Genomic DNA, 57,225 nt, shown 5'->3' on the forward strand with positions numbered 1-57,225 from the left:
AGGAATGATCCCCCATGGCCCTCTTGACGCAATCGTCCAGTAAGTACTAAGTGATCACAAGGAGTGATTTTTCAGATACTGATAGAGAACACAAGGGAGTTGAGCAGCCCGCCATGGCTTTGCGTAGCTGTTCGATGGCGAGAAGTGGTCATTCCTGATGGTGGAGAGAGCCACCGAAGGCGAGCCGCCCGACCGCGTCGCCGAGGACGAACACGCCCTTCTCGCGGCGCAGATAGTCCTCGTGCGTCAGGGTGCGCAGCAGGTGGTACGCGGTGGGAAGCGGGAGCCCCGCCTCGCGGGCCAGCTGTTTTGCGGGGGCTCCGGCGGGATGCGAGCCCGCGGCCTCCAGCAGTCTCAGCGCCCGCTGCACTGAACCGATCAGGGTTGGGGACGGAACATTCGTAGCCGTAGCCGTGGCCATAGGGCACCCCCAGGCATGGTGACGGGCAACTCGCCCGCGGGGGCCGCCCCCGAGGGCCGCCACACGAATTTCCCAAGGGCCAGATTTCCCAGGGGCGGCAGCGGATTGTCACTGTATGGGCCGCCCCTGCGCGGGACCGGGGGTTTGCCGGAGCGTTCCCCCGGCCGGGCTAACGCCCGTCCGGGCGCGGGCTACCAGTCGCTGCTCGAGCTCGATGACGACATGAACTTCCGTACGACAAAGATGAGTCCGCCGACAAGAGCGACGAACACCAGAGCCTTGAAGAGCAGCCCGATCACAAAGCCGACAACGCTCGCGATCAGCCCGCCGAATACGACAAGGGCGATGACGGGCACGGCGACCCACTTCACCCACCACGGCATCCCCGTGAATACTTCCCGCACAGCCATTGCCCTTACCTCGTTTCGCTAGGTTTCCTGCCCTCGATGCTAGGCGGGAGGGGGTGGTGCGCGGGGACCCGCGAGCCCTTGATCTCCCCTGACTGAACCCCTAGGGAACGGCGGGTTCCCGGTCAGCTCTCAGGCGGAGAGAAGATCACCATGACCCGCAGATCCTCGGTGATGTGATGGAACTTGTGGGGCACTCCGGCCGGGACGTAGACCACGCTGCCGCGCCCGACCTGTGTCGTCTCCGTTCCCACCGCGATGGAGGCGCGGCCGCTGACGACGAAGTAGACCTCGTCCTGGCGGTGGGGCAGCTGGGGGTCCAGCTCGCCGGCGTCCAGTGCGTAGAGCCCGACCGACATGTTCCGCTCGCGAAGGAACTGCAGATATGCCCCGTCGTTGGCGGCGCGCTCTGCCTCCAGATCATCCAGTCGGAATGCCTTCATCCTGTCCGCCCCTGCCTTGTCCCGATCACGTCTGTCACGATCAGACACATGATGAATTTCGTAGTCAAGACGGTCGCCAATGCAGCGGCCCTTCTGGTGGCCATCTGGCTGCTGCAGGACATCACACTGACCGGCGACAGCACCGGCAAGAAGGCGCTGACCCTGTTCCTGGTGGCACTGCTCTTCGGCCTGGTCAACTTCATCGTCAAGCCCGTGGTGAAACTGCTGACACTGCCGCTGTTCATACTCACCCTCGGTCTGATCACGCTGGTCATCAACGCACTGATGCTGCTGCTGACCTCCTGGCTGGCCGACAAGTTCGATCTGAACTTCCATGTCGAAGGCTTCGGAACGGCCGTGCTCGGCGGCCTGATCATCTCCGTCGTTTCATGGGCGCTGAACGTCGCCCTCCCGGACAAGGACTGAACACCGCGTGAGATCTGCGTATCGCGTCTGCTTCGTCTGTACTGGCAACATCTGCCGCTCGCCCATGGCCGAGTCCGTCTTCCGCGCGCGAGTGGCGGAGGCAGGACTCGGCGAGGTGATCGAGGTGGACAGCGCCGGCACCCGGGCCTGGCACGAGGGCGACGGCGCCGACCGGCGCACGGTCGCCGTCCTGGAGGCGAATGGGTACGAATCGGAGCACAGCGCACGGCAGTTCCGGGTCGCCTGGTTCCCGCTCCTCGATCTGGTGATAGCCCTGGACGAGGGGCATGCGCGGGAGCTTCGGCAGCTCGCGCCGACGGCCGCTGACGCCGCGAAGGTGCGGCTGCTGCGGTCGTACGACCGCCCGTCGCCCGACCTGGCGGCCGTGGATCTGGATGTTCCGGATCCGTACTACGGCAGCATGGGCGGGTTCGAGGAGTGCCTGGCAATGGTGGAGGCGGCGAGCGAGGGTCTGCTCGACGCCGTACGTACAGCAGTGGAGGAGCAGGCGGCATGAGCGGCGTGAGCGGTGCCGGCGCTGGAGACGGTACGAGGGCGGTGCGGGCGGGGCTGCCCGAGCCGCAGCAGTACGAACCGACCCTGCCGGGACCGGTCTTCGCCGCCCATTTCCATCTGTCCGGCGAGCCCACCGGGCCGTACACCTACGGCCGTGACACCAACCCGACCTGGACCCATCTGGAGCGGGCGATCGGCGAGCTGGAGGCACCGGGCGAGCCCGTCGAGACCACCGTCTTCGCCTCGGGAATGGCGGCGGTCTCGGCCGTGCTCTTCTCCCAGCTGAAGGCCGGGGACGCGGTGGTCCTGCCGGAGGACGGCTATCAGGCGCTGCCGCTCCTGCGCGAACGGCTGGAGGCGTACGGCGTCGAGGTCAGGACCGCGCCGACCGGCGACGACGCACAGCTGTCCGTGCTGGACGGGGCGCGTTTGCTGTGGATCGAGACGCCGTCCAATCCGGGGCTCGATGTGTGCGACGTGCGACGGCTGGCCGAGGCGGCGCACTCGGCCGGCGCGCTGGTCGCGGTCGACAACACCCTCGCGACGCCGCTCGGGCAGCGCCCACTGGAGCTGGGGGCGGACTTCTCGGTGGCCAGCGACACCAAGGGCATGACGGGCCACGGCGACATCCTGCTCGGCCATGTGACCTGCCGCGATCCGCAGTTGGCGGTCGGTGTACGGGGCTGGCGCAAGGTCGTCGGGGCGATTCCGGGCCCGATGGAGGCATGGCTCGCACATCGCTCGCTGGCCACGCTGCAACTGCGGATCGAGCGGCAGTGCGCGAATGCGCTGGCGCTCGCGCAGGCGCTGGGCAGGCGCGGCGAGGTGACCGGGCTGCGCCACCCCGGCCTGCCGACGGACCCCTCGTACAAGATTGCCTCACGGCAGATGCGGCGTTTCGGCTGCGTGGTCTCGTTCGTACTGCCCGATCGCGGGCACGCGGAACGATTCCTGGGCGGTCTGCGGCTGGTGGACGACGCGACGAGCTTCGGCGGGGTGCGCTCCACCGCGGAACGCCGCGGGCGCTGGGGCGGCGACGCCGTTCCCGAGGGCTTCATCCGCTTCTCGGCGGGCGCCGAGGACGCGGCGGACCTCGTGGCGGATGTGCTGCGGGCGCTGGACGAGGCGAAGCGTTAGGGCGCCGGTATAGGGGCGTTCGGCGGGCCGGGGGGCGTACGCCGGGGTACGCCCGGGCGCTGAGCGGCGCCTACCGCAAACGGGCGGTCCGAGCCTCCCCCCTCATGGCTCGGACCGCCCCGGTTCCACGCGCAAAGAACCGTGTGAACAAGGCTAGTTGACTGTGCGTCAGTGTCCAATCACAGTAGCGACAGCGGCCTATCGACTTATTTATAGTTGTCCGAGTCCGTGGGCATCGTCGGCCGGGAGGGGCTTGGCATGGATCTGGCCCTGTTGCGCACATTCGTCACGGTGCACCGGGCCGGCTCCTTCACCCGCGCTGCGGCACTGCTCGGGCTCTCCCAGCCCGCGGTGACCGGCCAGATCCGCACGCTGGAGCGGCAGTTGGGACGCCCGCTGTTTCTGCGCCAGGCCCGCGGCGTGACCCCCACGACCATCGGGGACGAACTCGCACACCGGGCAGCCCCCCATCTGGACGCCCTGGTGGAGATCGCCGAGACCGGCCTGGACGAGGAATCGGGCGTACGGACGCTGCATCTCGCCGGGCCTCCGGAGTTCATCTCGTTACGCGCCCTGCCGGCCCTCACCCCGCTGATTTCGCAAGGGCTCACCCTCCGGGCCTCTTTCAAAAACGCCGAGGAGACGCTGGAAGGGCTGGCCGCCGGACATCATGATCTGGCCATCACCACCGCCCGGCCACGCGGCGGACTGCTCACGTCGACTCCGCTCTGCGACGAGGAGCATGTACTGGTCGCCTCACCGCGCTGGGCGGCCCGGCTGAGTCCTGGAGTGCTGCGCGGCGGGCATGTGGTGCTGGAGCAGCTGCCCGTGGTGGAGGTCCATGAGTCCCTGCCACTGGTCTCTCGCTACTGGTCCGCCGTCTTCGACTCCCGTCCGGCCGCCGCGGGCGCCGTCATAGTCCCCGACCTCCGGGCCGTCCTGGAGACCGCGGCCTCGGGCGCGGGGCTCGCCGTACTTCCGCGCTATCTGTGCGAGGAGGCCATCCGGGACGGGCGGGTCGTACCGCTCCTCGATCCTCCGGTGCCCCCACTGCGCACGTACTTTCTCGCCGTACGGACCGGCACACTCTCCCTTCCGCACATCGCGCGGGCGCACGAGTGGCTGCTGCGCGCTGCCGTCGACTGGTGATCGCCCGGCGGGCAGGAGTTTCAGAACGGGCGTCACGGGCCATTTTCTAGCCATGACCGAACGGCCAGTGGTCAAGCGCACCGCACGCGCCATCCTGCTCGACGGAGACGACCTCGTCCTCATCAAGCGCACCAAACCCGGCGTTGATCCGTACTGGGTGACGCCGGGCGGCGGGGTCGAGCCCGAGGACGCCACCGTCGTCGACGCACTCCACCGGGAGGTGCACGAGGAGCTCGGCGCCAAGATCACCGATGTGGTGCCCTGCTTCGTCGACACTGTCGAGCACATCGCGGACGGGGGTGTGACGGGCGTGAAGGTGCAGCACTTCTTCGTCTGCCGCCTCGAGTCCATGGACCCCTCGCGCCGGCACGGCCCGGAGATCGACGAGCCTTGCGGGGAGTACGAGATCGTACGGGTGCCGTTCAGCCGGGTCGGGATCGCCGCCGTCCATCTCGTACCCCTGTCGCTGCGGCACTATCTGGACGGCAATATCGAGGGCGTACGCGCGATGCACGCCCCCGACCTGGGCTGATCTCCGCTAGTCCCCCGCTGCCACCAGCTCTTCGAGGGAGTCGTGGCGGATCCGGTCGAACGGGATGCCGATGCCACGCAGTGCGTCCACGCCGCTGCGGATCATGCCGGGCGGGCCGGAGAGATATGCGTCGTACTCGTACCAGGGGCCGTACTCGCGCACGGCGTCGGGAAACTGCGAACGGCCGTCGACCACCGGCCGGACCGACAGCCAGGGGTGCGTCTGCTGGAGCCGCAGCATGGTGTCGATGTCATAGAGGTCGTAGTCGGTGCGCGCCCCGTAGAAGACCTCCACCTGGCGCCGCGCACCGTGCTCGGCGACATCCTCGACCAGCGCCTTGATGGGCGCGATGCCGGTGCCGCCGCCCAGGCAGAGCAGACCGTTGTCGGTGGTGTGGTCGACGGTCATCGAGCCGGCGGGCGGACCGAGGCGCAGGACGTCGCCGGGGCGGGCATGGTGGACGAGGGCGTTGGAGACCCAGCCGGCCGGGACTGCTTTGACATGGAAAGAGAGCAGACCGTCGGCGCGAGGCGCCCCGGCGAAGGAGTAGTGGCGCCAGATCCGCGGCCACCAGGGCGTCTCCAGGCTCGTGTACTGGCCCGCCACGAAGGCGTACGGCTGGTCGGGGCGGACGGTGATGATGGCGATGTCGGGGGTCCTGAGGTCGTGCGAGACCACCTCGCCGTGCCACCAGGCGGGCGCGTGCCGCTCGTTCTCGGACGCTGCGTCGATCATGATCTGGGAGATCGTGGTGTATGTCCGCACCCAGGCGGCCTCGGTCTCCTCGTCCCAGGTACTCGTGGCGTACCGGGTCAGCGCGCCGATCAGGGCCTCACCGACGGCGGGATAGTGCGCCGGTTGGGTGCCGTACTTGCGGTGGCCGCGGCCCAGGTGCTGGAGGTAGTCGGTGAGCACGGCCGCGTTGTCCATGTGCTCGGCGGCGGTGAGCAGGGCCTTGAGGAGCCGGTCGCGCTGGGCGTCCATGGCGGCGGGGAAGAGACCACGCAGCTCGGGGTGCCGGACAAAGAGCAGGGCGTAGAAGTACGACGTGACCTTGTCCGCCACGGGCGCGATCTCCGCCATGGTGCGGCGGATGAGGATGGCGTCGGGGGACGCGTCGTCCGCGGCAGGTTCGCGGCGGGCGGGAGCCTCGTGGTGGACCGGGGCCTCGTAGCGAGCGGAGGCTTCGTTGCGGGCTGGAGCCTCGATCGGCCCGGTGGCTTCGCGGGGTGCCGCGGTTTCGTGAGACGCGGCGGGGTTGTGCGGGGCCGCGGCTTGGCGCGGTGCAGCGGCGTTGTAAGGGGCCTCGTGGGGCCGGCCTGCCGTATGAAACCGCCCTGCGGGCTCCGGGGGCCAGGCCGCCTCACGGTGCCGAGGGGCCCCGGCGGGGTGCGAGGCCTCGCGGGGACTCGGGACCCGGGGCTCCGCGTCTCTTTCGCGGGCTCTCGGGTCCGTGGAGGGATCGGCGGCGCCGCGAGCCGTGCGCCCTGCGTGGGCTCCCCCGGCCGGGTCGTCGGGGGCCCGCTCGGCCGCCGCATGCTCGGCCGGAATGTCATCTGCCGGGGGGTCGTCAACGAGGGCCTGGTCCATCGAGGTGTCCGGTGGCCCCTCCTCGGCGGTTCCGGGTGCCTCCCTCGCCGGTGGCGGGCCAGGCCGAGAGCCCTCGGAGCCGACCGGCCGTATGGAGGCGACGGGACGCCTCTGCGCGGCTATTCGTTCCTGCTCGGTGTCACCCCCGGAAGCCCCCTCACCGGGGGCGGGCCTGCCCTGGACCGGCGTCTTACGAGGGGTGAACCATCCGCCCCCGCCGTTCTCCCCTGAAGTGCCGTTGTCGGCCGACGTGGTGGTCGGAGCGTCCATTGTCTGCCTCGCCTCGAACATCTTTCGGTCGGTCCACGCACTTCCGTTGAATCCGGAACGTGCCTCAATTCCCCGCTCTGCCTCAGGACTACTGCCAGCCACACTAACCTCGGCCGCGCGCCGAACCGGGGCGTCTGAGCCCGGAATGTGACATTGCCCGCAGCGCCCGTCGTCGCAGGATGCCAGGCGCTGTCAGCACGGGGGACAAAGAGCGGAAAGTCCGGGCATCCGAACCCGCTTTCCCGTTACGCTTCATTGCCCCCGTGTCCATGTGCCGGGTCTCCCGGGCTCCCCGGGCTCGTGAACTACCTGCCGAATCGCACCTGTTCGTAGGCCTCGCGCAGATCGCCCCCCGTATAGGAATGTGTGGCCAGCCCGGACAGATGGTGATCCGCATTCATCGCCACTGTTGTGGGCACTACCGCAAAGATCTCCGCGTCGGACATGGAATCACCGTATGCAACGCATCTGTCCAGAGTCACCCCGAACTCTGCACACAGCCGGTCCGCGATCTTCACCTTCGCTGCCGCGTTGAGAATGCCCGACGGGTCCACTGGCTGGGTGAACGGCAACTCGGGAAAGCGCGAGCCGTGCGCCGCATGAGCTCCCCAGCTCAGCAGCCGCTCCACGAAGAACGAGGGCGAGAGCGAAATGACGGCGCAGTAGTCCCCGCCTTCACGGATCTCCCGCCATACCTCCTGGATGCCGGCGAGCCAGGGGGCCGCCTCGAAGGCCGCCGCAACATGCGCCTCGGTGAGACCGCTCCACAGAGCGTGCACGCGCTCCGCAAACTCCGGCGGTCCGATCCGGCGGGCGATCAACTCCCGCTCCAGCTCGCCGATCTCTTCCAGCAGCCCGAGCTGCCGGGATATCTCCACCGCCGCGGCGGACCCACGAATCAGCATGCCGTCGAGATCGAAGATGTGAAGCCTGCGCGTTCTCTCCTTGTCCGCCATGTACGCCGAGGTTAGTACCCGGGACTACTCCCGCTGTCAGACGCGATATGACTCGCTTCCCGGCACGGTGTTTCACGTGAAACCACTCAAGCGCTCCGCTCGCCGGGCCCTCCTCGTCGTCCATGTCGCCGCGTCCGCCGCCTGGCTCGGGCTTACGCTCGGCCTGCTCGCGCTGGCTCTCACCGCAGCCACCACGGAATCCGCGCCCATGATCGAGGCCGCCTGCCGCTCGATGAAGGTGTTCACCGACTGGCTGGTGATTCCCGTCGCGCTGCTGACCCTGCTGAGCGGCCTCGTTCTCTCGCTCGGTACGAAGTGGGGCCTCGCCAGGCACCACTGGGTCCTTACGAAGTTCTGGCTGACCCTTGTCACCATCACCGCGTCGGTCTACGCGCTGCGTCCGGGCGTCAATGCCGCCGTCGAAACCGTCGCCGCGGGCTCACCACCGGCCGACCCTCTCGACCTGGTGATGGGACCGGTCGTCTCCTTCAGCGCCTATGTCTTCATGACCGTCATCTCCGTGCTCAAGCCATGGGGTCTCACGCGGCGCGGTCGGCGAAAGCGCGCGTTGGCCACTTCCCGGAAAGCACTGGACGAACGATCACTGCGTCCGACAGCCTGACCACTATGCCGACTCCGCTCCCCGAGCTGCCCATTCGCCGTCTGACCACGGACGACCTCGTTGCCTGCGCCGATCTCTCCGAGGACCGCGGGTGGCCGCGCGAGGAGCACAAATGGGGCCTGCTGCTCGCAGCGGGGAAGGGGTACGGGATCGACGACCCGGCGGGCAAGGGACTGGTGACCGCCTGCGTACTGACGTCGTACGGCGACGGGCTCGGCGCGATCGGGATGGTGCTTGTCGCCGAGCGGTACGCCCGCCAGGGCATCGGACGCCGTCTGATGACGCATGTGCTGGCAGAGGCCGGAGACACACCGGTCACGCTCCACGCCACCCCGTACGGGCAGCCGCTCTATGAGCAGTTGGGCTTTGTGAACGTCGGCCGTGCCGAGATGGTCCGGGGCCACTTCCAGGCCGAGGACCGTGCCCCCGAGGCGACGATGACCACGCGACCGGCGACCGCCGATGACCTCACCGCCATACTGCGCCTGGACACCGAGGTCTTCGGCCTCGACCGCACCCACATGATCACGCGTCTGCCGGCTTTCGCCGACCAGCTGCGGGTGGCCGAAGAGGACGGCGTCCTGACGGGATACGCGGCGGCCTGGCCGAGCATGGAGACTCATGTCATCGGCCCGCTGATCGCCCGGGACCCGGAGACGGCGAAGGCCCTGATCACCTCCCTGGCGGCAGGTACGGACCGGCCGTTCCGTACGGACATCGACGTACGCCACGAGGAACTGATCGTCTGGCTGAAGGAACGCGGTCTCGAGACGGTCGCCTTCAACGCGGTGATGACCTACGGCATCCCGGACCTCCCCGGCGACTGGACCCGTCGCTTCGCTCCGCTGACGGTTGCTGCGGGCTGACCCCGGGAAGGCAGCCGGGCGAGCCGTGGCGCGTCCCCGGGATATTTGCAAGCGCGGGATATTGCACTCGTCGTCTATCCTGGATAGGAGCCGCTCAGGCACGGAGGAGGAAGACACATGACCGCGACCGACCCCGCGCTCACCGCGCTCACCCAAAGCTGGTGCGCTCTCTCCCTGCTCCACGGAAAGATCGAGGCGCACATCGAGCGTGCCCTAGAGAGCAAGCACAGCCTGAGCATGCGCGAGTACTCACTCCTCGATGTCCTCAGCCGCCAGCACAGCGGCCCGGGCGGACATCTGCAGATGAAGCAGGTGGCCGACGCCGTCGTCCTCAGCCAGAGCGCCACCACCCGCCTTGTCACCCGCCTCGAGGACCGCGGTCTGCTGACCCGCTATCTCTGCGACACCGACCGCCGCGGCATCTACACCGATGTCACCGAGGCCGGCCTGGCCCTGCTCGCCGAAGCCCGCCCCACCAACGACACGGCACTGCGCGAGGCTCTCGACGAAGCCGCCAAGAACCCCGAGCTGGCTCCCCTGGTCAGGACAGTCGAGGAACTGCGGGTCCCCGCGTAATCTGCGGATCATGAGCGATCTGGAGATACGGCCCGCCGTACTGGAAGACATCCCGGCGATCGTGGCAATGCTCGCCGACGACCCACTGGGCGCCCGGCGCGAGTCGCCGGAAGACCTCACCCCGTACACCGCGGCCTTCGAGCGACTGGCTCAGGATCCGAACCAGATGCAGGCGGTCGCCGTACGCGAGGACAGGGTGGTGGGAACTCTTCAGCTCACGATCATCCCCGGGCTGTCCCGGCGCGGCTCCACCCGCTCGATCATCGAAGGCGTACGGATCCACGCCGACGAGCGCGGCAGCGGACTGGGCACCCGGCTCATCGAATGGGCCATCGACGAATCCCGCCGCCATGACTGCCAGTTGGTTCAACTGACCTCGGACGCATCCCGTACCGACGCCCGTCGCTTCTACGAGCGCCTCGGCTTCGAGCCTTCCCACGTCGGTTTTAAACTCCAGCTCTGACCAAGGGAGTTCAGCGTGCTTCGGATCAGTGACGAGGAGCGCCGCATCCGGCTCGGTCGCCGCCAACTGCTCGCCCCCTCACTGCGGACGGACTCATCGGTGGCCGCCGCCGACGCGGTCGTCGCGCTGCACGCCACCGACGCCGCCACGGTCTTCCTCTCCGCCTGCGCCCGCCTCACCGAGCCGAGCGTCGAGGCGGTGGAACAGGCCCTGTACGAGGACGTGGCGCTGGTGCGGCTCCTCTCCATGCGGCACACGCTCTTCGCCGTCTCAGCCGAACTTGCTCCGTATGTCGACGCCTCCACCGCGCGCGCCATCGCAGTCAAGGAGCGCAAGACACTCGTCGGTCACCTGGCGGAGGAGGCGAACGGGCTGGACGAGCAGTGGCTCGCGGAGGCCGAGGAAGCGGTGCTTGCCGCTCTCGCCACGCGTGACTCCGCAACCGGCAGCCAACTCTCCGCCGACGTCCCGGCCCTGCAGACGAAGATCACCGTCTTCCCCGGCAAGAAGTACGAAACGGTGCAGGGCGTCGCCACCCGTGTCATCCGGCTGCTTGCCGCCGACGGCCGCATCCGGCGGGACCGGCCACGCGGCTCCTGGACCTCCAGCCAGTTCCGCTGGACAGCCAGCGAGCCCTGGCCCGCCCTGTCGGCTGCCGAGGCGCGGGCCGAGCTCGCCCGCCGCTGGCTGCTCTCGTACGGGCCCGCCACCCAGGCCGACCTCAAGTGGTGGACGGGCTGGACTCTCGGCGACGTACGCAAGGCGCTGGCCGCCGTGGCTGCGGAGGAAGTCCAGCTCGATGAGGGCACAGGCTATGTGGCGCCCGGCGACACCGCGCCCGAACCGGCCGTGGAGCCCTGGGCAGCGCTGCTTCCCGCACTCGATCCCAGCGCCATGGCCTGGGCGGGCCGCGGCCTCCATCTCGCCGCGGACCATCGCGCGGTCCTCTTCGACCGCACGGGCAATATCGGCCCCACGGTGTGGTGGAACGGGGAGATCATCGGCGGCTGGGCACAACGCCCGGACGGGGAAATCGTGTGGCGGCTGCTGACCGATCCCGGCCGCGAAGCCACCGCCGCCATCGCAGCGGAGGCCTCACGACTGTCGGACTGGGTGGGCGAGGCCCGGATCACGCCACGTTTCCGTACGCCACTGGAGCGGGAGTTGACGGCCTGACGACTGCGGGGTCCGGCCCGGCGGCTGACCGGGATCAGCCTCGGGCGGTTTCACGTGAAACATCACATCCGTTTCACAGCTGAAGCCCGCGCCAGCCCTCCTCGTCAACGCCACCAGGAACTGCCGTCCCCGGCTCGTACGGCTCACGGGTGAAGACGAAGGACCCCAGGTCGAGGTGACTCACCGAGCCGTCCTCCCGACGCACGACACGCAGGGTCTCCCCCGCGTAGTAGCCCTCAAGGCCGGTCCAGGTCCCGTCCGCCTCCGCGGAGAAGCGCGACCCTCGGGCGCCGCCGCGCAGCGGCTGAAGCTCCACTCCGCGGTCGGCGAGCAGGCACAGTCCGAGGGAGTACGTCCCCCAGTACCAGGGCCCGGTCAGCTCCAACAGCTCCTGGTCGACCTCCGGCAACGGTCGCCAGGGCTCGGGGATACGCGGCTCGGCCTCGGCCACGATCCGTACGAGATCTGCGGCAACCGATCCGGTGAGCGGCCCCGAGGTGACATTGGAAAGCGCGACCGCGGTGAGCCCGTCGTCCACGCTCACCCACATCGCGGCAACAAAGCCGGGCAGCGAACCCTGGTGCCCGACGAGGGTACGGCCGTCCTTCCGTACGATCTGCATCCCCAGTCCGTAGCCGCTGTCCCACTCCCCGGCCTCGGGCGGCACGGAGGGCGTACGCATCTCCCGCACGGACGCCGCACTCAGCACACGGTCGTCGCCCTCGGCGAGAAACGCCGCGAAGCGGCATAGGTCGGCTGCCGTCGACCACAGCTGTCCTGCCGGGGCCATCAGCCCGAGGTCCTCGGAAGGCTCGGGCAGCATCACATCTGCCCAGGGATGCACCGCCCAGCCGCCGGCATGCGGGGCTCGGGGCTGCGTAGTCGTGCGGTGCATGGCGAGCGGCTCGAGGATCTCGCGCTGGAGAACGTCCTCCCAGGACGCTCCACGCACCGCCTCGATCAGTGAACCGAGCAGCGTATAGCCGGGGTTGGAGTAGTGATGGCGCCGGCCGACGGGATGCATCCGGGACTGGTCTCCGAGTACATCGGCAAGTCCGGTTCGGAGCGAGCCCGGCGTCCGCTCCCACCACGGCGCCGGAGCCTCCGCGCTCAGCCCCGCGCTGTGACCAAGCAACTGAGCGATGGTCACATCCCCCACGCCGGTGCCGGGAAGGCGCTTCTCCAGAGGATCGTTCAGATCGAGCAGACCCTCGTCGCGCAGCCTCAGCACCATGACGGCCGTAAAGGTCTTCGTGATCGAGCCGATGCGGTACTGGGTGTCCGCATCCGGTTCATGCCCGTCGACCGAGCTGCGTGCACCCGTCCAGGCCAGCTGCCCGTCGCGCCCCACGGCAGCGACGAACGAGGGTGCACGCCCCTCGGACTGGGCGACGGCGATGCGATGCAGAAGGGCCCGCTGCGTGGCGGGGAGGAGCTCTTCAAGGGGTGAGGTCATGGGGCAGGTCTATCGGGCAGCCAAGGCGACGTCGAGTTCATTTCGTGGCAGTACGCGGTACGGGCCACTGCACGGTCTGGGATCAGGTCTGCGCCATGTCCACAAAGCGTGAGTAGTGTCCCTGGAAGGCGACCGTGATCGTCGCGGTGGGACCGTTACGGTGCTTGGCCACGATCAGGTCCGCCTCACCGGCGCGGGGTGACTCCTTCTCGTACGCGTCCTCGCGGTGCAGCAGGATGACCATGTCCGCGTCCTGCTCGATGGAGCCCGATTCACGCAGGTCGGAGACCATCGGCTTCTTGTCCGTACGCTGCTCGGGACCACGGTTCAGCTGCGACAGCGCGATGACCGGGAGCTCCAGCTCCTTTGCCAGCAGCTTGAGGTTTCGGGACATGTCCGAGACCTCCTGCTGACGGCTCTCGGCGCGCTTCGAGCCGCCGGACTGCATCAGCTGCAGATAGTCGATGACGACCAGCTTCAGATCATTGCGCTGCTTCAGCCGTCTGCACTTCGCCCGGATCTCCATCATCGACAGGTTCGGGGAGTCGTCGATATAGAGCGGGGCCTGCGACACATCCGGCATCCGGCGGGCCAGGCGTGTCCAGTCCTCGTCCGTCATGGTCCCGGAGCGCATATGGTGCAGCGCCACTCGCGCCTCGGCGGACAGCAGACGCATCGCGATCTCGTTGCGGCCCATTTCGAGCGAGAAGATCACGCTCGGCAGATTGTTCTTGATCGAGCAGGCACGGGCGAAGTCCAGCGCCAGCGTGGACTTACCCATGGCGGGACGGGCCGCGATGACGATCATCTGGCCCGGGTGCAGGCCATTGGTCAGCGAGTCGAAGTCCGTGAACCCGGTCGGCACGCCGGTCATCTCACCGCTGCGCGAACCGATCGCCTCGATCTCGTCGAGCGCGCCCTCCATGATGTCGCCGAGCGGCAGATAGTCCTCGCTGGTGCGCTGCTCGGTGACGGCGTAGATCTCGGCCTGGGCGGAGTTGACGATCTCGTCGACATCGCCGTCGGCGGCGTATCCCATCTGTGTGATCTTGGTGCCGGCCTCCACAAGTCGGCGCAGGACAGCGCGCTCATGAACGATCTCGGCGTAGTACGAGGCGTTGGCCGCGGTCGGGACCGACTGGACCAGGGTGTGGAGGTACGGGGCACCGCCGACCCGGGTGATCTCACCGCGCTTGACCAGCTCGGCCGCGACCGTGATGGGGTCGGCCGGCTCACCCTTGGCATAGAGGTCGAGGATCGCCGTATAGACGGTCTCGTGGGCGGGCCGGTAGAAGTCATGGCCCTTGATGATCTCGACGACGTCGGCGATGGCGTCCTTGGAGAGAAGCATGCCGCCGAGGACGGACTGTTCGGCGTCCAGGTCCTGCGGAGGGACGCGCTCGAAGCCGGGGGAGCCGCCGTCCCAGCCGCCGCTGTCCCTGCCGCGCTCGTGCTGGTCCTCTCGGCCCCCACGGCTGTCGTTGCGGCGCTGACGGGAGACGGGCAGGCGGTCACCGGGGCCGCTGTCGGCTGCCCACGGGTCGTCCAAGGGCTCGGAAATGCTCACCCGCGCCACCTCCTCCCGTCCGCCCCGCGGACCTCGCCGTGCCACTCTTTCTACGGCACGGCACTGACAAAACGAACGGCCGGACTCCGCTTCGGGCGCGTCGGGCGACGGTCCACGGTAGGCCCGTCTGCACCGTCAGCCAATCTGGTTATCCACAGGCCATGTGGACGACGGACCAGATGCTGTGGAGAACTCTGCAGAACCTGTGCACGGACCGGGGGACAGCACTGTGGACAAACTCATAGCCACCCCGCCGCACCGGCTTTGACCTGGCCTTTTTCCGTCCACTGGCTGTGGGGGAGAAAAACTTTCCCTGCTGGATCAAGATCACAACAAATAGCGCAGAGCAGAACCCGCACCTGGAGGCTAGGTAAGGAGTGCAAAGCAATTGCATCTCTTACCTGTGGAAGATTAGATTGCTGCCATGACACAGGCTCCAACGGCTCCGAAGGCCCTCCGGCGACGCCACGATCGAGAGATCGTGGCGCTCGCCGTCCCCGCCTTCGGAGCCCTCGTCGCCGAGCCGCTCTTCGTGATGGTCGACAGCGCCATCGTCGGCCATCTCGGCACCCACCAGCTCGCCGGACTGGGTGTCGCGGCGGCGCTCCTCATGACCGCCGTGAGCGTCTTCGTCTTCCTCGCCTACGCCACCACGGCCGCCGTCGCCCGCCGTGTCGGAGCAGGCGATCTCGCGGCAGCCGTCCGCCAGGGGATGGACGGCATCTGGCTCGCGCTGTTCCTCGGCACCGTCGTCGTCGCGGTCACCCTCCCCACGGCGCCCTGGCTCGTCCAGGCCTTCGGAGCCTCCGACACCGCCGCCCCGTATGCCACGACCTATCTCCGTATCTCCAGCCTCGGAATCCCGGCCATGCTGATCGTGCTCGCCGCGACCGGTGTACTGCGCGGCCTCCAGGACACCCGGACTCCTCTGTATGTCGCCGTCGGTGGTTTCACCGCCAACGCAGCCCTCAACGCAGGACTTGTCTACGGGGCGGGCCTGGGCATCGCAGGATCCGCCTGGGGCACGGTCATCGCCCAGGTCTGTATGGCCGCCGCCTATCTCATCGTCGTCGTCCGGGGCGCGCGACGGCACGGCGCGTCGCTCCGCCCCGACGCCGTCGGCATACGGGCCAGCGCCCAGGCCGGCGTCCCCCTCCTGGTCCGCACGCTCTCGCTGCGCGCCGTCCTGCTGATCGCCACCGCCGTGGCGGCCCGCCTCGGAGACATCGAAATCGCCGCCCACCAGATCGTCCTCGCGCTCTGGAGCCTCATGGCCTTCGCCCTGGACGCGATCGCCATCGCCGGGCAGGCGATCATCGGCCGCTATCTGGGGGCCGACGACGCCGAGGGCGCCCGCCAGGCCTGCCGCCGCATGGTGCAGTGGGGCATCGCCACCGGTGTGGTGCTCGGCATCCTGGTAGTGGTCGCCCGGCCGCTCTTCATCCCTCTGTTCACCAGCGACTCGGCAGTGCATGACACCCTCCTCCCGGCCCTGCTGGTGGTCGCCGTCTCCCAGCCCATCGCGGGCGTGGTCTTCGTACTCGACGGCGTGTTGATGGGAGCGGGCGACGGCCGCTATCTGGCCGGGGCGATGCTCGTGACGCTGGCCGTCTTCGCGCCTGTCGCCCTGCTCGTCCCCATGGTCGGCGGCGGGCTGACGGCACTGTGGTGGGCCATGACTTTGATGATGACGGTCCGCATGCTGACACTGTGGCTGCGCATGCGCTCCGGCCGCTGGATCGTCACCGGCGCTACGCGCTGAGCCGATGTTTCACGTGAAACGGACCGACTGAACAGCAAGAGGGCCGCACCCCCGGGGGGTGCGGCCCTCTCATGCTCTGCAGTGCGCAGCGTTACGCGGCGACGACCTCGACGCCCAGCTTCGCGGCAACCTCGGGGTGCAGACGCACGGACACCTGGTGCGAGCCCAGGGTCTTGATCGGCGAACCGAGCTCAACGCGGCGCTTGTCGACGTCCGGACCACCGGCAGCCTTGATCGCCGAGGCGATGTCGGCCGGGGTGACGGAGCCGAAGAGGCGGCCGGCGTCGCCGGAGCGAACGGCCAGACGCACCTTGACGCCCTCGAGCCGGGCCTTGATCTCGTTGGCCTGCTCGATGGTTGCGATCTCGTGGATCTTGCGGGCGCGGCGGATCTGCGCCACGTCCTTCTCGCCACCCTTGGTCCAGCGGATCGCGAAACCACGCGGAACCAGGTAGTTGCGAGCGTAGCCGTCCTTGACGTCGACGACATCGCCGGCGGCACCGAGGCCAGAGACCTCGTGGGTGAGGATGATCTTCATGATTCGGTCACCCTTCCCTTATCGCGCGGTGGACGTGTAGGGCAGCAGCGCCATCTCACGGCTGTTCTTCACGGCCGTGGCGACGTCACGCTGGTGCTGCGTGCAGTTGCCGGTAACGCGGCGGGCACGGATCTTGCCGCGGTCGGAAATGAACTTCCGCAGCATGTTCGTGTCCTTGTAGTCCACGTACACGGTCTTGTCCTTGCAGAATGCGCAGACCTTCTTCTTCGGCTTGCGCACAGGCGGCTTCGCCATGGTGTATCTCCTGTGTGATCAAGAAGTGGGGTACGAGCTCCCCGGGAGGGATCCCTTAGAAGGGGGGCTCGTCCGAGTAGCCGCCGCCGGAACCGCCGGAGCTTCCGCCCCAGCCGCCCCCACCGCCCTGCTGCTGGCCGCCGCCGGCCGGCGCGCTGGTGGCCCAGGGGTCGTCGGCGGGTGCACCGCCGCCGCCCTGCTGGCCACCACTGGGACCGCCACCACTGGGACCGCCGCCCCAGTTGCCGCCGCCCTGCTGGCCGCCGCCGTAGCCACCCTGGCCGCCGCGACCGGTGGTCTTGGTGACCTTGGCCGTGGCGTTCTTGAGGCTGGGGCCGACTTCCTCGACGTCCAGCTCGTAGACCGTGCGCTTGACGCCCTCGCGGTCCTCGTAGGACCGCTGCTTCAACCGGCCCTGGACAACGACACGCATGCCGCGCTGGAGCGACTCGGCGACGTTCTCCGCGGCCTGACGCCAGACCGAGCAGGTGAGGAAGAGGCTTTCGCCGTCCTTCCACTCATTGGTCTGACGGTCGAAGGTGCGGGGAGTGGACGCGACACGGAACTTCGCGACCGCCGCACCGGACGGGGTGAAGCGCAGCTCGGGGTCGTCGACGAGATTGCCGACGACCGTGATGACGGTCTCGCCTGCCATGGGTGAACCTCTCGGCGGGATTGCTGCTGGCTGCTTGCTGCTACTCGAACCCGATGACCTCTGAGCTAGCTGCTCAGTGGGTCTCGGGACGGAGGACCTTGGTCCGGAGGACCGACTCGTTCAGGTTCATCTGGCGGTCGAGCTCCTTGACGACCGCAGGCTCGGCCTGCAGGTCGATGACCGAGTAGATGCCCTCGGGCTTCTTCTTGATCTCGTAAGCGAGACGACGACGGCCCCAGGTGTCGACCTTCTCAACCTTTCCGTTGCCCTCGCGGACGACGGAGAGGAAGTTCTCGATCAGCGGGGAGACAGCGCGCTCCTCGAGATCGGGGTCGAGGATGACCATCACCTCGTAGTGACGCATGTGGAACCCACCTCCTTTGGACTCAGCGGCCACGGTCGTTCCGTGGCAGGAGGGTCGTGATGCGTAAGCAACGGTATCCGCCGCCACTGACAATCGCGGAGGATCGTCTTCTGGCCTGGGCAGACACCGGTGCAGACCGTACAGACTACCTGCTGCCGCCCTTCCGGTTGAAATCCGGTGGTCACGGACCGCACTCTGTACGCATCGGGTGTGGGCGGCGTCACAGTGCGCCGCATTTCCGGAACGCCAGGAGGTGCTTCATGGCACAGACAATGCGACCGAACCCCACAGGATCTCTCTTCGCTACTGACGGCAAACCCCATCCGCTCCAGGACACCCTGATGGTGGTGACCCTGGCGCTCGGTGTGCTGTCCTTTGTGACCGCCCAGTTCGACAACCTTCATATCCTCAGCTCCTGGTCCGGACTGATCGGGATCCTCACGGGCGCGTACGGCCAGTTCATCTCGGCCACGACCCGTGAACGCTTCCTCCTGATCGTCGGACTCGGCGCCTCCGCCTTCGGCTTCTACCTCGGCATGGCAGACGGCGGGCTCTTCGGTGGCTTGATCGGCTACTAGCTCCGTTCTCCCTCGGCCACGCGGGGCGTTCTCACGGCCCAGTAGGCTTCGGCGCGAGAGCCGGAGCCCCTGTACCCATGGGGACACACCTGCCGAGGAGCGCCCCGCATGAGCCTGACCCTGAGGACCATCAGCCGAGAGCAGCATCTGGCGTACATCCAGACCCTGCCCGCGGCAAGTCACTGCCAGGTCCCGGCATGGGCTGATGTGAAGACCGAATGGCGGTCGGAGAACCTGGGCTGGTTCGACAGGAGCGGTGAGCTGGTGGGCGTGGGACTGGTGCTGTATCGCCAGCTGCCCAAGATCAAGCGCTATCTCGCGTACCTGCCCGAGGGTCCAGTGATCAACTGGTACGCCCCGAATCTGGACGACTGGCTGCAGCCCATGCTCGCCCACCTGAAGCAACAGGGCGCCTTCTCGGTGAAGATGGGCCCGCCGGTGGTCATCCGCCGCTGGGAGGCACCCGCGATCAAGTCCGGCATCCAGGACCCGGACGTCAAGCGGCTGCGGGACGTCGAGGCGACGCACATCGAGCCGCGGGCGTTCGAAGTGGCCGACCGGCTGCGGAAGATGGGCTGGCAGCAGGGCGAGGACGGCGGCGCCGGCTTCGGCGACGTACAGCCTCGGTACGTCTACCAGGTGCCGCTGGCGAACCGTTCGCTCGACGATGTCCTCAAGGGCTTCAACCAGTTGTGGCGACGCAACATCAAGAAAGCCGAGAAGGCCGGTGTCGAAGTCGTCCAGGGCGGCTACGAGGATCTCGCCGAATGGCAGCGGCTGTACGAAATCACCGCCGTGCGCGACCACTTCCGGCCTCGCCCGCTCTCGTACTTCCAGCGCATGTGGACCGTGCTGAACGCCGAGGACCCGAACCGTATGCGGCTGTACTTCGCGCGGCACAACGGGGTGAACCTGTCGGCGGCGACGATGCTGGTCGTCGGGGGACACGTCTGGTACTCGTACGGCGCTTCCGACAACATCGGCCGCGAGGTCCGGCCCTCGAACGCGATGCAGTGGCGGATGCTGCGCGACGCCTACGCGATGGGCGCGACCGTCTACGACCTGCGCGGCATCAGCGACTCCCTCGACGAGACCGACCACCTCTTCGGCCTGATCCAGTTCAAGGTGGGCACGGGCGGCGAGGCCGTCGAGTACGTCGGCGAGTGGGACTTCCCGCTCAACAAGCTGCTGCACAAGGCGCTCGACATGTACATGTCGCGTCGCTGACGCGACTGCTGACGACGCCGTAACCTCGGCCGTAATCTCGTAAATCTCGCACATACCTCTGATACACCGCAGACACCAGAAGGGTTCCGGACCGGCCATGGCGCTCTCCCTCTACGTCGACACCGCGCGCTGGCGGGCGCACCAGAAGTCCGTGATCGACCAGTTCCCCGGTCTCGTGCCGGTCTGCAAGGGCAACGGCTACGGCTTCGGTCATGAGCGCCTCTCGGAGGAGGCCTCCCGCTTCGGCTCGGACATGCTGGCCGTCGGCACCACCTACGAAGCAGCCCGGATCAAGGACTGGTTCAGCGGCGACCTCCTCGTCCTCACGCCCTTCAGACGGGGCGAGGAGCCGGTCCCGCTGCCCGACCGCGTCATCCGCTCCGTCTCCTCGGTCGACGGTGTGCACGCACTGGTGGGCGCGCGGGTCGTCATCGAGTGCATGAGTTCCATGAAGCGCCACGGCGTCACCGAGCAGGAGCTCGGCCAGCTGCACGCGGCCATCGAGGACGTACGCCTGGAGGGCTTCGCCCTGCACCTGCCGCTGGACCGTACGGACGGTTCCGACGCGGTCGAGGAGGTCATCGGCTGGATGGACCGGCTGCGCGCGGCCCGGCTGCCGCTGCACACCATGTTCGTCAGCCATCTGCGTGCCCAGGAACTGGCCCGCCTCCAGCAGCAGTTCCCGCAGACCCGCTTCCGCGCCCGCATGGGTACGCGGCTGTGGCTCGGCGACCATGAGGCCACCGAGTACCGCGGCGCCGTCCTCGACGTAACCCGCGTCACCAAGGGCGACCGCTTCGGCTACCGCCAGCAGAGGGCGGCCTCGGACGGCTGGCTGGTCGTGGTGGCGGGCGGCACCTCGCACGGCGTCGGCCTGGAGGCTCCGAAGGCCCTGCACGGCGTGATGCCGCGGGCCAAGGGCGTCGCCCGCGCGGGTCTCGCGACCGTCAACCGGAATCTGTCGCCGTTCGTCTGGGCGGGCAAGCAGCGCTGGTTCGCCGAGCCGCCGCACATGCAGGTCTCGATCCTGTTCGTGCCGTCCGACTCGCAGGAGCCGAAGGTCGGCGACGAACTGGTGGCACATCTGCGCCATACGACGACCCAGTTCGACCGTCTCGTCGACCGCTGAGGCGGAAGGACCGCCGGGCCGTCAGCCTGACTGCTGCGTCTCTCCGGACCCCTGCGAGGGCGGCGTCCCCCAGTCCACCCGCGGCCCCTCCACCGCGTGCGCCGCATGCCGTGGCGGATGGGCCCCCCGCCCCAGTACGAAGACGTCGTCGGCCCCGTCGAGCACACCGCCCGACGGGTCGTCCGAGCCGTCCTGGCGTACACCGTCGCGCTCGGGCATCAGGATGTCCCGCACGACCACCGCGCACAGATACAGCGTCCCCAGCAGATGCAGGGCGATCGCCACCTGATAGCCCTCGGGCGGCAGTCCCTGGTGCTTGGGGCTGGTCGTGTACGCGAGGTACATCCAGATCCCCAGGAAGTACATGACCTCGCAGGCCTGCCAGATCAGGAAGTCGCGCCAGCGCGGCCTGGCGAGCGCTGCAAGCGGAATGAGCCACAGTACGTACTGAGGCGAGTAGACCTTGTTGGTGACGATGAACGCGGCGACGACCAGGAAAGCGAGCTGCGCGAAACGGGGCCGCCGGGGCGCGCCGAGGGTCAGCGCCGCGATGCCCGCGCACGCCAGGATCATCAGCAGTGTCGCGTACGTGTTCACCGAGTCGACTTCCAGCGGCTCGCCCGTGCGCTGCGTGATGATCAGCCAGAACGAGCCGAAGTCGACCTGCCGCTCCTGGCTGAAGGTGTAGAACTTCTTCCACCCCTCCGGCGCCATCAGCATCACCGGCAGATTCACCGCCAGCCACGCGCCTGCCGCACCGAGCGCCGCAGCGGCGAACTCTCGCCATTTGCCCGCCCGCCAGCACAGCAGGAGCAGCGGGCCGAGCAGCAGCACGGGATAGAGCTTGGCGGCGGTCGCGAGCCCGATGAGAATGCCGAAGGCCAGCGCCCTGCCGCGTGACCACATCAGCATCGCGGCGGCGGTGAGCGCCACGGCCAGCAGGTCCCAGTTGATGGTCGCTGTGAGCGCGAAGGCAGGTGCCAGAGCCACCAGCAGGGCGTCCCAGGGGCGACGGCGGTGTGTGCGAGTCACACAGACGGCGATGACCGCGGTGCAGATCATCAGCATGCCCGCATTGACCAGCCAGTACATCTGCTCCCGGTGCTGCACGGAGCCGCCGGCGAGATCCAGCCAGGAGGCGACCTGCATGAACAGACCCGTCAGGACCGGGTATTCGAGGTACTGCATGTCGCCGGGCAGCCGGTCGAAGTACGGGATGAGCCCTTCGGAGAAACCGCGCCCCACATAGAGATGCGGAATGTCCGAATAGCAGGCGTGGGTGTACTGGGAGCTGGCACCCCTGAACCAGGCCCAGTTGTAACACGGCAGCTTCTGGACCATGCCAAGCGCAAACATGCCGATTGCCACAAGGGCGACGACGCGTACCGGAGTGAGCCAGCCGCTGCTGCCACGCCAGGCCCAGCGACCCGCCGGACCGCCGATCAGCTCACTGCCGGACGCGGCGACGGAGTCCCGCCGCGTGGGCCGTACGTCCGGCCGCTCCGGCTGCTCCGGCCGGTCGTGGTACACGCTGATCTCTTCTGCGCTGGGCATGCTGCACATCCTGCCGTACGGGGTGGGGGATACGGCGAGGGCCGCCACCACCGGATCACACAGGTGCTGTGCGTACCGGGTGCGGCGGCCCTCATGGCATTGCCGTGGCGGACCGGTCGGCCCGCTAACTGCTCGTGCCTCCGAAGAAGCCTCCGTTGCCATTGCCGTTGCCGCCGTTACCGTTCGTGCCTGGTGGTGTCGTCGACGGACTGATCGTCGGATCGCCGGTGGGGTCACCGTTGGCTCCGCCGTTGCCTGCGCCGCCCTTGGTGCCGCAGGTGATGTCCTCCCACGGGTTGCAGGACTGGCTCGGATCGGGGCTGTCGGACGGCGTGGTGGACGGGTCACCCGAAGGCGTCGTCGACGGGGTGGTGGACGGTGTGGTGGACGGCGACGGGGGCGGGCTGGAGGCGCCGCCGCCCCAGATGGCCTCGCCATCGATGGACTCGGGCTCCGGGAAGGTCTCCACCGCCGTGTTCTTCAGCGCTTGCGTCATGTACGTCTGCCAGATCTCCGACGGGAACGACGCACCGTGGATCTTCTTCTGGCCACCGGTTCCGTACATCTCGAGGAACTCGCGCTTCTTGCCGCTCTTCTCGTCGTCGTCCATCCGGTACATGTCGATGGCGGTCGACAGCTGCGGCGTGTAGCCGACGAACCACGCGGACTTGTTGCCGTCGGTCGTACCGGTCTTGCCCGCCACCTGCCGCCCGGGGATCCGGGCGTTCTTGCCGGTGCCCTGGGGGTCGTCGACCACGGACCTGAGCACGTCCGTCACATTGCTTGCGACAGCGGTGGTGAAGGCGCGGTTGGGCTTGATCTCGGGCTTGAAGATGGTCTTGCCGCGCTCGTCGACGCGGGTGACGGAGTACGGGTCGCGCTGCTCACCATTGGCCGCGAAGGTCGCGTAGGAGCCGGCCATGCGGATGGCACTGGGGTCGGAGATACCGATCGAGAACGACGGCACATTCGACTTCGAGAGGCTGGACTCGAGCAGCCCGGCCTTGACCGCCGCCGTTCTCACCGTCGGAATGCCGATGTCCATGCCCAGCTGTACGAAGGGCGAGTTGGCGGAGTGGACCATGGCTTCGCGCAGGTCGATGTTCCCGTACGACTCATTGCCGTCGTTGGTCTGCAGCCACTCCTCGTTGTCCTCGTTCTTCCACACGGTGCCGTCGTAGTTCTTGATCTTGAGCTTGTTCTTGCCGCTGTAACGGCTCTTGTCGGGATCGACGATCTTGCGCTCCCCGGGCCCCTGCTCTTCCCCCAGCTCGGGGTCGCGCACGCCCTCCTGCATCGCCGCCGCGAGGACAAACGGCTTGAAGGTCGACCCGACCTGGGCACCGGTCTGGTCGGCGTTGTTGGTGAAGTGCTTGGTCGCGTCCTCACCGCCGTAGACGGCGACGATCGCCCCGCTCTTCGGGTCGACCGAGGCGCCACCGAACTGGACGTGCGTGTCCGTTTCCGGGCGCTTCTTGGGATTGATATTGGCGTCCCGGACCTTCTTGACCGCGGCCTCGAGCTTCTTGACCCTGTCCTTCTGGAAGGTCGTATGGATCTCGTAGCCACCCTGCGCGAGCTTGTTGGCGTCGATGCCCTGGTCGTTGTTGTTGAGAAAGTAGGACTTGGCGAGGTCCACCAGATAGCCGACCTGACCGCTCAGCTGCGCGTTCTTCTTGATCGGATGGGGCATCGGGAACTTGTTGGTGTACGTGGCCCGCTGTGCGGCACTGAGATGCCCGTCCTTGACCATCTCGTCGAGGATCCAGTTCCAGCGCTCCTTGGCGCGCGCAAGGTTGGCCTCCGGGGTCGCCGCGGGGTCGATGTCCCTGGCGCCGGCCGGGTCGAAGTAGGTGGCGCCCTTCAGCAGCGAGGCGAGGAACGCGCACTCGTCGGGCTCCAGGTCCTTGGCGTTCTTGCCGTAGTACGTGCGCGCCGCGGCCTGGATTCCGTACGCTCCGCGTCCGTAGTACGAGGTGTTCAGATAGCCGGCCATAATGTCGGGCTTGTCCATGTCCGTGCCGACCTTTATGGAGATGAACAGCTCCTTGAACTTACGGGTCAGGGTCTGGGACTGGTCGCCGAGCCGCGCGTTCTTCACATACTGCTGGGTAATGGTGGAGCCACCCTGGGTCTGGCCGCCCTTGGCCATGTTGACCAGGGCTCGGCCGATGCCCATCGGATCGATGCCCGAGTCGGTCCTGAACGTCTTGTTCTCGGCCGAGATCACCGCGTTCTGCATGGCGTCGGGGATCTGATCGATGCCGACGATCTGCCGGTTGATCTCGCCACCGGTCGCGGCCATCTGCGTGCCGTCCGCCCAGTAGTAGACGTTGTTCTGCGCCTCGGCCGTCCTGTCCGGATTCGGAACTCCCACCATCGCGTACGCAATGGTCGCGGCCGCCATCAGGCTGCCGATGAAGCCCAGGCAGAGGCCGGTGACCAGCTTCCACGACGGGACCCAGCGCCGCCATCCGTACTTGTTGTGGCGCGGATAGTCGATGAACCGCGGCCTGGACGGCCGCCCGCCGCGACCGCGGCCCTCGTGCCCACCGCCGCCGCCTCCGCGCCGACCGCCACCCCGGCCCCCGTGGCCGGATCCCGCGCCTTCGTCAACGCGCCGGCGACCACCTCCGCTCCGCTGTGCGGCACGGCGAGCCTCGGCCCGGCCGACGTGGGGACGCTCCTGGCCGTACGAAGCGGAAGGAGATCCTGAGGCATCGCCCCGGGAGGGGGCTGCGCGGCGGCCAGAAGGCTGCTGGGCGGCGCGTCTGGCCGCGGCACGGCCGCCGCCCTGGGACTGCGGCGGTTTGCGACGGTGCTCGCTCATCGAACGACTACTCCTCGGGCAGGCGAGACGCCTGGAAGCGGCAGTTGAGTTCCGGTCCCCCCGAAATGGATACGGACAAGCCCTGTGGGGGACTCATCCGCTGTGCACCCACGACGAGGACGCTCACTGGCGTCACGTGGTTCCCGGCGGTGTGCATGGCGCACAGACTACGCACGCTCAAAACCCGCCTAGGGCCGAAGGTCCCCCCAAATCAGGCAACTCGCCCCCCATGAATTGGCGATGTGACGCCGCTCACGATGGCCACTCTTGTCGCAGGAGGTACGTCGTTCTATCGTGCTGATGTATCGAATCGATACATCAGCACGGCATAAGCGACCGGGACGGCGAGGGAGGCAACAGTGAGCAGGCGCTCCGGCATCCTTGAGTTCGCTGTGCTCGGTCTGCTCCGTGAGGCCCCCATGCACGGGTATGAGCTGCGGAAACGGCTCAATACCTCGCTGGGGATCTTCCGGGCCTTCAGTTACGGAACCCTCTACCCCTGCCTCAAGACGCTGGTCGCCAACGGCTGGTTGATCGAGGAACCGGGCAGCGCTCCCGAGGAAGCGCTGGCCGCTTCACTCGCGGGTCGCCGCGCCAAGATCGTCTATCGGTTGACGGCGGAAGGTAAGGAACACTTCGAGGAGCTGCTCTCCCACACTGGCCCGGACACGTGGGAGGACGAGCACTTCGCCGCTCGCTTCGCCTTCTTCGGGCAGACCGAGCGCGAGGTGCGGATGCGGGTGCTCGAGGGCCGCCGCAGCCGGCTGGAGGAGCGTCTTGAGAAGATGCGCGCCTCCCTGGCGCGCACCCGCGAGCGCCTCGACGACTACACGCTTGAGCTGCAGCGACACGGCATGGAATCCGTGGAGCGCGAGGTGCGCTGGCTGAACGAGCTCATTGAGAGCGAGCGAGCGGGGCGGGAGCAGCGACAGTCCTCCCCCGAGAGCTCTGCTCAGCAGGACAACACATCTTCAGAGACGGGCGGCCTGCCCCGGCACAGGGGTGCCGAGCGGTCCGGGGGCACACCCCCCGGGCGCTCGACCCCGCCGGATCCGTCCGACGACACCGCCAAGTGAGGCCCTGCGCTCCGCAGGGTTTCATCCGGAATACCGAGATCACACAGGGAGCAACCGGAATGGGTTCGGTTCGCGTAGCCATCGTCGGCGTGGGCAACTGCGCCGCCTCGCTGGTGCAGGGCGTCGAGTACTACAAGGACGCCGACCCGGCCGGCAAAGTGCCGGGTCTGATGCACGTCCAGTTCGGCGACTACCACGTCAGCGACGTGGAGTTCGTGGCTGCCTTCGATGTCGACGCCAAGAAGGTCGGCCTCGACCTGGCGGACGCCATCGGCGCCAGCGAGAACAACACCATCAAGATCTGCGACGTGCCGTCCACCGGCGTCACCGTGCAGCGTGGGCACACGCTCGACGGCCTGGGCAAGTACTACCGCCAGACCATCGAGGAGTCCGCCGAGGCCCCGGTCGACATCGTCCAGATCCTCAAGGACAAGCAGGTCGACGTCCTGGTCTGCTACCTGCCCGTCGGTTCCGAGGACGCTGCGAAGTACTACGCGCAGTGCGCCATCGACGCCAAGGTCGCCTTCGTCAACGCCCTCCCGGTCTTCATCGCCGGTACCAAGGAGTGGGCGGACAAGTTCACCGAGGCCGGTGTCCCGATCGTCGGTGACGACATCAAGTCTCAGGTCGGCGCCACCATCACGCACCGCGTCATGGCGAAGCTGTTCGAGGACCGGGGCGTCATCCTGGACCGCACGATGCAGCTGAACGTCGGCGGCAACATGGACTTCAAGAACATGCTCGAGCGTGATCGCCTCGAGTCCAAGAAGATCTCGAAGACGCAGGCCGTCACCTCGCAGATCCGCGACCGCGAGCTGGGCGAGGACAACGTCCACATCGGCCCGTCGGACTACGTGGCCTGGCTGGACGACCGCAAGTGGGCGTACGTGCGCCTCGAGGGCCGTGCATTCGGCGAGGTCCCGCTGAACCTTGAGTACAAGCTCGAGGTCTGGGACTCCCCGAACTCCGCGGGCATCATCATCGACGCCGTGCGCGCTGCGAAGATCGCCAAGGACCGCGGCATCGGCGGCCCGATCCTCTCCGCGTCCTCGTACTTCATGAAGTCCCCGCCGGTTCAGTACTTCGACGACGAGGCCCGCGAGAACGTCGAGAAGTTCATCAAGGGCGAGGTCGAGCGCTAAGCGTTTGCCTGCTCGACCGCGGAGGGTCCCCGGGTTATCCGCCCGGGGACCCTCCGCGTATGTGACGCTTGATCGCATGCCTGTCGTACGTGACTTGCGCGTACTCCTGCGCCTGACGAATTTCCGGCGGCTGCTGGCTGTCCGGCTGCTCTCCCAGTCGGCCGACGGTGTCTACCAGGTCGCGCTCGCCACGTACGTGGTCTTCTCCCCGGAGAAGCAGACCTCACCGACCGCGATCGCCTCCGCCATGGCGGTGCTGCTGCTGCCGTACTCCGTGATCGGTCCGTTCGCCGGCGTCCTGCTGGACCGCTGGCAGCGCAGGCAGGTCTTCCTCTACGGGAATCTACTGCGGGCCCTTCTCTCGAGCGGTACGGCCGTGCTGATCCTCGTCTCAGCACCCGACTGGCTCTTCTACGCCTCCGCCCTGTCCGTTACGGCGGTCAACCGTTTCGTACTGGCGGGGATCTCCGCCTCGCTGCCCCGGGTGGTCGACGCGGACCGGCTCGTCATTGCCAACTCGCTCTCGCCGACGGCGGGCACGCTCGCGGCGACCGCCGGCGGTGGGCTCGCCTTCGCCGTGCGGTTGGTGTCGGCGGACTCCGACTCCGCGGTGGTGCTTCTCGGTGCCGCCCTCTACCTCTGTGCCGCGCTTGCGTCCCTGCGGATGCCGCGTGACCTGCTGGGCCCCGAACAGCAGTTGGTGCAGTCGCGGCTGATGTCCGCCCTCACCTCCACGGCGCGCGGTCTGGCGGGCGGACTGCGGCATCTGGCCGAACGCCGAGCGGCGGCCGCTGTACTGATCGCGATGACGGCGATGCGCTTCTGCTATGGCGCGCTGACCGTCATGGTGCTGATGCTGTGCCGGTACGCCTGGTACGAGAAGCAGTCAGACGGCCTGGCTCTGCTGGGCCTGGCCATTCTCATCTCGGGCGCCGGCTTCTTCGCGGCGGCCGTGCTGACCCCATGGGCGGTCGGCCGGCTCGGCCAGTTCGGCTGGGTGGCGGTGTGCGCGGGGACGGCTGCCATCCTCGAACCGGCGCTGGGGCTGCCTTTCGAACCCGCGCCGATACTGGTCGCCGCGTTCGTCCTCGGGATGATCACCCAGGGCGCAAAAATCGCCACGGACACCGTGGTGCAGATGTCGGTGGACGACGCCTTCCGCGGCAGGGTCTTCTCCATCTACGACGTGCTCTTCAACGTCGCTTTCGTGGGTGCTGCGGCAATCGCCGCACTGATGCTGCCTCCTGACGGACGGTCGGTTCAGCTCGCCGTCCTGGTCGCAGTCATCTACGCGACCGTCGCCGCAGCCATGGCCCGTTGGAGTCGTGTTGGCGCGGTGATATAGCGTGCGCGCGTCAAAGAATCGATCGCACACGTTCACTGGGGGACTCCCGCATGACCCATCCGCCTCAGCAGGGCCCAGGCGCGTACGGACACCCCGACCCGTACGCACAGCAGCCTCAGCAGCCATACCCGCCGCAGCCCGGCTACGGATATCCGCAGCAGCAACAGCCCTACCCGCAGCAGCCGCAGCCGGGGTACGGGCACCCCCAGCAGCCTCAGCAGCCGTACCCGCCGCAGCAGCAGTGGGGCGCCCCGCAGCCGCCGGCTCCGTCCAGGCGTGGTGGCCTCGGCATCAAGAACATCCTGAAGATCATCGGCGTTGTCATCGCCCTCATAGTCTTCGCGATCGTCTACTTCACGAGCCAGGACGACGCCGACAAGGCGGAGGTCGGCGACTGCATGCACAACAGCGGCTCCACGATCACTCCCGATCTCCAGGTAGTGAAGTGCGGCGACGCGAAGGCTGATTACAAGGTGGTCGAGGTTCACCCCGACACGACCGACCAAAAGCTCTGCGAAGGCAAGTCCGACGTTGGCTACTTCGAGCAGACGCGCGGCGGCAGGCGCAGCTCGGGCAAGCAGTTCGTGCTCTGCTTGAACAAGATCAAGAAGTAGGCGCGGAAGCAGCCGCGTACACCGAGGGGCGATGTTTCACGTGAAACATCGCCCCTCGCTCGTCGATCCGGCGCCATGTTTCACGTGAAACATGGTCGCTCCACATGCAGCGCCGACTCTCAGCCCTGCGTCGCCCACCATTCCTTCAGCGCCGCGACCGCCGCATCATGCTCCATCGGCCCGTTCTCCAGGCGCAGCTCCAGCAGAAACGCATACGCCTCGCCGATCACCGGGCCCGGCCCCACTCCCAGGATCTCCTGGATCTGATTGCCGTCCAGGTCGGGCCTGATGGCGTCCAGCTCCTCCTGCTCCTTCAGCTGCGCAATGCGCTCCTCAAGCCCGTCGTAGGTCCGGGAGAGGGCGATCGCCTTGCGCTTATTGCGCGTGGTGCAGTCCGAGCGGGTCAGCTTGTGGAGCCGGCTCAGCAGCGGCCCGGCATCTCGTACGTACCGCCGCACCGCCGAGTCGGTCCATTCGCCCGCACCGTAGCCGTGGAACCGCAGATGCAGCTCCACCAGTCGCGAGACATCCCTGACCATGTCGTTGGAGTACTTGAGCGCGGTCATCCGCTTCTTGGTCATCTTCGCGCCCACCACCTCGTGATGGTGGAAGGAGACCCGGCCGTCGGCCTCGAAGCGCCGCGTGCGCGGCTTTCCGATGTCATGGAGCAGCGCAGCCAGCCGCAGGACCAGGTCCGGCCCGTTCTCCTCCAGATCGATGGCCTGATCCAGGACGGTCAGAGAGTGCTCGTACACATCCTTGTGCCGATGGTGCTCATCACTCTCCAGCCGCAGCGCCGGCAGCTCGGGCAGCACATGATCGGCCAGGCCGGAGTCGACGAGCAGTCCCAGCCCCTTGCGCGGGTGGGCGGAGAGGACCAGCTTGTTCAGCTCGTCACGCACGCGCTCGGCGGAGACGATCTCGATACGGTCCGCCATCCCCTTCATCGCGGTGAAGACCTCGGGGGCGACCTCGAAGTCCAGCTGCGCCGCGAAACGGGCGGCCCGCATCATGCGCAGCGGATCGTCAGAGAAAGACTCCTCCGGCGTCCCGGGGGTCCTCAGAACACGCTCGGCCAAGTCCTCAAGGCCGCCGTGCGGATCGATGAACTCCTTCTCCGGCAACGCCACGGCCATCGCATTCACAGTGAAATCGCGACGTACGAGATCTTCTTCGATCGAATCACCGTAGGACACTTCAGGCTTCCGCGAGGTCCTGTCGTACGCCTCCGAGCGGTACGTGGTGACCTCGATCTGGTAGCCCTCCTTCTGGCAGCCGACCGTGCCGAACGCGATCCCGACCTCCCACACCGAATCCGCCCAGGGACGGATGATCTTCAGTACGTTCTCGGGGCGGGCGTCGGTCGTGAAGTCGAGGTCATTGCCGAGCCGGCCGAGGAGCGCATCCCGGACCGAGCCGCCGACCAGGGCAAGACTGAACCCGGCCTCCTGGAAGCGTCGGGCGAGATCGTCGGCGACAGGCGAGACACGCAGCAGTTCGCTGACCGCGCGACGTTGCACCTGGCTCAGTGCGGTGGAGTTGTCTTCGTTGGCGTTCGGCACAACAGAAAAGGGTACGTGCCGCGGCCCACCCGAGCGCCCCCGTTTATGGCGGCGCACAGAGTAACCGCTCACAGTGGCGTTCTTGGCCACCCGGAAGTCCCTTCCGATCATGTGGGGCACTCCGCGGCACTTCGACGCCGCGCACCTCGTTACCATGCGTGGACGCAAGAACCGAGAACCACCACCGGCAGCAGACGACGAGGGACGGGCGAGCGCGTGGCCGACGCGGCAGACTTCCAGGGGATGAGTGCTTCTCCTGCCCGCCGGTGGCTGCGCCGCACAGCCTCCCTGATCCTTGGCGCCCCGCTTGTGGCCGGGCTGCTGTGCGGTCCCGCCACGCCGGCCGCGCACGCCTCCGAGACCGCCTCGGCCTCGCAGACGGTGGATGTGTCCCTCGACACTCTGACGCCGTCAGCTCCTGGGCAGCACGACACACTCACTGTCTCCGGTTCGGTCACCAACAAGGGCAAGCAGACCGTCACCGATGCCCAGATCGATCTACGGGTGGGCCCGAGGCTGTCCGGCAGGATCGCGATCGACCGGGCCGCCGAGCGGTCCGGTGATGGCGCGGTCGCCGACGCACCACCCGTCGGCGACAAGTACAGCGTCAAGATTCCACAGCTCCTCTCCGGCATCAGCCGGGATTTCACGCTCCGGATCCCGGTCGATGAGCTGGAACTCGACGAGGACGGCGTCTACCAGCTCGGTGTCTCCCTGTCGGGCCAGACCCCGGACGAGCCGTTCGATCAGCTCCTGGGCGTCGAGCGGACCTTCCTGCCCTGGCAGCCCGAGGCCACCGAGAAGAAGACGCAGTTCAGCTATCTCTGGCCGCTGATCTCCTCGACCCACCTCACCTCGGAGACCGGTTCGGACGAGCAGCAGACGCCCGTCTTCGAGGACGAGGCGCTGGCTGCGGAGCTCGCCCCGGGAGGGCGGCTGGACCAGCTTGTCTCGCTCGGCAATACGCTGCCCGTCACCTGGGTCATCGACCCGGACCTGCTGGCCACCGTCGACGCGATGACCAGGAACTACCAGGTCAAGAACGGGAACACCACGGTCGCGGGCAAGAACCAGGCTCTCGCGAAGCGGTGGCTGAGCGCCGTCGAGGCCGCGGTCCAGGGCAGCAGGGTGGTCGCGCTTCCCTTCGCCGACCCTGATCTGGCGTCCTTGGCACACCGCGGAAAGAACGTCTCCGGATCCCTCAGCCATCTTCAGCCGGCCACCGAGGTCGCCGAGACGACCGTGGAGACGATCCTCCATGTGAAGCCGTCCATCGACTTTGCCTGGCCCGTTGACGGCGCCATCGACTCCTCGATCGTGGATGTCGCCACCTCGGCCGGCGCCCACAAGGTGATCGCCCGCAGCGACAGCCTGCGGGACGACCTGTCGTACACGCCCAGCGCTGCCCGGCCGATCGGCGGCGGGACGACGGCGGTGGTCGCCGATTCCCGGCTCTCCACCGCCTTCGCGGGCGACATGATCAACACGGAGAATTCGACGCTCGCGGTCCAGAAGTTCCTGGCCCAGACACTTGCGCTGACCCTCCAGGACCCGGACAACCAGCGGAGCATCGTCGTCGCCCCGCAGCGGATGCCCACCGCGTCCCAGGCTCAGTCCATGGCACGTGCGCTGCAGGCCCTCGATGGTCAGCGCTGGACGCAGCCGCTCGACCTGGTCGCGGCCGCGGGCGCCAAGCCCGACGCCAATGCCACGACCAAGGTGCCCGGCACTTCCCGGTACCCCGGGCATCTGCGCAAGCAGGAGCTGCGGATCCAGGCGTTCCGGGACATCAGGAACACGCAGAACACCCTCGACAACTTCAAGGTCATCCTCACGGCGCAGGACCGTGTGGAGACCCCCTTCGGCCGGGCGATCGACCGGGAGATGTCCACTTCCTGGCGAGGCAAGCCGGTGGAGGCCAAGGAGTACCGCGACCAGGTACGGGCCTATCTGCGGAGCCTCACCGAAGAGGTGCAGCTGATCGAGAAGTCGGCCATCACGCTCTCGGGGCGCAGCGCGACGATCCCGGTCACCGTGCAGAACAGGCTGGTCCAGGGAATCGACCATCTGGTCCTGCGGCTTACCTCGGACAACCCCACTCGCCTCAACCTCGACCACGACAAGGGCACCGCCGAGCAGCCGATCAAGGTCGAAGGGGGCCACAGCCAGTCGGTGAAGTTCGCGGCGTCGGCCAACGCCAATGGCCCCGTGAAAATGACGGCACAGCTCTTCACCGAGGACGGCAAGCCGTACGGCGATGCCATGGAGTTCACGGTGAAGGTCTCGGAGATCACCCCTACTGTGATGCTTGTCATCGCGGGTGGTGTTCTGCTGCTCGTCCTCGCAGGCATCAGGATGTACAGCCAGCGCAAGCGCGCGGCAGCCCGCGATGCGATGGCGGCCGATGCAGACGGGCCGGAGGGGCTGGAAGACTCGGATGACTCCGCCGACGCTGAGGACGCGGACGGCTCCGACGACTCCGACGAGACTGAGGACGCCGAGGGTGGCATCGAAGGCCCCGATCCCGGGCAGGCGAGTGACCCGACACCGGACACCGGACCGGAAAGCGGTGACCCGTCCGGCACTGGTGAGAAAGTGGACCGTTGAGCGATGTCGTGGCCGGCCGGCCGGGGACGATGAGGTGGGGTTGCAATGAACGCGCCGTACGACGGTGACCGCGGCCAGGGTGTGAGCAGAGACCCGGCAGGCCAGGTTCCGCCGCAGCCGACCCCCGAGCCCTCCACACAGGACCCGTACGTCCAGGACGCCTATGCCCATGATCCCTACGGGTCGCAGGATCTGTCGGCCCAGGACCCGGTGACCGAGGCGCTCTACGACCGCGCCGCGCACCCGCCACCACCCCCGGGCACCTACCAGGAGCCCCAGCCGCTGTACCAGCAGCCGCCGTCCCCTCAGCACACACCGGACCCGCGTATCTGGGCGCAGACCCCGCCGCCCGAGCCCGCAGGGCCGTCCCGTCACCTGCCGTACGGCGACGACGCCAGAACCACCCAGTTCACCGGCGTCGACGATCTGGTCACCCGGGCCGGCGAGCAGGAACCGGAGCCCGACGCCTTCGCACACCTCTTCCGGGACCAGCAGGCATCCGGTCAGCCCGAGCCCGCCCCCGAACCGCTCCCGGCAGCTCCGGCTCCCAAGAAGCCGGGCAGCCGGGCCTCCAGCCTGCTGAAGTCCAGCGCTGTGATGGCGGCCGGCACGATCGTCTCCCGGATGACGGGCTTCCTGCGCACCCTTGTGATGGCCGCGGCAATCGGAGTCGGCACGCTCAACGACTCCTACCAGGTCGCCAACGTCCTTCCGACGATGATCTACGTACTGGTCGGCGGCGGTGCTCTGAACGCGGTCTTCATCCCTCAGCTCGTGCGGGCGATGAAGAACGACGACGACGGTGGCGAGGCGTACGCCAACCGGCTGCTGACCCTCGTGGTAGTGCTGCTCGCCGGTGTCACGACGATCTGTGTGCTGGCCGCGCCCGTCCTCATCCGGATGATGTCGACGGAGATCGCGTCCAACCCGGAACGGATGGAAGTAACGGTCGCCTTCGCGCGCTACTGCCTGCCCACGATGTTCTTCATGGGCCTCCACGTGGTCCTCGGCCAGATCCTCAACGCCCGCGGCAGGTTCGGCGCGATGATGTGGACCCCGGTCCTGAACAACATCGTGATCATCGCGACCTTCGGCGCCTTCATCTGGGCCTTCGGCAGCTTCACCGGCTCCCGGATGCAGGCCGAGACCATCACCCCGGAAGGCGTCCGGCTGCTGGGCCTCGGCACCCTTCTCGGTCTCGCCGTACAGGCGCTTGCGATGGTCCCGTATCTGCGCGAAGCGGGCTTCACGATGCGGCTCCGCTTCGACTGGAGGGGCCACGGTCTGGGCAAGGCCGTCGGGCTGGCCAAGTGGACTTTCTTCTTCGTCCTCGCCAATCAGCTCGGCATGATCGTTGTCACCCAGCTCGCCACCTGGGCGGGCTCCGTGGCCGAGAAGCAGGGCTTCACCGGCACCGGCATCACCGCGTACAACTACGCGCTTCTGCTGTGGCAGATGCCACAGGCCATCATCACCGTCTCCGTGATGACCGCGGTCCTGCCGAGAATCTCCCGATCGGCCCATGACGGCGACCCCGCCGCGGTGCGCGACGACATCTCGTACGGGCTGCGCACCTCCGCCGTTGCGATCGTGCCGTGCGCCTTCGCCTTCCTCGCACTCGGCATGCCGATGGCGACGCTGCTCTACGCGGGCTCGGGCGCCGAGGGCGCCCGCGGTATCGGCTTCACCCTGATGGCCTTCGGTCTCGGCCTCATCCCGTACTCCGTGCAGTACGTCGTGCTGCGCGGGTTCTACGCGTACGAGGACACCCGAACCCCCTTCTACAACACCGTGATCGTGGCCCTCTTCAATGCCGCGGCCTCCGCGCTCAGCTTTGTCGTGCTGCCGGCCCGCTGGGCGGTCGTAGGCATGGCCGCCTCGTACGGCCTCGCCTACGCCGTCGGCGTGGGCATCGCCTGGCGACGGCTGAAGAACCGCCTCGGCGGCGATCTGGACGGCTCGCACGTCATGCGTACGTACGCCCGCCTCTGCATGGCTTCCGTTCCCGCAGCGGCGGCCGGAGGTGCGGTCGCCTTCGTCATCATCAAGGCGCTGGGTACCAGTGCCCTCGGTTCGCTCGCCGCCCTGGCCGGCGGCGGGGTCGTGTTGCTGGGCGTCTTCTTCGTTGCCGCGAAGCGGATGCGCATCGATGAGCTCAACGCAATGGTCGGCATGGTGCGCGGGCGCCTCGGACGTTAAGGAGCCCGCGCGTCCCGCACAACCATCGTCGGCCGCCGTGTGTCGTGCATAGCGGCCGACTGTGGGCACAATTGGCATGGCTGTTGAATATGCGCAACGGATGGGGAGGCAGGAACGACGGTGGCGGAACGTAGCACGGCTGCCGTCGACGTGGCCGACAACAGCGGAGACGATCCGCTGACCGCGCAGGCGGGCAAGGCCACGACCGACGGGGCGGCGGAATCCCAGGAAACAGCGGAGAAGACCGCACCGGACACAGGCAGCGAACGGCAGGACACCGATCCCACCATCGCGACGCCCGAACTGCACAGTGGTCACAAGCTCGCCAGACGCTATCGGCTCGAGGAGTGCGTCACCCGTCTGGACGGTTTCAGCAGTTGGCGTGCGGTCGACGAGAAATTGCGCCGCGCCGTCGGCGTCCATCTGCTCCCCGCCGATCACCCACGGGCCCGTTCCGTGCTCGCGGCGGCCCGCTCGTCGGCGCTTCTCGGCGACCCCCGCTTCGTACAGGTCCTGGACGCCGTCGAGGAGAACGACCTCGTCTACGTCGTCCACGAGTGGCTTCCGGACGCGACAGAGCTCACCGCGCTGCTCGCCATGGGACCCATGGAGCCGCACGACGCGTACCAGCTCGTCGACCAGCTCTCCCAGGCGATGGCCGCGGCGCATCGTGAAGGGCTGGCACACCTCAGGCTCACCCCGGGCGCGGTGCTGCGGAGTTCGACCGGCCAGTACCGCATCCGCGGCCTCGCGGTGAACGCCGCCCTGCGCGGAATCACCGCCGACCGGCCGCAGCGCACCGACACCGAGGCGATCGGCGCCCTCCTCTACGCCGCGCTGACCCAGCGCTGGCCGTACGAGAACGACGCGTACGGACTGTCCGGCCTGCCCAAGGGCGTTGGGCTCCTCTCTCCCGACCAGGTACGGGCCGGGGTGCACCGCGGGCTCTCCGAGCTCGCCATGCGCGCCCTGGTCAACGACGGCGCCACGGCATCCCGCCAAGAGCCGCCCTGCACCACGCCCGACGAACTGGCCACGGCCGTCGCCGCGATGCCCCGCATCCGGCCGCCGGAGCCCGCGTTCACCTCCCCGCCCGAGTACCAGCGGACCACGTACCAGCAGGGCACGTACGGCCGTCCTGCGGCACGTCCCGGCCCCACGGCACCCCAGCCGGTGGCAACCCCACCGGCGCCGCTCCAGAGCCGCACCGGCAAGGTCCTCAAGTGGACCGTGGCCGCGTTGCTCATCGCGGCGCTGGGACTCGGCAGCTGGCAGATCGCCGACAAGCTCATCGACCGTGAGAAGGACCCGGTCGATCCGGGTACGTCGCAGTCGAACAGCGGTGAGAACAACACCGACGACGACAAGTCCGGCAAGCCGGTCGCCATCGCCGGAGCCCGCGACTTCGACCCCTTCGGCCAGGATCACTCCGAGAAGCCCGCCGGGGTCAAGAACAGTTACGACAACGACCCGACCAGTTACTGGAACACCGATGGCTACAAGTCCTCGAACTTCGGCAACCTGAAGGCCGGCGTCGGCATCATTCTGGACCTGGGCAAGGTCCAGCAGGTCGGCACTGTGGATGTCTCATTCCTTGGCGGCGAGACATCCGTAGAACTTCGGGCCGCACCCGAAGGAACCACGGCGGAGCCGGCGACGTTCGACGGGTTCACCAAGGTCTCTGCCGGGACCGGGGCAAATGTGTCCCTCAAGCCCGGCAAGCCGGTACAGACGCGATACGTTCTGCTCTGGCTGACCAAGCTGCCGCCGAGCGGCGACGGCGACTGGCGGGGCAAGGTATCGGAGATCAAGATCACCAGCTGACGGCACCAGGGGAGGGGGCTCACCGTTGGACGACGCGACACTCGGCGACACGAGCGACCAGGATCTTCTGGCTCGCCATGTCGCGGGGGACCCGGATGCCTTCGGTGAGCTCGTACGGCGACACCGCGACAGGCTCTGGGCTGTTGCCCTGCGCACGCTGGGAGACCGCGAGGAAGCCGCGGACGCGGTCCAGGACGCCCTGGTGTCCGCCTTCCGGGCCGCCCACACCTTCCGTGGCCAGTCCGCCGTCACCACCTGGCTCCACCGCATCACCATCAATGCGTGTCTGGACCGGGCACGCAAGGCGGCCTCACGGAAGACCTCTCCCGTCGACGACACCGAGCGACTGGAGCAGCTCCTCGAACCTCATGAGTCCGCCGAGGCACCGGCTGAGCGTCAGGATCTGCACCGCGAACTCCTCGCTGCCCTGGCAAAGCTCCCCGTCGACCAGCGGGCCGCCCTGGTGCTGGTGGACATGCAGGGCTATCCAGTGGCGGAGGCTGCGCGCGTCCTCGACGTGCCGACCGGGACCGTGAAGAGCCGGTGCGCTCGCGGTCGGGCGCGGCTGTTGCCCATGCTCACCCATCTGCGCGGTGATGCAGGGGATAACCCGCAGCTCGGCATGGGAAGGAACCGGACGCCGGGGACATCCGTCCCACCGGAGTCGGGGCAAGAGAACGCAGGGACGAGTGATCCTGCAGCTGTGAAGGGCGGAGGTGGGCGCGCGTGACTTCCACGGCCGACACGACTCAGCATCCGGACGTCTCAGAAATCTCCGACCTGACCGAAGGTCTCCTCTCCCCGTCCCGAACTGCCGAGGTACGGGAGCATCTTGACAGCTGTCCCCTGTGCGCCGATGTACGGGCGTCCCTCGAAGAGATCCGCGGGCTGCTCGGCACACTGCCCGGAGCCCATCGGATGCCCGCCGATGTCGCAGGCCGCATCGATGCCGCTCTGGCCGCTGAGGCTCTCCTGAACGCGACCACGCCCGAGGAAGCGGCACATGTTTCACGTGAAACATCGCCCTCCCTACAGCCGTCCGAGACCACCCCTGCCGACCGTCCAGCAGGCCACGCGCGTGCTGCCACAGGCCCGGGCCGCAGCCGCAAGGTGCCACACCGCCGCAAAACTGTGCTGGGCGCCGTCCTCGGCGCGGCCGCGGTCGGCATGAGCGTCCTGCTCCTCCAGTCGCTGCAGCCCACCGGTGGGAACAGCGCCGACTCGGCAAAGAAGGACGCCAGCGTCAGCTCAGCAACAGGAGACTCCCAGGATTTCTCCGCGTCCGGCCTCCAGAACCGCGTACAGGCACTGCTCGCCACCAGCTCCGGTCAGCCGGAGCAGCGGATCGAGAAGGGCCCGTCCATCGAAGGCCATGCCAGTCCTGCCTCACCCCGGACGCTGGAGCGCCCGGCGGTGCCACCCTGCATCCAGAAGGGCACCGGCCGGACCGAGTCCCCGATCGCCTTCGAGCGGGGCGAGTACAAAGGTGACAACGCCTACCTCGTCGTGCTCCCGCACGCCACGGACAGTAAGCAGGTTCAGGCCTATGTGATCGACGCCGCATGTGTCGACACGGCGCCCGCGGCCACGGGAAAACTCCTGCTGACGAACACCTATCCTCGCCGCTGACACACACCACTGCGTCGCTCGGGCATCCCGGGAATGCAAGCCCCGTAGGATCCGTTGGGTGGGGTGAGAGTCATTGACCCGGCCCAGTAGGCAGCACGCAGTCCGCAGAGACGAGGAAGAAACCCGTGAGCGACGTTCGTAACGTGATCATCATCGGCTCCGGGCCGGCCGGCTACACGGCGGCGCTTTATACGGCGCGCGCATCGCTGCAGCCGCTGGTCTTCGAGGGTGCCGTCACCGCAGGCGGTGCGCTGATGAACACGACCGATGTGGAGAACTTCCCTGGTTTCCGCGACGGCATCATGGGCCCCGACCTGATGGACAACATGCGCGCCCAGGCCGAGCGCTTCGGCGCTGAACTGGTGCCGGACGACGTCGTCTCGGTCGACCTCAGCGGCGAGATCAAGACCGTCACCGACACCGCGGGCACCATCCACCGGGCCAAGGCCGTCATCGTCACCACCGGCTCCCAGCACCGCAAGCTCGGCCTGCCGAACGAGGACGCGCTCTCCGGACGCGGCGTCTCCTGGTGCGCAACCTGCGACGGGTTCTTCTTCAAGGACCAGGACATCGCCGTGATCGGCGGCGGTGACACGGCGATGGAGGAGGCAACCTTCCTCTCCCGGTTCGCCAAGTCCGTCACCATCGTCCACCGCCGTGACACCCTGCGCGCCTCCAAGGCCATGCAGGACCGTGCCTTCGCCGACCCGAAGATCTCCTTCGCCTGGCACAGCGAGGTCGCGGAGATCCACGGTGACCAGAAGCTGACCGGTCTGACCCTGCGCAACACCAAGACCGGTGAGACCTCTGCGCTCCCCGTCACCGGGCTGTTCATCGCCGTGGGCCACGACCCGCGGACCGAGCTCTTCAAGGGCCAGCTCGACCTGGACGACGACGGCTACCTGAAGGTCGATGCGCCGTCGACGCGCACCAACCTCAGCGGCGTGTTCGCCGCGGGTGACGTCGTCGACCACACCTACCGTCAGGCCATCACCGCTGCCGGCACCGGCTGCTCCGCCGCTCTCGACGCCGAGCGTTACCTCGCCGCTCTCGCCGACGGCGAGAAGGCGGCAGAGCTGGAAAAGACCCCCGCGGTCTGACTCCTGCGCACCATCCCCCTCTCACCCGCTTAAAGAAACAAGGAGGCCGCCGTGGCCGGCGCCCTGAAGAACGTGACCGACGCATCCTTCGAAGAGGACGTCCTCAAGAGCGACAAGCCCGTACTGGTCGACTTCTGGGCCGCCTGGTGCGGCCCGTGCCGCCAGATCGCTCCGTCCCTCGAGGCAATTGCTGCCGAGCACGGTGACAAGATCGAGATCGTAAAGCTCAACATCGACGAGAACCCGGCCACGGCAGCCAAGTACGGCGTCATGTCCATTCCGACGCTGAACGTCTACCAGCACGGTGAGGTCGCCAAGACGATCGTCGGCGCCAAGCCGAAGGCCGCGATCGTCCGCGATCTTGAGGGCTTCATCGGCGAGTAGTCACGGGCTTCGCTGTTTCACGTGAAACACAAATGGGCTCATCCCCTGGGGGGATGAGCCCATTCTCGCGTTCGGAGTCTCACAGGGGCCTCAGAGCGGGCTCCTTCTGTACCGCGCCGAGCAGCCGGTCCAGCGCCAGCTCCACATCTTCCTTCCAGGAGAGCGTGGTCCGCAGCTCCAGTCTCAGCCGTGGGTACGTCGGATGCGGACGCACCGTTTTGAAGCCGACGGCCAGAAGATGCTCGGCGGGCAGCACACAGGCAGGCTCCTTCCAGCGGGCATCGCCGAATGCCTCGATCGCTCGGAAGCCACGTCGCAAGAGGTCCTTGGCCACCGTCTGCACGATGACCCTGCCGAGCCCCTGTCCTTGATACCCCGGGCTGATCCAGGCGGTCATCAGCTGGACAGCGTCAGGAGAAACGGGGCTCGTCGGGAAGGCCGTGGACCGTGGCACATAGGCCGGAGGCGCATAGAGCACGAAGCCGACCGGCACATCGTCGACATAGACAACCCGGCCGCAGGAACCCCATTCGAGCAGCACGGCAGAGATCCAGGCCTCTTTCTCAAGCTCGGGAGTTCCCGCTTTTACCGCGGCTTCTCCACTGACCGGATCAAGCTCCCAGAAGACGCACGCACGACAACGCTTGGGAAGGTCCGAAAGGTTGTCCAGCGTGAGCGGTACAAGCCGACGCCCCATGAAGGCTGTTCCTCGCTTCCTTCACCCGCCGCTCCACGAGCAGCTGCCAGCGCGCTCCGCTCCTGGAGCAGGCTGCTGATGAAACCTCCGACTGCCCCAAGGCCCAAGCCTGCTGTCACCAGTTGGCTGCGGCTCACCGTTCGCATGCCCTCGCCCTCCCTCTGAGGTGGATCAAGGTGGATGCGCCATACCAGAACGCATCGTATCCACCCAGCCCCGGCACGGGTACCGCCCTACAGCAAAGGGCGGGTCGTATCCGGTCAACCCACCGGACACGACCCGCCCTTTCCTTTCGTCCCGAAGCCTCAGACCTCGTCGTCCTCGGGCTCCTCAGCGAGACCCTTCTCCAGGACCCGACCCTCGCCAGGTGCGAGGGTGCCGAGAATCCGCTCCAGATCGTCTATCGAGGCGAACTCGACGACGATCTTTCCCTTCTTCTGGCCGAGGTCGACCTTCACTCGGGTCTCGAAGCGGTCGGAGAGACGTGAGGCCAGGTCCGTCAGAGCAGGCGACAGCCGGGCACCGGCACGGGGGCTCTTCGGCTTGGACGTGCTCTTCGGGTTCGAGTTGATCAGCGTCACGATCTCTTCGACCGCTCGGACCGAGAGCCCCTCGGCCACGATCCTGTGTGCCAACCTGTCCTGCTCCTCGGAGTCCTCGACCGAGAGCAGCGCCCGCGCATGACCGGCCGAGAGCACCCCTGCGGCGACCCTGCGCTGGACGGGGGGCGACAGACGCAGCAGACGCAGTGTGTTGGAGACCTGCGGACGCGAGCGTCCGATCCGGTCGGCCAGCTGGTCATGCGTGCAGTTGAAGTCCTTCAGGAGCTGGTCGTAGGCGGCAGCCTCTTCCAGCGGATTCAACTGCGCGCGGTGCAGATTCTCCAGCAGCGCGTCCAGGAGAAGCTTTTCGTCGTCCGTGTGCCGGACGATCGCGGGGATCCGCTCCAGAGCGGCCTCACGGCAGGCCCGCCAGCGGCGCTCGCCCATGATGAGCTCATAGCGCTCCGGCCCCAGCTGCCGAACGACGACGGGCTGGAGAAGACCCACTTCCTTGATGGAAGTAACCAGTTCGGCAAGAGCGTCCTCGTCGAAGACCTCACGCGGCTGGCGCGGGTTGGGCGTAATGGCGTCGAGCGGCAGCTCGGCAAAGTGCGCGCTGGCCGGCTCCGTGGGCGATGCCGCCTCCGGCTCCGGCGCGGGCGTGATCGCCTCGGGCGAGGCAGCGGCTGCCGGAAGCGTTGTCACCTTGGCGGCTGCCACCCCCCGTTCCGCCGTCAGTACCGGAGCCGCTCCCGGAGAGCTGGAAGCCCCAGCAGGGGGCACCTGCTTCTCCTGGGGAGCGGCAGGGATCAGGGCACCGAGCCCACGCCCCAATCCTCTACGTCGCTCGCTCACTGGATCCCCTCCGAGATGTTCTGCTGGCTGTTCTGGCTGCCCACATGGCCCTGCTGCGGGTCGTAGTGGATCCCGACCCCACGCAGGGCGATTTCACGAGCCGCCTCAAGATACGACAGCGATCCGCTGGAACCCGGATCGTAGGTGAGCACCGTCTGCCCGTAGCTCGGCGCCTCCGAAATACGCACCGAGCGCGGGATGCTCGTCCGCAGCACCTCGTCGCCGAAGTGGCTGCGCACCTCGTCCGCCACCTGCGAAGCGAGCCGGGTTCTGCCGTCGTACATGGTGAGCAGAATCGTCGAGACATGCAGCGTGGGGTTGAGATGCCCGCGCACCAGATCCACGTTCCTCAGCAGCTGTCCCAGCCCCTCCAGCGCGTAGTACTCGCACTGGATGGGGATGAGCACTTCCGCACCGGCGACCAGCGCATTGACGGTCAGCAGACCGAGCGACGGCGGGCAGTCGATGAGGATGTAGTCCAGTGGCTGCTCATAGGCCTGGATGGCCCGCTGCAGTCGGCTCTCCCGCGCCACCAGCGATACCAGCTCGATCTCCGCACCGGCGAGATCGATGGTGGCGGGGGCGCAGAAGAGGCCTTCGACGTCCGGGACCGGTTGGACCACCTCGGAGAGCGGCTTGCTCTCCACCAGGACGTCATAGATCGAGGGGACTTCGGCGTGGTGATCGATCCCCAGCGCCGTGGAGGCGTTGCCCTGTGGATCCAGATCGACCACCAGGACGCGCGCGCCGTGCAGCGCGAGCGAGGCGGCGAGATTGACCGTGGTGGTGGTCTTCCCTACGCCGCCCTTCTGGTTGGCCACGACCATGACGCGTGTCTGCTCAGGTCGGGGAAGACCCTCACCGGCACGCCCCAGCGCCTCCACGGCCAGCTGGGCAGCACGGCCAATGGGGGTGTCGTCCATCGGGGGCGGTGTTTCACGTGAAACATCCTCCCCCGACGACTCGGTACGGGGACCGGGGACCGGATCGGTCATCGGTCCCGCGATGTTGGCGTCGGACCGCAAGGATTCACTCTCCTCGACTTCAGGCTCGCAATGAACAGAGCCTGCCATGCTTTCGGGGTCGTGAACCAGCGAGGCCCGTGGTTCTGTGGATGAATCCACATCTGTGGATAATTCCGTAGCCCTCAGTAGGGGCTTGCGGTCCCGCAGCGGGGCGGCAGCACGGCCGCGGCTGATGATTCCCTGCAGCAGTGAGCGATGTTTCACGTGAAACACGATGCACGCGCCGCATCCCTACAGTCGCTCGACACTCCGAATTGCGTACGTATGGAAGCTTGTATGGAGCATCGCTGATAGACAGTACGAACTGTGGATCAGCGACGCCGACGGGTTCGGCTGGTTCGGGCGGCCTTGGCCCGCTTCGCCGCAAAACGCACTCCGCCAGGGCTCTCCCCGACCTCTACGCGCACCACAGTGGACAGCGGATCGACCAACCCTTCCCCGACATGCAGCACCGAGGTCTCCACCACACCGAGCTTGCTCAGCGCGGCCCTGGCCCCCTGAATCTCCTCCTCCGCAGTGTCGCCCTTCAGCGCCAGCATCTCTCCGTACGGACGCAGCAGGGGCACTCCCCAGCCCGCCAACCGGTCCAGCGGGGCCACGGCCCGCGCCGTCACCACATGGACTGGGGACAGCGTGCCCAGTACTTCTTCGGCACGGCCCCGGACCACGCTCACATGGTCCAGGCCCAGCAGCTCGACCACCTCCTGGAGGAAGTTCGTCCGCCGCAGAAGCGGCTCAAGGAGCGTGATCTTCAGATCGGGGCGCACCAGCGCGAGCGGAATGCCGGGCAGTCCCGCCCCCGAGCCCACATCGCAGACCGTGACGCCCGCCGGCACGACCTCCGAGAGCACCGCACAGTTCAGCAGATGCCGCTCCCACAGCCGCGGCACCTCACGGGGACCGATCAGGCCACGCTTGACTCCGGCATCCGCGAGCAGCTCCGCATACCGCACGGCCTCCGGAAAGAACTCGCCGAATACCGTCCGCGCCACTTCTGGCGCCTGGGGAAGCTCTGCTGGCTCCGTCACGGGAACCGTCCTTCCGTACCGCACTGTCGCAATGTGGACTGTGGTGGCTGACTATCAGGCTGACAAAGATCGGCCCCGCCTGCGAACAGACGGGGCCGAGGAAACGATGAGGGTCAGGCAGGGAGTACGACGACGAAGCGCTGCGGCTCCTCGCCCTCGGACTCACTGCGCAGACCCGCGGCCGCAACCGCGTCGTGCACGACCTTGCGCTCGAAGGGCGTCATCGGGTTCAGCTTCACCGGCTCACCGGTGCTCTTCACCTCGTCGGCGGCCTTGGCACCGAGCTCGGCAAGCTCTGTGCGCTTCTTGGCCCGGAAACCCGCAATATCGAGCATCAGCCGGCTGCGATCCCCGGTCTCCCGGTGCACAGCGAGCCGCGTCAGCTCCTGGAGAGCCTCCAGGACCTCGCCGTCACGACCGACAAGCTTCTGCAGATCCCGGCTGCCCGCTTCACTGATGATCGAGACCGCGGCTCGGTCGGCCTCGACGTCCATGTCGATGTCGCCGTCGAGATCGGCGATGTCGAGCAGACCCTCGAGGTAGTCGGCCGCGATCTCCCCTTCCTGCTCAAGGCGGGTCAGGGTGTCGCCACCCTCGGCGGCGGCGGAGATGGTGCCTTCCGTCACGGATGGACTCCTTCTTATTACTTCTTGGACGACGGGTGCTTGGGGCGCTGCTGGCCCTTGCGCTGACCGGACTTGGGCTGCTGGCGCGCGGAGCCCGAGGCGGGCTTCCCCGCCGGCTTCGGGTGCGCGTCCTGAGGCGCGTCCTTCTGCAGCGAAGGCTTGGCGTCAGCGTCTTCAGGGCTCTTGTCCGTGCCCTGCTGGGCACTGGCGGACTGACGTTGCGCCTTGGACTGCCGCTTGGGCTGCTGCCGCCTCTGCGCCGCTCCGCCCTCGGCCTCGGCGACAGCGGTGTCGCTCTTGGACACCGTGCCGTCCGCCTGAGCAGCGAGGCCCGCCTTGGCCAGGCCGGTGATGAAGCGACGCTCGTTCTCGTTGCGGTCCGAGCCCTTGGCCACGATCGCCTGGATGACGTTGCGCTTGCGGCGCGACTTGACCTCGTTCTGGGTGGTGATGCTCTTCAGGAGCCGCTGCAGGTAGTGGTCCTGGGCCTTGCTGCCCGGCGTCGGGTTCTGGTTGATCACGTACATCTGCTGGCCCATGGTCCACACGTTGGTGGTCAGCCAGTAGACGAGGACACCGACGGGGAAGTTGATGCCCATCACGGCGAAGATGACCGGGAAGATGTACATCAGCATCTTCTGCTGCTGCATGTACGGCGTTTTGACCGTCAGGTCGACGTTCTTCTGCATCAGCTGGCGCTGCGTGTAGAACTGCGACGCCGACATCATCACGATCATGATCGCGGTGACAATGCGCACATCCGTCAGCGTGGCGCCGAGAGCAGCGACCTTCTCCGGGCTGTCCGTGAACTTCGAGGCGAGCGGGGCACCGAAGATGTGCGCCTGACGCGCGCTGTCCAGCAGCGATTCATTGATGACGCCGATGGTCTTGCCCGAGGCGATGCTGGAGAGCACGTGGTACAGGGCGAAGAAGAACGGCGACTGCGCGAGGATCGGAAGGCACGAGGAGAGCGGATTGGTGCCCGTCTCCTTGTACAGCTTCATCATCTCTTCGGACTGACGCTGCTTGTCGCTCTTGTAGCGCTCCTGGATCGCCTTCATCTTCGGCTGGAGCGCCTGCATGTTCCGGGTCGACTTGATCTGCTTCACAAAGAGCGGGATCAGACAGATCCGAATGAGGATCACCAGCGACACGATGGACAGTCCCCAGGCCCAGCCCGTGTTGGGGCCGAAGATCGCCCCATAGAGCGTGTGGAACTGGACGATGACCCACGAAACAGGTGTGGTGATAAAGCTGAAGAGACTGGCAATCGTGTCCACTAATCAGGCTCCTTGAGCATTGGGCGAGGTCTCTGCTGCCGGACTCGGGGGTTCGGGGGTCGATCCCCGGGGCTGCACATCGGCGGCGGAGTGCCCGCCCTTGCTGCCACGCAAGGCGTCGCGCAGCATTTCGTGCCACCGCGGTCGCTTCCGCGGCGGCACATGGTCCACACCACCCGGCGACCACGGGTTGCACCGCAGGATGCGCCAGGCGGTCAGTGCTGTGCCCTTGATCGCGCCGTGCCGGTCGATGGCCGTGTATCCGTAGTGCGAGCAGGACGGGTAGTACCTGCAGACAGGCCCCAGCAGTGGGCTGATCGTCCACTGGTACAGCTTGATCAGAGCCAGCAGCGGGTACTTCATCGAGCGCCCCCTCCCAGCAGCCGCTGGAGAGCGGCATCCAGGTCTCGGGCCAGCTGTGCATGGTCGGCGTCGCCCGCACCGGGCAGCGCCCGTACGACCACCAGGCTACCGGGGGGCAGCTCGGCGAGTCGGTCGCGCATGAGGTGGCGCAGTCTCCGCTTGACCTTGTTGCGGACGACTGCCCCACCCACGGCCTTGCTTACAACGAAACCCGCACACGTCGGGGGAGCGCTCTCCCCAGGCGCGTGCGGGTCCGTTGCACCGCTGCGTAGATGGACGACGAGGAGCGGGCGGCCGGCCCGGCGTCCTCGGCGTACCGCGGTCGCGAAGTCCTCGCGCCGCCTCAGCCGATTCTCGGTAGGCAGCACGTCATGACCTGTACGCGATCAGGCGGACAGGCTGGCGCGACCCTTGCCACGGCGGTTCGCGAGAATCGCGCGGCCGGCACGGGTGCGCATCCGCAGGCGGAAGCCGTGGGTCTTGGCGCGACGACGGTTGTTCGGCTGGAAGGTGCGCTTGCTCACTCGGGGGCTCCAGAAATGATTGTGTGGTGGCGGGACATCGCCTGGCTGTCACCGTGCGCCCACGAGTAGCTCGCGTTTACGCCCGAGTGCACCGCTTCACGATCACAGACCGTGATCTTTGCCCATCGGAGGCAGGCGGCAGCAGCCATCGACAACTCGACCTGGTTACGGTACGCGCGGCTACGCCATCCGGTCAAACCAGGGCCAGGGCGTGGTCCACTGTGCACAGGCTGTGGACAACAACTTGAACCGCGCGGGTCGCCCTGACTACCGTGGCTGAACTTGAATTCCTTTCCTGCCTGTCTTCCCATCCCGTCCCGAGAACCACACATTCGTGGGACCTGCGAGAGAGCGTGCCTTGTGGCTGATGTACCTGCCGATCTTGCCGCAGTGTGGCCACGAGTGCTGGAACAGCTCCTTGCAGAGGGCCAGCAGGGCATCGAGCCGAAGGACAAGCAGTGGATCGAGCGCTGCCAGCCTCTGGCACTGGTGGCCGACACCGCGCTTCTCGCCGTACCCAATGAATGGGGCAAGCGTGTCCTCGAGGGCCGGCTCGCCCCGCTGATCAGCGAGACCCTCAGCCGTGAGTGCGGCCGCCCGATCCGGATCGCGATCACGGTGGACGACTCCGCAGGCGAGCCTCCGCCTTCGCAGCAGGCGCCTCCCGCCCAGCAGCAGGCCCCCCGTTATCAGGGGCCGCAGCACGACGAGCGGCAGAACGACCCCTACGACAGTTACGGGCGCCGGCCCCCCGCCGACGACGGACTGCCGGATGTGCGCCCCGCCTATCCCGAGTATCAGCAGCAGCGCCCGGAACCCGGCGCGTGGCCGCGTACTCAGGAGGACCTCTCCTGGCAGCAGCCCCGGCTCGGCGGCTTCCAGGACCGGGACCCGTCCGCCGACCAATGGCGAGAGCCCTACGCCACCGCCCGGCCGCGCCCTCCCCAGCACGACTACCGGCAGCCGCAGCCGCCCGAGCGGGCACAGTACGAGCAGCGGCGCCCGGAACGCCACGAACTTCCCGACCAGTCCCCGCACCGCGGCACCGGCCCTGGAGCGACCGGACCGCTCGGCGCACAGCCCTCACCGGCGCCCGGCCCCGGTGAGCCGCATGCCCGCCTCAACCCGAAGTACCTCTTCGACACCTTCGTCATCGGTGCGTCCAACCGGTTCGCGCATGCGGCTGCGGTCGCGGTCGCCGAGGCACCGGCGAAGGCGTACAACCCCCTGTTCATCTATGGGGAGTCGGGGCTCGGCAAGACGCACCTGCTGCATGCCATCGGGCACTACGCGCGCAGTCTCTACCCCGGCACGCGGGTGCGGTATGTGAGCTCGGAGGAGTTCACCAACGAGTTCATCAACTCGATCCGCGACGGCAAGGGCGACACGTTCCGCAAGCGCTACCGCGATGTGGACATCCTGCTGGTCGACGACATCCAGTTCCTGGCGAGCAAAGAGTCGACGCAGGAGGAGTTCTTCCACACCTTCAATACGCTCCACAACGCCAACAAGCAGATCGTGCTCTCCTCGGACCGGCCGCCCAAGCAGCTGATGACGCTGGAGGACCGCCTGCGCAACCGCTTCGAGTGGGGGCTGACCACCGACGTACAGCCGCCGGAGCTGGAGACGCGCATCGCGATCCTCCGTAAGAAGGCGGTGCAGGAGCAGCTCAACGCTCCGCCGGAGGTGCTGGAGTTCATCGCCTCCCGGATTTCTCGCAACATCCGCGAGCTGGAGGGCGCGCTGATCCGGGTGACAGCGTTCGCGTCGCTCAACCGGCAGCCGGTGGACCTCGGGCTCACCGAGATCGTGCTCAAGGACCTGATCCCGGGCGGGGAGGATGCGGCTCCCGAGATCACCGCGAGCGCAATCATGGCCTCGACCGCCGACTACTTCGGTCTGACGGTGGAGGATCTCTGCGGATCCTCGCGCAGCCGGGTGCTGGTGACGGCCCGCCAGATCGCGATGTATCTCTGCCGCGAGCTCACCGATCTGTCGCTGCCGAAGATCGGCGCACAGTTCGGCGGCCGCGACCACACGACCGTGATGCACGCGGACCGCAAGATCCGCGCGCTGATGGCGGAGCGGCGCTCCATCTACAACCAGGTCACCGAGCTCACCAACCGCATCAAGAACGGCTGACGCGAGCGACTGAAGCGGCCGACGCGGCCGACCAAGAGACCGTCGAGGGCGCCCCGGGACTCAAGTCCCTGGGCGCCCTTCGTCGTCCCCAGCCTGTCCCGCTGATGTCCGCTGTTCGAATCCGCGGCGACGGGAAGGTGTTCTCCACAGATCTGAGGAAGGTCTTCCATCCACAGCCTGGGGACTGGGAAGTTGTCCAGATTGCATCCACAAGGGCGGTTGCTGAAACTTCATCACGCCAGGTCAGCCGGTTGTGGATTTGTGGCCAACCGTGCTCCACAGTCTGTGGACACCGAAACCGTCCACAGGGCGTGTTCAAGGTTGTCCACCGGTGGCCCACAGGCAGTGCCGCGTTGCCCACAGCTTCTCCACACCCCTGTCCACTGTTCGGCAACGAAACACCCGGGCTCACCGCGTCGAGTGAAAGGCGTCACACCAACGTGGTCGGTTGGGCTGTGGGGAACGTGGGTAAAGCTGGGGACAGCACTGGGGAGAAGTCCCCCGGGTCTGTGCATCGGATGTGCAGAACTTTCCGGCATCCACAGAAACACCGGGTTGTCCACCGGCTCCACCCACAGGTCCAGTGGACAAAAAAATGGGTCTGACCTGCGCAAACGGGGTTATCCACGGTTTCCACAGGCCCTACTACTACTCCCACTTAGAGTTACCGGGAAATTCGCTTCGAAGAAGGCCCTGTGCACAACTCGAGCCGGGAGCGCCCGACACCTCTTGCCACGACTTGACCCCGACCCGCACCGACTGTCGGTGCCGTGCGTCAGACTGGTCCCCGGCGACACAGCCGACGACGAAGGCCAGCAAGGGCGAGCCAGCAACAGCAGGAGGCGGTTCCGGTGAAGATCCGGGTGGAGCGCGATGTACTCGCGGAGGCGGTGGCCTGGGTGGCCCGCAGCCTTCCGGCCCGTCCGCCGGCGCCCGTACTTGCGGGCCTTCTGCTGAAGGCGGAGGACGGCGCTGTCAGCTTCTCGAGCTTCGACTACGAGGTCTCGGCGCGAGTCTCCGTGGAGGCGGAGGTGGACGAGGACGGCACCGTGCTCGTCTCCGGCCGGCTCCTCGCCGACATCTGCCGCGCCCTGCCCAACCGTCCGGTGGAGATTTCCACAGACGGTGTACGGGCGACCGTGGTCTGCGGCTCCTCGCGATTCACACTCCACACCCTGCCTGTGGAGGAGTACCCGGCCCTGCCGCAGATGCCGACCGCGACCGGCACCGTGCCCGGTGAGGTCTTCGCCTCCGCCGCCGCCCAGGTGGCCATCGCCGCGGGCCGCGACGACACGCTGCCCGTGCTCACCGGCGTACGCATCGAGATCGAGGGCGACACCGTCACGCTGGCCTCCACCGACCGCTACCGCTTCGCGGTCCGCGAGTTCCTGTGGAAGCCGGAGAACCCGGAGGCGTCCGCCGTCGCGCTGGTGCCCGCCAAGACGCTGCTGGACACCGCCAAGGCACTCACCAGCGGTGACACGGTCACGCTGGCGCTTTCCGGCTCCGGTGCGGGCGAGGGGCTCATCGGTTTCGAAGGCGCCGGGCGGCGGACCACGACCCGGCTGCTCGAGGGCGATCTGCCGAAGTACCGGACGCTGTTCCCCACCGAGTTCAACTCCATCGCGGTCATTGAGACCGCGCCCTTCGTCGAAGCCGTCAAGCGTGTGGCGCTGGTCGCCGAGCGGAACACCCCGGTGCGGCTCAGCTTCGAGCAGGGCGTGCTGATCCTGGAGGCCGGTTCCAGCGACGATGCACAGGCTGTGGAGCGTGTGGACGCCCAGCTGGAGGGTGACGACATCTCCATCGCCTTCAACCCGACCTTCCTGCTGGACGGTCTGAGCGCGATCGACTCGCCGGTGGCCCAGCTCTCCTTCACCACCTCGACGAAGCCCGCGCTGCTGAGTGGGAAGCCGGCGGTGGATGCCGAGGCGGACGAGGCGTACAAGTACCTGATCATGCCCGTACGCCTCTCGGGCTGACGCACACAAGCGCGTTGGGCTCGGCCGCTCGGTCGGCGGTCCGGGATTGTCCCCCGCGACAAGGCGGTGCGCCTGAGCGGATGAGCCCCGGCGACTGAGCGCCTGACCCCACAGGTGTGCACCCGCGTCCGGGCGTAGGCTCGGTCGCGGGTACGAAACTGCACACAACGCTTAAGGAATCTCTGATGGAGCTCGGTCTCGTCGGTCTCGGCAAGATGGGCGGCAACATGCGTGAGCGCATCCGCCGCGCAGGCCACACCGTCATCGGATATGACCGCAACCCGGACCTCGCCGATGTCCACAGCCTTGAGGAGCTTGTGGGCAAGCTCAAGGGCCCGCGCGTGGTGTGGGTGATGGTTCCGGCGGGTGCCGCGACCCAGTCCACCATCGACGAGCTGGCCGCGCTGCTGGAGCCCGGCGACGTGGTGGTCGACGGCGGCAACTCCCGCTGGACGGACGACGAGAAGCATGCGGTCGAGCTGGGCATCAAGGGAATCGGCTTTGTCGACTGCGGTGTCTCCGGCGGTGTGTGGGGCCTGGAGAACGGCTATGCGCTGATGTACGGGGGGCACAAGGACCATGTCGAGCGCGTGCAGCCGGTCTTCGACGCGCTCAAGCCCGAGGGCGACTTCGGCTCGGTCCACGCGGGCAAGGTCGGCGCCGGGCACTTCGCGAAGATGGTCCACAACGGCATCGAGTACGCGATGATGCAGGCCTACGCCGAGGGCTGGGAGCTGCTGGAGAAGGTCGACTCGGTCACCGACGTACGCGAGGTCTTCCGCTCCTGGCAGGAGGGCACGGTCATCCGTTCCTGGCTGCTCGACCTCGCGGTCAACGCGCTGGACGAGGACGAGCACCTGGACAAGCTGCGGGGTTATGCACAGGACTCCGGCGAGGGCCGCTGGACTGTGGAAGCGGCGATCAACCACGCGGTGCCGCTGCCCGCGATCACCGCGGCGCTGTTCGCTCGGTTCGCGTCCCGCCAGGACGACTCCCCCCAGATGAAGATGATCGCCGCTCTGCGCAACCAGTTCGGCGGTCACGCGGTCGAGAACAAGAAGTAGCCCTGAGCCGGGGGAGGTCGGCGTACATCCATGCACGTCACGCATTTGTCGCTGGCCGACTTCCGCTCGTACGCCCGGGTCGAGGTCCCGCTCGACCCGGGCGTCACCGCGTTCGTGGGGGCGAACGGGCAGGGGAAGACCAATCTCGTCGAAGCCGTCGGCTATCTGGCGACACTGGCCAGCCACCGGGTCTCGTCCGATGCGCCGCTGGTGCGGATGGGGGCGGACCGGGCGGTGATCCGGGCTGCCGTCACGCAGGGCGAGCGCTCCCAGCTGGTCGAGCTCGAGCTCAATCCCGGTAGGGCCAACCGGGCCCGTATCAACAGGTCCTCGCAGGTCAGACCACGTGACGTGCTGGGGATAGTACGGACGGTGCTGTTTGCGCCGGAGGATCTGGCGCTGGTGAAGGGCGATCCGGGCGAGCGGCGGCGCTTCCTGGACGAGCTGATCACGGCGCGCTCGCCGCGGATGGCGGGAGTGCGGTCCGACTATGAGCGGGTGCTCAGGCAGCGCAACACCCTGCTGAAGTCCGCTGCCATGGCGCGGCGGCACGGTGGGCGTGGCATGGACCTGTCGACGCTGGAGGTCTGGGACCAGCATCTCGCGCGGGCTGGCGCGGAGCTGCTGGCGCAGCGGATCGATCTGATCACGGCGCTGGAGCCGCTGGCGGAGAAGTCGTACGAGGCGCTCGCTCCCGGGGGCGGGCCCGTTGCGCTGGAGTACCGTTCCTCCGCCGGTGGCGAGGGCGGGGTTCACGGGCGGGATGCGCTCTACGAGCAGTTGGTCGGCGCGCTGGCCGAAGTGCGCAAGCAGGAGATCGAGCGTGGCGTGACGCTGGTCGGGCCGCACCGGGACGATCTTGTGCTCAAGCTGGGGCAGCTGCCGGCGAAGGGGTACGCGAGCCACGGCGAGGCCTGGTCGTATGCGCTGGCGCTGCGGCTGGCCTCGTACGACCTGCTCCGGGCGGAGGGCAATGAGCCCGTCCTGGTGCTCGACGATGTCTTCGCGGAGCTGGACGCGCGACGTCGGGAGCGGTTGGCGGAGCTGGTCGCTCCGGGTGAGCAGGTGCTGGTGACGGCGGCGGTCGACGACGATGTGCCGCGGGTGCTGGCGGGGGCGCGGTATGTGGTGGCGGACGGGGCGGTGGAGCGGGTATGAGCGAGGTGCCGGAGCCCGTGGAGCCTCAGGCGCTGTCGCCGAAGGCGCCCGAGTCGTCGGGGGTCGACTTGGCGCGGGTCGCGCTGCGCGCTGCGAAGGAGCAGGCGAAGGCGCGGGGCGCGGCGGCGCAGCAGAAGAAGCAGGCCAGGCGGGGCGGCGGGCTGCGGTCGGGTGCGCGGGCGGACGGCCGCGATCCGCTGCCGCTGGGTGCGGCGATCAACCGGCTGATCACCGAGCGGGGCTGGGAGACGCCGGCCGCGGTGGGCGGGGTGATGGGGCGCTGGCCGCAGATCGTGGGCGAGGACCTGGCGAACCACTGTGTGCCGCTGAGGTACGACGAGGATCCTGACGAGCGCGTGCTGACGGTGCAGTGCGACTCGACTGCGTGGGCGACGCAGCTGAGGCTGCTGGCGCCGCGGTTGGTGGCGCGGCTGAACGAGGATCTGGGGCATGGGACGGTACGGCTGATCAAGGTGCTGGGGCCGGGCGGGCCGCAGAGGACGTACGGGCGGCTGAGGGCGCCGGGGAGTGTGGGACCGGGCGACACGTACGGCTGAGGCCGGGGAGTCTCCCCCGCCCCTTCCCGAAACCGCGTCGCCGCGCCCATGCCCCGCCCCACCCGCCCCTCACACCCCGATCGCACCCTCCGACCCATGTGACGTGTCCCTCACCGTAGCCAGTGGTTGACAGGCCGAAGCGCTCAATGCCCGTGTGAGCCTCCTGAAGCCCCTTCCCGGATATGGGGAGTCGGACCGTTACGGTTCAGGGCGGCACATGCGGACTCAGCTACCGGCAAACCCCCATTCGGGTCGGCGGTACCGGTAGACTGATAGACAATCCCGCCCACTCGCGGAACATGTCGAACGACGCAGCCGCTCCCGCCTGCCCGGAGAACGGCTTGTGCTGTGCCAGAAAGGGCGCTTCGTGGCCGATTCCGGCAACCCCAACGAGAACATTCCGTCCACTCCTGCCGGTGGGAACGGCGAGGTAACCGCCTCGTACGACGCCAGCGCGATCACAGTCCTCGAGGGTCTGGATGCGGTCCGCAAGCGCCCCGGCATGTACATCGGCTCGACCGGTGAGCGTGGACTTCATCACTTGGTGTACGAGGTCGTCGACAACTCTGTCGACGAGGCCCTCGCAGGCCACGCCGATCGGATCGATGTCACGATCCTCGCCGACGGTGGCGTACGCGTGGTCGACAACGGCCGTGGCATCCCGGTGGACATCGTGCCCTCCGAGAACAAGCCGGCCGTCGAGGTCGTACTCACCGTGCTGCACGCGGGCGGCAAGTTCGGCGGCGGCGGCTACGCCGTCTCCGGCGGTCTGCACGGCGTCGGTGTCTCCGTCGTCAACGCCCTGTCGTCCAGGGTCTCCGTCGAGGTCAAGCGGGACGGCTACCGCTGGACGCAGGACTACAAGCTCGGCGTCCCCACCGCCCCCCTCGCGCGGAACGAGGCCACCGACGAGACCGGCACCACGGTCACGTTCTGGGCCGACGCCGACATCTTCGAGACGACCGAGTACTCCTTCGAGACGCTCTCGCGCCGCTTCCAGGAGATGGCCTTCCTCAACAAGGGCCTGACCCTGACGCTGACCGACGAACGCGAGTCGGCCAAGGCCACCGCGGGCGCGGACGCCCCCGAGGAGCCGGACGAGGAGCCGCCCGCCAGGACGGTCACGTACTACTACGAGGGCGGCATCGTCGACTTCGTGAAGTACCTGAACTCCCGCAAGGGCGATCTGATCCACCCGACTGTCATCGACATCGAGGCGGAGGACAAGGAGCGGATGCTCTCTGTCGAGATCGCCATGCAGTGGAACTCCCAGTACACCGAGGGTGTGTACTCCTTCGCGAACACGATCCACACCCATGAGGGCGGTACGCACGAAGAGGGCTTCCGGGCCGCGCTCACGGGCCTGGTCAACCGTTACGCGCGCGACAAGAAGCTGCTGCGCGAGAAGGACGACAACCTCTCCGGCGAGGACATCCGCGAGGGTCTGACCGCGATCATCTCGGTCAAGCTGGGCGAGCCGCAGTTCGAGGGCCAGACCAAGACCAAGCTGGGCAACACGGAGGCGAAGACCTTCGTCCAGAAGGTCGTGCACGAGCACCTCACCGACTGGTTCGACCGCAATCCCAACGAGGCCGCGGACATCATCCGCAAGGCCATCCAGGCGCAGACGGCGCGTGTCGCGGCCCGTAAGGCGCGTGACCTGACCCGTCGCAAGGGCCTGCTGGAGTCGGCGTCGCTGCCGGGCAAGCTGAGCGACTGCCAGTCGAACGACCCGACGAAGTGCGAGATCTTCATCGTCGAGGGTGACTCCGCCGGCGGCTCGGCGAAGTCCGGCCGTAACCCGATGTACCAGGCGATCCTGCCCATCCGAGGCAAGATCCTGAACGTCGAGAAGGCCCGGATCGACAAGATCCTCCAGAACACCGAGGTCCAGGCCCTGATCTCGGCCTTCGGTACCGGAGTCCACGAGGACTTCGACATCGAGAAGCTCCGCTATCACAAGATCATTCTGATGGCGGACGCCGACGTCGACGGCCAGCACATCAACACCCTGCTGCTGACCTTCCTGTTCCGCTTCATGCGGCCGCTGGTCGAGGCCGGGCACGTGTATCTCTCGCGCCCGCCGCTCTACAAGATCAAGTGGGGCCGGGACGACTTCGAGTACGCGTACTCGGACCGTGAGCGCGACGCGCTCGTCGAGCTGGGCAAGCAGAACGGCAAGCGGATCAAGGAAGACTCGATCCAGCGCTTCAAGGGTCTCGGCGAGATGAACGCCGAGGAGCTGCGCATCACCACGATGGACGTGGACCACCGCGTGCTCGGCCAGGTCACGCTGGACGACGCGGCGCAGGCCGACGACCTGTTCTCGGTGCTGATGGGCGAGGACGTCGAGGCGCGGCGCTCGTTCATCCAGCGCAATGCCAAGGACGTCCGCTTCCTCGACATCTGAGTCGGTCTCAGCTGACCGCTTCGAA

At 67.6% G+C, this 57,225-nt stretch carries 53 protein-coding genes and 1 pseudogene; 31 read left to right on the top strand and 23 right to left on the bottom strand.

What is annotated here, in order from left to right; all coding sequences use genetic code 11:
• Positions 1–169 precede the first annotated feature (169 nt).
• From ACI2LP_RS15780 to ACI2LP_RS15790, 3 genes and pseudogenes are all read right to left on the bottom strand, one after another.
• Positions 170–421 (bottom strand): annotated as a pseudogene (locus tag ACI2LP_RS15780) (helix-turn-helix domain-containing protein); the annotation flags it as partial.
• A gap of 191 nt (positions 422–612) precedes the next feature.
• Positions 613–825 carry a DUF5326 family protein gene (locus ACI2LP_RS15785; protein ID WP_360867400.1) on the bottom strand — a complete coding sequence of 71 codons (213 nt, stop codon included), beginning with the start codon at positions 823–825 and terminating at the stop codon, positions 613–615.
• Between the two features lie 128 nt (positions 826–953).
• Positions 954–1,271 carry a cupin domain-containing protein gene (locus ACI2LP_RS15790; protein WP_404725089.1) on the bottom strand — a complete coding sequence of 106 codons (318 nt, stop codon included), beginning with the start codon at positions 1,269–1,271 and terminating at the stop codon, positions 954–956.
• Between the two features lie 48 nt (positions 1,272–1,319).
• Here ACI2LP_RS15790 and ACI2LP_RS15795 point away from each other — a divergent pair, with 48 nt between their 5' ends.
• From ACI2LP_RS15795 to ACI2LP_RS15815, 5 genes are all read left to right on the top strand, one after another.
• Positions 1,320–1,697 carry a phage holin family protein gene (locus ACI2LP_RS15795; protein ID WP_404725090.1) on the top strand — a complete coding sequence of 126 codons (378 nt, stop codon included), beginning with the start codon at positions 1,320–1,322 and terminating at the stop codon, positions 1,695–1,697.
• Between the two features lie 64 nt (positions 1,698–1,761).
• On the top strand, positions 1,762–2,214 hold the full coding sequence (locus tag ACI2LP_RS15800; RefSeq protein WP_404725091.1) for a low molecular weight protein-tyrosine-phosphatase: 453 nt from the start codon (positions 1,762–1,764) through the stop codon (positions 2,212–2,214).
• Complete coding sequence (locus ACI2LP_RS15805; RefSeq protein ID WP_404725092.1) at positions 2,211–3,350, top strand: cystathionine gamma-lyase; 1,140 nt, start codon at positions 2,211–2,213, stop codon at positions 3,348–3,350. Before ACI2LP_RS15800 ends, ACI2LP_RS15805 begins: the two co-directional genes overlap by 4 nt.
• A gap of 258 nt (positions 3,351–3,608) precedes the next feature.
• On the top strand, positions 3,609–4,499 hold the full coding sequence (locus tag ACI2LP_RS15810; protein ID WP_404725390.1) for a LysR family transcriptional regulator: 891 nt from the start codon (positions 3,609–3,611) through the stop codon (positions 4,497–4,499).
• A 52-nt stretch (positions 4,500–4,551) separates the two neighbouring features.
• On the top strand, positions 4,552–5,031 hold the full coding sequence (locus tag ACI2LP_RS15815) for an NUDIX domain-containing protein (RefSeq protein ID WP_404725093.1): 480 nt from the start codon (positions 4,552–4,554) through the stop codon (positions 5,029–5,031).
• A gap of 6 nt (positions 5,032–5,037) precedes the next feature.
• Here ACI2LP_RS15815 and ACI2LP_RS15820 read toward each other — a convergent pair whose 3' ends face one another.
• Together ACI2LP_RS15820 and ACI2LP_RS15825 are read right to left on the bottom strand one after the other, a co-directional pair.
• Entirely contained in the window at positions 5,038–6,621 is a 1,584-nt protein-coding gene (locus ACI2LP_RS15820) for a globin domain-containing protein (RefSeq protein ID WP_404725391.1), read from the bottom strand.
• A 575-nt stretch (positions 6,622–7,196) separates the two neighbouring features.
• Positions 7,197–7,847 (bottom strand): HAD family hydrolase, encoded by a 651-nt coding sequence (locus tag ACI2LP_RS15825; RefSeq protein ID WP_404725094.1) that lies wholly within the window; start codon positions 7,845–7,847, stop codon positions 7,197–7,199.
• A gap of 76 nt (positions 7,848–7,923) precedes the next feature.
• Here ACI2LP_RS15825 and ACI2LP_RS15830 point away from each other — a divergent pair, with 76 nt between their 5' ends.
• From ACI2LP_RS15830 to ACI2LP_RS15850, 5 genes are all read left to right on the top strand, one after another.
• On the top strand, positions 7,924–8,469 hold the full coding sequence (locus ACI2LP_RS15830) for a DUF2269 domain-containing protein (protein ID WP_404725095.1): 546 nt from the start codon (positions 7,924–7,926) through the stop codon (positions 8,467–8,469).
• A gap of 5 nt (positions 8,470–8,474) precedes the next feature.
• On the top strand, positions 8,475–9,335 hold the full coding sequence (locus ACI2LP_RS15835) for a GNAT family N-acetyltransferase (protein ID WP_404725096.1): 861 nt from the start codon (positions 8,475–8,477) through the stop codon (positions 9,333–9,335).
• Between the two features lie 117 nt (positions 9,336–9,452).
• On the top strand, positions 9,453–9,911 hold the full coding sequence (locus tag ACI2LP_RS15840; protein WP_404725097.1) for a MarR family winged helix-turn-helix transcriptional regulator: 459 nt from the start codon (positions 9,453–9,455) through the stop codon (positions 9,909–9,911).
• A gap of 10 nt (positions 9,912–9,921) precedes the next feature.
• Positions 9,922–10,374 carry a GNAT family N-acetyltransferase gene (locus ACI2LP_RS15845; RefSeq protein ID WP_404725098.1) on the top strand — a complete coding sequence of 151 codons (453 nt, stop codon included), beginning with the start codon at positions 9,922–9,924 and terminating at the stop codon, positions 10,372–10,374.
• A gap of 15 nt (positions 10,375–10,389) precedes the next feature.
• Entirely contained in the window at positions 10,390–11,550 is a 1,161-nt protein-coding gene (locus ACI2LP_RS15850; RefSeq protein WP_404725099.1) for a DNA glycosylase AlkZ-like family protein, read from the top strand.
• Positions 11,551–11,623: 73 nt separating this feature from the next.
• Here ACI2LP_RS15850 and ACI2LP_RS15855 read toward each other — a convergent pair whose 3' ends face one another.
• Entirely contained in the window at positions 11,624–13,006 is a 1,383-nt protein-coding gene (locus tag ACI2LP_RS15855) for a serine hydrolase domain-containing protein (protein ID WP_404725100.1), read from the bottom strand.
• A gap of 82 nt (positions 13,007–13,088) precedes the next feature.
• Positions 13,089–14,555, bottom strand: coding sequence for a replicative DNA helicase (gene dnaB, locus ACI2LP_RS15860; protein WP_360867397.1), 1,467 nt, complete (start codon positions 14,553–14,555; stop codon positions 13,089–13,091).
• A gap of 442 nt (positions 14,556–14,997) precedes the next feature.
• Between dnaB and ACI2LP_RS15865 the strand changes: the two genes are divergently transcribed.
• Positions 14,998–16,335 carry an MATE family efflux transporter gene (locus tag ACI2LP_RS15865; RefSeq protein ID WP_404725101.1) on the top strand — a complete coding sequence of 446 codons (1,338 nt, stop codon included), beginning with the start codon at positions 14,998–15,000 and terminating at the stop codon, positions 16,333–16,335.
• Positions 16,336–16,426: 91 nt separating this feature from the next.
• Here ACI2LP_RS15865 and rplI read toward each other — a convergent pair whose 3' ends face one another.
• From rplI to rpsF, 4 genes are all read right to left on the bottom strand, one after another.
• A complete protein-coding gene (gene rplI, locus ACI2LP_RS15870) occupies positions 16,427–16,873 on the bottom strand; it encodes a 50S ribosomal protein L9 (RefSeq protein WP_404725102.1) in 447 nt (148 codons plus the stop codon).
• An 18-nt stretch (positions 16,874–16,891) separates the two neighbouring features.
• Positions 16,892–17,128 carry a 30S ribosomal protein S18 gene (gene rpsR, locus ACI2LP_RS15875; protein WP_003956534.1) on the bottom strand — a complete coding sequence of 79 codons (237 nt, stop codon included), beginning with the start codon at positions 17,126–17,128 and terminating at the stop codon, positions 16,892–16,894.
• 55 nt (positions 17,129–17,183) lie between these two features.
• Positions 17,184–17,783 carry a single-stranded DNA-binding protein gene (locus ACI2LP_RS15880; protein WP_404725103.1) on the bottom strand — a complete coding sequence of 200 codons (600 nt, stop codon included), beginning with the start codon at positions 17,781–17,783 and terminating at the stop codon, positions 17,184–17,186.
• Positions 17,784–17,856: 73 nt separating this feature from the next.
• Positions 17,857–18,147, bottom strand: coding sequence for a 30S ribosomal protein S6 (gene rpsF / locus ACI2LP_RS15885; RefSeq protein ID WP_004950685.1), 291 nt, complete (start codon positions 18,145–18,147; stop codon positions 17,857–17,859).
• A gap of 260 nt (positions 18,148–18,407) precedes the next feature.
• Here rpsF and ACI2LP_RS15890 point away from each other — a divergent pair, with 260 nt between their 5' ends.
• The 3 genes from ACI2LP_RS15890 to ACI2LP_RS15900 all read left to right on the top strand — a co-directional run bounded on the left by ACI2LP_RS15890 (position 18,408) and on the right by ACI2LP_RS15900 (position 21,081).
• Complete coding sequence (locus ACI2LP_RS15890; protein WP_404725104.1) at positions 18,408–18,725, top strand: hypothetical protein; 318 nt, start codon at positions 18,408–18,410, stop codon at positions 18,723–18,725.
• Positions 18,726–18,833: 108 nt separating this feature from the next.
• Positions 18,834–19,952 (top strand): peptidoglycan bridge formation glycyltransferase FemA/FemB family protein, encoded by a 1,119-nt coding sequence (locus ACI2LP_RS15895; RefSeq protein WP_360867180.1) that lies wholly within the window; start codon positions 18,834–18,836, stop codon positions 19,950–19,952.
• A 97-nt stretch (positions 19,953–20,049) separates the two neighbouring features.
• Positions 20,050–21,081 carry an alanine racemase gene (locus tag ACI2LP_RS15900; protein WP_404725105.1) on the top strand — a complete coding sequence of 344 codons (1,032 nt, stop codon included), beginning with the start codon at positions 20,050–20,052 and terminating at the stop codon, positions 21,079–21,081.
• Between the two features lie 21 nt (positions 21,082–21,102).
• Here ACI2LP_RS15900 and ACI2LP_RS15905 read toward each other — a convergent pair whose 3' ends face one another.
• Both ACI2LP_RS15905 and ACI2LP_RS15910 read right to left on the bottom strand, forming a co-directional pair.
• Complete coding sequence (locus tag ACI2LP_RS15905) at positions 21,103–22,644, bottom strand: glycosyltransferase family 87 protein (RefSeq protein WP_404725392.1); 1,542 nt, start codon at positions 22,642–22,644, stop codon at positions 21,103–21,105.
• Between the two features lie 115 nt (positions 22,645–22,759).
• Positions 22,760–25,465, bottom strand: a complete 2,706-nt coding sequence (locus ACI2LP_RS15910; RefSeq protein WP_404725106.1) for a transglycosylase domain-containing protein — start codon at positions 25,463–25,465, stop codon at positions 22,760–22,762.
• A gap of 359 nt (positions 25,466–25,824) precedes the next feature.
• Here ACI2LP_RS15910 and ACI2LP_RS15915 point away from each other — a divergent pair, with 359 nt between their 5' ends.
• The 4 genes from ACI2LP_RS15915 (at position 25,825) to ACI2LP_RS15930 (ending at position 29,642) form a co-directional block, all read left to right on the top strand.
• Positions 25,825–26,541 carry a helix-turn-helix transcriptional regulator gene (locus tag ACI2LP_RS15915; RefSeq protein WP_404725107.1) on the top strand — a complete coding sequence of 239 codons (717 nt, stop codon included), beginning with the start codon at positions 25,825–25,827 and terminating at the stop codon, positions 26,539–26,541.
• Between the two features lie 59 nt (positions 26,542–26,600).
• Complete coding sequence (locus tag ACI2LP_RS15920) at positions 26,601–27,683, top strand: inositol-3-phosphate synthase (RefSeq protein WP_404725108.1); 1,083 nt, start codon at positions 26,601–26,603, stop codon at positions 27,681–27,683.
• A gap of 76 nt (positions 27,684–27,759) precedes the next feature.
• On the top strand, positions 27,760–29,028 hold the full coding sequence (locus tag ACI2LP_RS15925; protein WP_404725109.1) for an MFS transporter: 1,269 nt from the start codon (positions 27,760–27,762) through the stop codon (positions 29,026–29,028).
• Positions 29,029–29,078: 50 nt separating this feature from the next.
• Positions 29,079–29,642, top strand: coding sequence for a hypothetical protein (locus tag ACI2LP_RS15930; RefSeq protein WP_404725110.1), 564 nt, complete (start codon positions 29,079–29,081; stop codon positions 29,640–29,642).
• 119 nt (positions 29,643–29,761) lie between these two features.
• On the opposite strand, the gene ACI2LP_RS15935 is transcribed toward ACI2LP_RS15930, so the two are convergent.
• A complete protein-coding gene (locus tag ACI2LP_RS15935) occupies positions 29,762–31,204 on the bottom strand; it encodes a CCA tRNA nucleotidyltransferase (RefSeq protein WP_404725111.1) in 1,443 nt (480 codons plus the stop codon).
• A gap of 216 nt (positions 31,205–31,420) precedes the next feature.
• On the opposite strand from ACI2LP_RS15935, the gene ACI2LP_RS15940 reads away from it, so the two are divergent.
• From ACI2LP_RS15940 to trxA, 7 genes are all read left to right on the top strand, one after another.
• Positions 31,421–33,811, top strand: a complete 2,391-nt coding sequence (locus ACI2LP_RS15940) for a DUF6049 family protein (RefSeq protein WP_404725112.1) — start codon at positions 31,421–31,423, stop codon at positions 33,809–33,811.
• A 45-nt stretch (positions 33,812–33,856) separates the two neighbouring features.
• Positions 33,857–36,010, top strand: a complete 2,154-nt coding sequence (gene murJ / locus ACI2LP_RS15945) for a murein biosynthesis integral membrane protein MurJ (RefSeq protein WP_404725113.1) — start codon at positions 33,857–33,859, stop codon at positions 36,008–36,010.
• A 120-nt stretch (positions 36,011–36,130) separates the two neighbouring features.
• Complete coding sequence (locus ACI2LP_RS15950) at positions 36,131–37,834, top strand: serine/threonine protein kinase (RefSeq protein ID WP_404725114.1); 1,704 nt, start codon at positions 36,131–36,133, stop codon at positions 37,832–37,834.
• Positions 37,835–37,859: 25 nt separating this feature from the next.
• On the top strand, positions 37,860–38,564 hold the full coding sequence (sigM, locus tag ACI2LP_RS15955; protein ID WP_404725115.1) for an RNA polymerase sigma factor SigM: 705 nt from the start codon (positions 37,860–37,862) through the stop codon (positions 38,562–38,564).
• A complete protein-coding gene (locus ACI2LP_RS15960; protein ID WP_404725116.1) occupies positions 38,561–39,463 on the top strand; it encodes an anti-sigma factor family protein in 903 nt (300 codons plus the stop codon). The genes sigM and ACI2LP_RS15960 overlap by 4 nt, the downstream gene beginning before the upstream one ends.
• A gap of 125 nt (positions 39,464–39,588) precedes the next feature.
• Positions 39,589–40,563, top strand: a complete 975-nt coding sequence (gene trxB, locus ACI2LP_RS15965) for a thioredoxin-disulfide reductase (RefSeq protein ID WP_404725117.1) — start codon at positions 39,589–39,591, stop codon at positions 40,561–40,563.
• 51 nt (positions 40,564–40,614) lie between these two features.
• Positions 40,615–40,947 carry a thioredoxin gene (gene trxA / locus ACI2LP_RS15970; protein ID WP_404725118.1) on the top strand — a complete coding sequence of 111 codons (333 nt, stop codon included), beginning with the start codon at positions 40,615–40,617 and terminating at the stop codon, positions 40,945–40,947.
• 79 nt (positions 40,948–41,026) lie between these two features.
• Here trxA and ACI2LP_RS15975 read toward each other — a convergent pair whose 3' ends face one another.
• The 9 genes from ACI2LP_RS15975 to rpmH all read right to left on the bottom strand — a co-directional run bounded on the left by ACI2LP_RS15975 (position 41,027) and on the right by rpmH (position 47,887).
• Complete coding sequence (locus tag ACI2LP_RS15975; protein ID WP_404725119.1) at positions 41,027–41,644, bottom strand: GNAT family N-acetyltransferase; 618 nt, start codon at positions 41,642–41,644, stop codon at positions 41,027–41,029.
• A gap of 305 nt (positions 41,645–41,949) precedes the next feature.
• Entirely contained in the window at positions 41,950–43,041 is a 1,092-nt protein-coding gene (locus ACI2LP_RS15980) for a ParB/RepB/Spo0J family partition protein (RefSeq protein ID WP_404725120.1), read from the bottom strand.
• Positions 43,038–44,114 (bottom strand): ParA family protein, encoded by a 1,077-nt coding sequence (locus tag ACI2LP_RS15985; RefSeq protein ID WP_404725121.1) that lies wholly within the window; start codon positions 44,112–44,114, stop codon positions 43,038–43,040. The genes ACI2LP_RS15980 and ACI2LP_RS15985 overlap by 4 nt, the downstream gene beginning before the upstream one ends.
• 263 nt (positions 44,115–44,377) lie before the next feature.
• Entirely contained in the window at positions 44,378–45,094 is a 717-nt protein-coding gene (gene rsmG / locus ACI2LP_RS15990; protein ID WP_404725122.1) for a 16S rRNA (guanine(527)-N(7))-methyltransferase RsmG, read from the bottom strand.
• 113 nt (positions 45,095–45,207) lie between these two features.
• Positions 45,208–45,720: a R3H domain-containing nucleic acid-binding protein gene (locus tag ACI2LP_RS15995; RefSeq protein WP_360867122.1), complete on the bottom strand. Its 513-nt coding sequence runs from the start codon at positions 45,718–45,720 to the stop codon at positions 45,208–45,210.
• A 17-nt stretch (positions 45,721–45,737) separates the two neighbouring features.
• Complete coding sequence (gene yidC, locus ACI2LP_RS16000; protein WP_404725123.1) at positions 45,738–47,000, bottom strand: membrane protein insertase YidC; 1,263 nt, start codon at positions 46,998–47,000, stop codon at positions 45,738–45,740.
• Positions 47,001–47,003: 3 nt separating this feature from the next.
• Positions 47,004–47,363: a membrane protein insertion efficiency factor YidD gene (gene yidD / locus ACI2LP_RS16005; protein WP_404725124.1), complete on the bottom strand. Its 360-nt coding sequence runs from the start codon at positions 47,361–47,363 to the stop codon at positions 47,004–47,006.
• On the bottom strand, positions 47,360–47,731 hold the full coding sequence (rnpA, locus tag ACI2LP_RS16010) for a ribonuclease P protein component (protein ID WP_360867113.1): 372 nt from the start codon (positions 47,729–47,731) through the stop codon (positions 47,360–47,362). The genes yidD and rnpA overlap by 4 nt, the downstream gene beginning before the upstream one ends.
• Before the next feature lie 18 nt (positions 47,732–47,749).
• Positions 47,750–47,887: a 50S ribosomal protein L34 gene (rpmH, locus tag ACI2LP_RS16015; protein ID WP_006381191.1), complete on the bottom strand. Its 138-nt coding sequence runs from the start codon at positions 47,885–47,887 to the stop codon at positions 47,750–47,752.
• 360 nt (positions 47,888–48,247) lie between these two features.
• On the opposite strand from rpmH, the gene dnaA reads away from it, so the two are divergent.
• The 6 genes from dnaA (at position 48,248) to gyrB (ending at position 57,200) form a co-directional block, all read left to right on the top strand.
• The gene (gene dnaA / locus ACI2LP_RS16020; protein ID WP_404725125.1) at positions 48,248–50,029 is read left to right on the top strand and encodes a chromosomal replication initiator protein DnaA; all 1,782 of its coding nucleotides are present in this window, start codon (positions 48,248–48,250) and stop codon (positions 50,027–50,029) included.
• An 851-nt stretch (positions 50,030–50,880) separates the two neighbouring features.
• Positions 50,881–52,011, top strand: coding sequence for a DNA polymerase III subunit beta (dnaN, locus tag ACI2LP_RS16025; protein ID WP_404725126.1), 1,131 nt, complete (start codon positions 50,881–50,883; stop codon positions 52,009–52,011).
• A 185-nt stretch (positions 52,012–52,196) separates the two neighbouring features.
• Positions 52,197–53,075: a phosphogluconate dehydrogenase (NAD(+)-dependent, decarboxylating) gene (gnd, locus tag ACI2LP_RS16030; protein WP_404725127.1), complete on the top strand. Its 879-nt coding sequence runs from the start codon at positions 52,197–52,199 to the stop codon at positions 53,073–53,075.
• 30 nt (positions 53,076–53,105) lie between these two features.
• Positions 53,106–54,233: a DNA replication/repair protein RecF gene (recF, locus tag ACI2LP_RS16035; protein ID WP_404725128.1), complete on the top strand. Its 1,128-nt coding sequence runs from the start codon at positions 53,106–53,108 to the stop codon at positions 54,231–54,233.
• Positions 54,230–54,790, top strand: a complete 561-nt coding sequence (locus ACI2LP_RS16040) for a DUF721 domain-containing protein (protein ID WP_404725129.1) — start codon at positions 54,230–54,232, stop codon at positions 54,788–54,790. The genes recF and ACI2LP_RS16040 overlap by 4 nt, the downstream gene beginning before the upstream one ends.
• Before the next feature lie 343 nt (positions 54,791–55,133).
• Positions 55,134–57,200, top strand: coding sequence for a DNA topoisomerase (ATP-hydrolyzing) subunit B (gyrB, locus tag ACI2LP_RS16045; RefSeq protein ID WP_404725130.1), 2,067 nt, complete (start codon positions 55,134–55,136; stop codon positions 57,198–57,200).
• Positions 57,201–57,225: the final 25 nt, after the last annotated feature.

Origin of the sequence: Streptomyces sp. NPDC019890, from assembly GCF_044903445.1 — a bacterium.
Lineage (GTDB): Bacteria > Actinomycetota > Actinomycetes > Streptomycetales > Streptomycetaceae > Streptomyces.

Excerpts from the sequence above, each read along its gene's own strand:
- ACI2LP_RS15845 (WP_404725098.1), top strand. The coding sequence starts at position 9,922 with ATGAGCGATCTGGAGATACGGCCCGCCGTACTGGAAGACATCCCGGCG.
- murJ (WP_404725113.1), top strand. The coding sequence starts at position 33,857 with ATGAACGCGCCGTACGACGGTGACCGCGGCCAGGGTGTGAGCAGAGAC.
- ACI2LP_RS15820 (WP_404725391.1), bottom strand. The coding sequence starts at position 6,621 with ATGGACCAGGCCCTCGTTGACGACCCCCCGGCAGATGACATTCCGGCC.
- ACI2LP_RS15975 (WP_404725119.1), bottom strand. The coding sequence starts at position 41,644 with ATGGGGCGTCGGCTTGTACCGCTCACGCTGGACAACCTTTCGGACCTT.
- ACI2LP_RS15815 (WP_404725093.1), top strand. The coding sequence starts at position 4,552 with ATGACCGAACGGCCAGTGGTCAAGCGCACCGCACGCGCCATCCTGCTC.
- ACI2LP_RS15930 (WP_404725110.1), top strand. The coding sequence starts at position 29,079 with ATGACCCATCCGCCTCAGCAGGGCCCAGGCGCGTACGGACACCCCGAC.
- rplI (WP_404725102.1), bottom strand. The coding sequence starts at position 16,873 with ATGAAGATCATCCTCACCCACGAGGTCTCTGGCCTCGGTGCCGCCGGC.
- ACI2LP_RS15985 (WP_404725121.1), bottom strand. The coding sequence starts at position 44,114 with ATGGCAGGCTCTGTTCATTGCGAGCCTGAAGTCGAGGAGAGTGAATCC.
- ACI2LP_RS15800 (WP_404725091.1), top strand. The coding sequence starts at position 1,762 with ATGGCCGAGTCCGTCTTCCGCGCGCGAGTGGCGGAGGCAGGACTCGGC.
- ACI2LP_RS15910 (WP_404725106.1), bottom strand. The coding sequence starts at position 25,465 with ATGAGCGAGCACCGTCGCAAACCGCCGCAGTCCCAGGGCGGCGGCCGT.
- ACI2LP_RS15905 (WP_404725392.1), bottom strand. The coding sequence starts at position 22,644 with ATGTGCAGCATGCCCAGCGCAGAAGAGATCAGCGTGTACCACGACCGG.
- gnd (WP_404725127.1), top strand. The coding sequence starts at position 52,197 with ATGGAGCTCGGTCTCGTCGGTCTCGGCAAGATGGGCGGCAACATGCGT.
- ACI2LP_RS15925 (WP_404725109.1), top strand. The coding sequence starts at position 27,760 with ATGCCTGTCGTACGTGACTTGCGCGTACTCCTGCGCCTGACGAATTTC.
- ACI2LP_RS15895 (WP_360867180.1), top strand. The coding sequence starts at position 18,834 with ATGAGCCTGACCCTGAGGACCATCAGCCGAGAGCAGCATCTGGCGTAC.
- ACI2LP_RS15825 (WP_404725094.1), bottom strand. The coding sequence starts at position 7,847 with ATGGCGGACAAGGAGAGAACGCGCAGGCTTCACATCTTCGATCTCGAC.
- yidD (WP_404725124.1), bottom strand. The coding sequence starts at position 47,363 with ATGAAGTACCCGCTGCTGGCTCTGATCAAGCTGTACCAGTGGACGATC.
- ACI2LP_RS15890 (WP_404725104.1), top strand. The coding sequence starts at position 18,408 with ATGGCACAGACAATGCGACCGAACCCCACAGGATCTCTCTTCGCTACT.
- ACI2LP_RS15805 (WP_404725092.1), top strand. The coding sequence starts at position 2,211 with ATGAGCGGCGTGAGCGGTGCCGGCGCTGGAGACGGTACGAGGGCGGTG.
- ACI2LP_RS15855 (WP_404725100.1), bottom strand. The coding sequence starts at position 13,006 with ATGACCTCACCCCTTGAAGAGCTCCTCCCCGCCACGCAGCGGGCCCTT.
- recF (WP_404725128.1), top strand. The coding sequence starts at position 53,106 with ATGCACGTCACGCATTTGTCGCTGGCCGACTTCCGCTCGTACGCCCGG.
- ACI2LP_RS15880 (WP_404725103.1), bottom strand. The coding sequence starts at position 17,783 with ATGGCAGGCGAGACCGTCATCACGGTCGTCGGCAATCTCGTCGACGAC.
- ACI2LP_RS15900 (WP_404725105.1), top strand. The coding sequence starts at position 20,050 with ATGGCGCTCTCCCTCTACGTCGACACCGCGCGCTGGCGGGCGCACCAG.
- rpsF (WP_004950685.1), bottom strand. The coding sequence starts at position 18,147 with ATGCGTCACTACGAGGTGATGGTCATCCTCGACCCCGATCTCGAGGAG.
- ACI2LP_RS15810 (WP_404725390.1), top strand. The coding sequence starts at position 3,609 with ATGGATCTGGCCCTGTTGCGCACATTCGTCACGGTGCACCGGGCCGGC.
- ACI2LP_RS16040 (WP_404725129.1), top strand. The coding sequence starts at position 54,230 with ATGAGCGAGGTGCCGGAGCCCGTGGAGCCTCAGGCGCTGTCGCCGAAG.
- ACI2LP_RS15790 (WP_404725089.1), bottom strand. The coding sequence starts at position 1,271 with ATGAAGGCATTCCGACTGGATGATCTGGAGGCAGAGCGCGCCGCCAAC.
- rpsR (WP_003956534.1), bottom strand. The coding sequence starts at position 17,128 with ATGGCGAAGCCGCCTGTGCGCAAGCCGAAGAAGAAGGTCTGCGCATTC.
- ACI2LP_RS15920 (WP_404725108.1), top strand. The coding sequence starts at position 26,601 with ATGGGTTCGGTTCGCGTAGCCATCGTCGGCGTGGGCAACTGCGCCGCC.
- ACI2LP_RS15835 (WP_404725096.1), top strand. The coding sequence starts at position 8,475 with ATGCCGACTCCGCTCCCCGAGCTGCCCATTCGCCGTCTGACCACGGAC.
- ACI2LP_RS15795 (WP_404725090.1), top strand. The coding sequence starts at position 1,320 with ATGATGAATTTCGTAGTCAAGACGGTCGCCAATGCAGCGGCCCTTCTG.
- ACI2LP_RS15865 (WP_404725101.1), top strand. The coding sequence starts at position 14,998 with ATGACACAGGCTCCAACGGCTCCGAAGGCCCTCCGGCGACGCCACGAT.
- ACI2LP_RS15840 (WP_404725097.1), top strand. The coding sequence starts at position 9,453 with ATGACCGCGACCGACCCCGCGCTCACCGCGCTCACCCAAAGCTGGTGC.